The sequence below is a fragment of the Methylobacterium sp. Leaf94 genome (assembly GCF_001426045.1).
Lineage (GTDB): Bacteria > Pseudomonadota > Alphaproteobacteria > Rhizobiales > Beijerinckiaceae > Methylobacterium.
This window is the reverse complement of record NZ_LMRM01000001.1, coordinates 111,180-166,257: the sequence shown is the minus strand read 5'-3', so window position 1 is coordinate 166,257 and position 55,078 is coordinate 111,180. Positions and strand designations below refer to the sequence as shown.

Sequence of the window (55,078 nt, the reverse complement as noted above, 5' to 3'; positions counted from 1 at the left end):
GCGCCTGGAGCGTGACCAGGAACTCTCGTTCCTGGAGTTCAACTACATGATCCTGCAGTCCTACGACTTCGTCGAGCTCAACCGTCGCTACGGCTGCGTGCTGCAGATGGGCGGCTCGGACCAGTGGGGCAACATCGTCAACGGCATCGATCTCGGTCGCCGCATGGGCACGCCGCAGCTCTACGGGCTTACCTGCCCGCTGCTGACCACCGCCTCGGGCGCCAAGATGGGCAAGACCGCCGCCGGGGCGGTCTGGCTCGATGCCGGGATGCTCAGCCCCTACGATTACTGGCAGTTCTGGCGCAACACCGAGGACGCCGATGTCGGCCGCTTCCTCAAGCTGTTCACCCTCCTGCCCATGGACGAGATCGCGCGCCTGGAAGCCTTGCCCGGCGCGGGCATCAACGAGGCCAAGAAGGTGCTGGCGACGGAGGCGACGGCCCTGATGCACGGCCGCGAGGCGGCGGACGCTGCCGCCGAGACGGCCCGCAAGACCTTCGTCGAGGGCACGGTGGCGCAGGACCTGCCGAGCATCACCGTGCCGCCGGAGCTCCTGGACGCCGGCCTCGGCGTTCTCTCGGCCTTCGGCCCGGACTACGCCAAGCTCCTGCCCTCCACCAGCGAGGGCCGCCGCCAGATCAAGAGCGGGGGCCTGCGCGTCAACGACGTGCCGGTGACGGACGAGCGCGCGGTCCTGCGCACGGCGGACCTCACCGCGGACGGCGTCATCAAGCTCTCGTTCGGTCGCAAGAAGCACGTGCTCGTCCGCGTCGCCTGAGAGCTGATCCGCCGTATCGACCCGAGACCATGGCCCGATCCTGGAAACCCCGGAGGTCCCCTGCCTTGGTCAGGACCGGGGGACGTGGCATGACGGGCCGATGCGCATTCCTTCGCTGCCAGACCATAGCGTGGCCGTCTCGGCCTGCCGGAGCGAGAAAGGTCGCTTTCGCTGGTCGGTCTGCACGACCGGCTATCACCCATACCGGTCCCCGAGCTCCTACCCGTCCGCGGCCCTCGCGCTCGCGGCGGGGATCTCGCACGCGCACGTTTTGGCCGAGCAGCATCCGATCCGCGCCCGGATCAACGACGGGAGCTGGCTCTAGGCGCGCGTTCGCGCCCGGCAGCGTCCGGGCGGCGGGATCCGACCCAATCTACAATAAGTGTAGGTGATCGATCGATCGAGGCGCATACTGCCCGCTGGGTAGGAATCTCTATGACAATCAAAGAACTCGTGCGTCGGCGTCGATCTTCGGCAGGACAGGCGGCCGTCGTCGGTGTGACGCGTGCTTTGGAGATGGCGTTTCCCATCATCGAGAACGAAGCGGGGCTCAATCGTATCGGTCGGGCCCTGGCCGCCCTCGTCGCGTTGGACGCCGTGGCAGAGCGCGTGGTCGCCGTCGAGGCGGCCTGAATGAGGGAAGTCTGATCGCGACGGACGTCGCCGGGGCGGACGCGATTGGCCACCGGGGCGGTACGACGGCCGCTCGCCAGGCGTCTTCGCGCAACTTCAACAGATCACAGCCAAAACGCAGGCGATCCCCCGGACCGCGTGCGTCCGTGCCCTGCGATCGGTCCGTCGGCGTCGTTCGCACCGAAGGTCGGCCCCAGAGCGCGCCTGTCGCTGAGCGCAGGGCCGAGGCGTGGCAGGGATTCGGATCTCAAACCGGTATCAGTGTCTGAGCGAGGTGGCGCCGATGCAGGTTCCGATGATGAAGATGAGCGCCGCGGCACAGAAGTGCAGCGCGGGAGACGGTGTCCGGGAGAGCGTTGGCTCGGAATTTCCGGCCTGAACCCGGACCATCGTTGCGCCGATCGCCAAAGCGACCAGGGCGACCGCCACGTCGAGGGCCACTTCGAGGAATTCCTTCATCCAAGGTGCCCTAATCCCATTGCTGGCTGTCGAGGTTGCAAGCGCCGTTCGTCAGCTTGGCAATGGCCGACATGGCCTCATCCAGGCTCGGGTGCCGGAGCTTGATGGTCTGCAGGATCGTGCCCGGCTCCGGTTCGATGCTGACGGTATCCCCCGTCGCGCTTCTTCGGATCGTTCCCAGATCGCGACCCAGCCGATCCTTCAGGGACCAGACATCGACGTCCGATTTCATCGGCGTGAGGACGACATCCATCGGCGGTCCCTTAATACGATGACCTGAGAGTAACGTCAGCCCTATCGTTGGCCGCTGACGCGCGAGATCCCTCATGAAAGATGCACTCTGGGTCGGTCTCTGGCAATCATGGAAAGCAAACTTATTGCTATTTTAACGCGTAGGAGCTTTCAGAAACTCGTGTATGTTCGCCTAAATCTTGAAAAGGGCGAAACATGTTCCGAATTATTCTCCGTCACGAGACGTCGGCGCTTGGCTCGAAGGCTTGGACCGACGACCTGGACTCGGCGAAGTCTCATGTGAAGGCCCTGATCGACAAGCCGGGTACGGGCGTTCGACCCACATCCGCGGAGATCCGCGATGGCATCTCGCAGGCGATCGTCTACCGGTATCCCCCTCTCCCGTAGGGTCCGGTCGACCGCCGTGACGCTGGGGCACCGAGCCCGCGCACCGCGATCCCCCGTCCGTCACGAAACATCCCGAAGCGGGGTGCCAGGCGACGCCGGGGGATGGTTCGCCGCGAGATCTCCCCTGCGTCCAGGGCGGGGGGCGATGAAGTCCACGAAGGCGCGCAACGGCGCCGGCAGGTAGCGGCGCCCGGGATAGTACAGGAACGGCCCGGAGAACCGCTGCCACCAGGGCTCCAGCACGGGCTCCAGGGCGCCGCTGTCGAAATGCGGCTGGAGCCAGTCCTCGAAAAGGTTCAATAGTCCGACGCCGGCGACCGCTGCGTCGATGGCGAGTTCGGTCGCCGCCCCGACGCGCACGACCAGCGGCCCCGTCGGCTCGACCCGGACGATCTCGCCGGCGCGCTCGAATTCCCAGGCCGGCATGGCGCCGCTGGCGAAGCGGCCGCCGATGCAGGCATGGTCGAGGAGGTCGCGCGGGTGCTCCGGCCGGCCGTGCCGGTCGAGATAGGCCGGCGCCGCCGCCGTGGCGAAGCGCTGCTCCCGCGGGCCGATCGGGACCGCCACCATGTCCTGCTCCAGGCGCTCGTCGTAGCGGATGCCGGCATCGCAGCCGGCGGCCAGCACGTCGACGAAGCTGTCGTCGGCGATCACCTCCAGGCGGATGTCGGGATAGGCTGCCAGGAAGGGCGGGACGATCCGGGGCAGCACCAGCCGGGCCGCGCTCACCGGCACGTTGAGCTTCAGCGTGCCGGCTGGCCGATCGCGAAAGCCGTTGACCACGTCCACCGCCGCCGCGACCTCGCCGAGGGCCGGTTTCAGGCGCTCCAGAAGACGCAGGCCGGCCTCCGTCGGGACGACGCTGCGGGTGGTCCGGTTCAGGAGCCGGACCCCGAGGCGCGTCTCCAGGCGCCGCACCGCCTCGCTCAGTCCGGAGGCGCTGAGCCCACTCGTGCGGGCACCGTCGCGAAAGCCGCCGGCTTCCGCCACGGCCACGAAGGCCGCGAGTTCCCCGAGATCGGTGCGCATCGTTCGTTTCCCCGCACGGCCCGTGCGCATTGTGCCGGATTATCGCGCGGGGCGGCAGGGGCTAGGTGGAGCTCAGCGCAGAGGAGTTTTCCATGAACGATCGCGACAGGGCGAAGGATCTCGACGGAGCCGGCACTTACCAGCTCGGCGACCGGACGGTGAAGCGGATGGGCTACGGTGCCATGCAGCTCGCCGGACCGCAGGTGTTCGGCCCCCCGAAGGACCGGGCTCGTGCTGTGGCCGTGCTGCGGGAGGCGGTGGCCTCCGGTGTGGATCACATCGACACGAGCGATTTCTACGGCCCCCACGTCACGAACCAGATCATCCGCGAAGCGCTGCATCCCTACCCGGACGATCTCGTCCTCGTCACCAAGGTCGGGGCGCGGCGGGGACCGGACTCCTCCTGGAACCCGGCCGCCTCCGCCGAGGACCTGACGCACGCCGTCCACGACAACCTGAGAAACCTCGGCGTCGAGGCGCTGGATGTGGTGAACCTGCGGATCATGTTCGACGCGCACGGTCCCGCCGAGGGCTCCATCGCGGAGCCCCTGGGCGTCCTGGTCGACCTGCAGCGCCAGGGACTCGTGCGCCGGATCGGGCTCAGCAACGTGACGCCGCGCCAGGTGGCCGAGGGGCGCGCGATCACGCCCATCGTCTGCGTGCAGAACGCCTACAACCTCGCGCAGCGCGCGGACGACGCGCTGGTCGAAGACCTTTCCGCCGCCGGCATCGCCTACGTGCCCTTCTTTCCGCTGGGCGGCTTCAGCCCGCTCCAGTCGACGACGCTGTCGGCCGTCGCCGCGCGCCTCGGCGCGACCCCGATGCAGGTCGCCCTCGCCTGGCTCCTCGCCCGCGCGCCCAACATCCTGCTGATCCCCGGCACGTCGTCGCCGGAGCACCTGCGCGAGAACATGGCGGCCGCCGGTCTGTCCCTGCCGGCGGACGCGCTGGCGGAGCTCGACGGGATCGCGGGCGCGGGCTGACCATGGGGATCCCGGAGCGGGGTCGCGCGCAGGACGGCGAGCCCCTCAGCGCTCGGTCTCGCTCATCGGCGCGCCCGCAGCGAGGCCGTCATTGCCGCCGCCCGCGCTGAACAGCTTGCGCAGGATGCCGGGGGCGAGGGCCGAGAGCGGGTTCACGCTCACGTCAGGCTTGGCGAGGCGGCCGGACACCCGGAAGTTCAGGGCGAACAGGCCCTCGTTCCGGCCGCCACCGAGGAGCTGGCCGAGGATCGGCAGCTGGGAGACGACGTTGTTCAGGCCGTAGAGCGGCACGAAGGTGCCGTTGATGTCGGTGCGCTCCTTGGCGGTGTCGAGGAAGCCCGTCATGGTGAAGCCCATGGCGGGGTTCGAGATCGCCGCGTCGCTGATGTCGATCCGGCTGCCTGTGCGCGTGAAGATCGCCCGCAGGCGGTCGAACTCCACGTCGTTGCCGGCATTCTGCACGACGTATTTCCGGCCGCGGGAATCCACGACCTCGCTGGTGGCCGGCCCCTGCGCCATGATGCTGGACAGGGCCGGCTCGTTGCGCAGGATGAAGTTGCGGATCTGGACGGAGCCCGGCTGCGGCCCGTCGTTCAGGGCGCTCGTCATGATCAGCTTGCCGCCGTACATCCGCTTGTAGATGTCGGCGAAGCGCAGGGTCGAGCCGGCATCCAGCGTCTCGATGGTGACGCTCGAGGCGCCGCGATCGGTGTGGGTCACCTGCGCCGAGAAGGGCGCGCTGCTGAACTTGCCCTGGACGCGCCCGCTTCGCAGGTCGCGGCCGCGCAAGGAGAGCTTGGCGCTGGCATTGGTCAGGGATTCCCCGTTGAAGCCGCTGACGATGCCGAGGCTGAGATCGGCCTCGACATCCTTCGGGTTCGCATCCCGGGCCCCCTTGACGTCGGGCCCGCCGAGCCCGCGCAGGAACGGGCGAGCATCGGCCACGGCGCCCCGGACGGCGACCCGATAGGCATTGCCGCCGGTGCGGTCGACCTGGACGCGCATGTCGTCCCCGGGCGAGAGCTTCAGCGCCGTCAGATCCGCGCGCTCCAACCCCCCGTCGCCGTTGAGGCTGGCGCTGCCGCGCGCCATCAGCGGTCCCGCGTCGACGACGAGATCGCGCAGGTCCTGGTTGCCGTTCGCCCCCTCGCTCACGGTGAAGCTCGCGCGTCCGGCCTTGCCGACGGCCTTCGTCACGCCCGGCAGGAGTCCGTCGCTCCCCATCCGGGTGAGGTCGGCCTCCACGCGGATCGGGGGCTTGCCCGGTCCGGTCCGGCCGATCGGCAGGGTCAGGCGGACCGGGATGGTGCCGGTGATCTGGGGCGCCACCGGCAGGCCCTTGCGGGCGCGCAGGGCGTCGTCGATGGCCAGGCCGATATTCACCTCGCCGGGTGCGCCGGCCTTGGGCTGGCGCAGGTCCACCGTGATCGGCGTGCCCATGACGCGGCCGTCGCCCTTGAGCGAGAAGGCGCCCCGCTCGTAGAGGACCGCGAAGCGTCCGCTCTCGAGCCGCTCCTTCCCGAACACCTTGTCGACCGCGATGTCCGACAGGGTCCCGGTGATGCTCACCGGCAGGTCCGGCAGGTCGGGAATGTGCTTCAGGTTGAGGGGGAAGTCGATGCGCAGGTCCGCGGCGCCCTTCACCGTCCCGGGATCGAGATCGAGGCCCGTGAGGGTCTTGAACATGTTGGTCTGCAGCAGCGAGACCAGGGCGTCGGCGCCGCCGCTGAGGCGCAGCCCGATCTGCGCCGTCACCGTGTCGGGGGTGATCTTGGGGATCACGAAGGATCCATCCGAGATCGACAGGGTCCGGTTGTCCGCCATGCGGACATCGGCGGTGACGTTGCGGATCTTGGTCGTCTGTCCGGTGATCGTGCCGGTCACCCGCCCCCGCGTGAGCGGCGGCGAGTCAGGCACCACGATCAGGGTGGCGTCGGAGACCGCGAAATCGATATGGACCGCGTTGTCGGGCATCGGCTCGCCGCGGGTGGCGGCGGCGAGTTCCGAGCCGCTCATGTCCACGGTGATGTCGACCGCGTTGACCTTTCCGCCGCGCAGGTTGTCCACGAGGTAGTTGCGGGCGGGCGGCGCCACGTGCTCGGGCCAGAGGCGCAGCGCCATGCGCCCGTCGGTGTCGCCGGCGACGATGTGCAGGGTCAGGCCGTCATCGTCGGCCGAGGTCCCGATGGTCCCGGTGATCCGGCCGTTGGCGGCACCGGCCCGGACCGAGAAGTCGTCGATGACGATCCCGCCGGCCTTGCCGGTGAGAAGAGCCGAGACCGTGTCGAGGCCGACGGGCTTGTCGGCCGCATTGGCCCCGCGCAGTACCGCATCCTTGCCCGCCAGTTCCAGGGTCCAGGCGGAATCCGCGCCCGCGGGCGCCGCGGTCCAGGCGCCGGTGAGGTGCACCGCGTTGCCGGCCCCGCGATAATCGAGGGCGTCGAGCTTCATCGCCCGGCCGGCCTCGTCCCAGCTCACCGCGGCCGCGAGGCTGTCGATGGTGACCGGGTTGAAGTCCTTCTCCTCGATCAGGACGTTGCCGCCGCCGGTGCGGATCTCGGCCGTCATCGTCTCGATGCGCCCGGCATCGATCGCCACGTCGGCCTTGGCCGAGAGCTTGAGGTCGGTGTCCACCGGCAGCTTCGACTGGCCGGACAGGAGGAGGAGGTCGCTAATCGGCAGGTCGTCGAGGGTGATGATGCCGGTGCGCTTAGTGCCCCCGGCCTCGTGCAGGTCGCCGCCGAAGCGCCATTCCCCGTGCGGCCCGTCGATGCGCAGTTCGAAGACCCGAGCGTCGCGCACGGCATCGCGGCGGAACAGGCCGTTGACGTGCTCGAACACGGCGCGCTGGCGGGCATCGTCGTCGATGAGCGTAAGGCGTCCGTTGGTGATCCGCGCCCGGTCGAGGGCGCCGATCACGCCGGCGGAATCGAGCACCACCCCGAAGATCGAGGCGACGCTGGCGGAGATCGGCGAGACGTGGCCGGCCGCGGCATCGACGCTCGGCAACGTGTGGGGCACCACCGCGCTGCCCGGGCTGCTGTCGGAGGCCGCGAAGGCGATGCTGCCGTTGCGGTGGACCAGGGCCGTCATCTGCAGGTCCCGGAACTCGATGGCCCGCGGCTGTACCGCGAGGCGCAGGAGGCTCCAGGTGTCGAGGCTGACTACGGCCAGGGGCGCCCGGACCACGAGGGCGCCCTCGGGATTGTGGATGTCGAGGCCGGCGACGCGCAGGGCCAGGGACTGCTCCGCGTCGAGCTCCAGGGCGCTGTCGCTGAGAGCGACGCGCCAGCCGGGACCGATGCTGCCGGCGATGGCCGAGGCCACGCGCTCCGACATGCCGTCGATGCGCAGGGGACCCATCGACAGGCGGCCGATGATTCCGCCGACGGCGACCGTCAGGCCGACCACCAGGGCGGCCGCAATCCAAAGCAGCGGCCGCCGCCGTGCGGCGGGCCGCGCGGGCCGCGAACCTTTGGCCGTTTCCTGGTCCATCAATCCTTGTGCCGCTGGATCGGAACGTCCCCTCGGGCTATCGAGCGGCAGTCCTACGGGTTTCTGCTTGCGCGGGTCTTTGGCGTTCGTCGGTCCTGGTGCGCCGGGGCGTGGAACTCCCGTCGCGGTGCAACGCCAGAGGCACACCATCAATCGGCCGAAAGGAAGGCATGATGCCCCTCGATACCGGAGATCAGGCGCCCGACTTCACCCTGCCGGGCGCCGGCGACGAGACGATCAGCCTCGGGGACCTGTCGGGCCGCAAGGCGGTCCTGTACTTCTACCCCAAGGACGACACGAGCGGTTGTACCCTGGAGGCGCAGGGCTTCAACGCCCTCGGCCCCGACTTTGCCGCGGCTGACACCATCGTGATCGGGGTGTCGCCGGACTCGGTGAAGAGCCACGACAAGTTCCGCGCGAAGTACGCCCTCACCTTTCCGCTGGCCTCCGACGAGGGCAAGGCCATGCTCGAGGCCTATGGCGTGTGGGTCGAGAAGAGCATGTACGGCCGGAAATACATGGGCGTGGAGCGTACGACGATGCTCCTGGACCGCGCGGGTCGCATCGCCCGGATCTGGCCGAAGGTGAAGGTGCCGGGCCATGCCGAGGCGGTGCTGGCCGCCGCCCGCGACCTGGCCTGAGGACTGGATTCCGTATGATGAATCGTCGGGGCTGCGCCTTGGCGGTTCGTTAACCCTGATTCGGGCAGGGTGACGCGGTGGATCAGGTCACGCGTCCCATGCCATCGTCTTCCCGGAAATCCTCCTCGACGGCGAACCGCGTCGTCCCCGCCGGCCCGGCCTCAACGCTGCGGTCCCGCCTCCTCGCCGGAGCGCTGGCCGTCGCCGTCGCCTGGGCCGGCGGGGCGACGTACTACCTCGTCTTCCACGACGAGGTGCTGGCCCGCTTCGTCTCGCAGCAGAGCGCCCTCCAGTACGGCTACGAGGAGCGGATCGGCACCCTGCGCCTGCAGCTCGACCGGGTGACGATGGAGCAGGCAGCGTCGCGCGACGGCCTCGCCCAGCGCATGGCCGAGCTCGCGCGCCGGCAGGCCGCGCTGGAGGCCCGCCAGGCCGCCATCGCCACCCTCGCGGGCGATCCCGGCGCCGCGACGCTGGCCGCCCCCGTGAGCGAGGCGCCCGAGCCAGCGATCAAGGGCCCGTCCCATTCCCTGCCGGGCACCCTGTCAGGCGCCAAGCCCTTCCCGACCCCCGATGCGCTCCAGCTCAGGACCGCCGCCGACCCCGCCTCCGGGCGACAATCCGCCCGCGCGGTCGAGGGAAGGGTCGCGGCCCTGGAGCAGCGCCTGGACGGCCTCGCCGAGGCGCAGTCCCGCGTGCTCGCCACGATCGGGGCGCGGGCCGGCAAAGGCGCCCAGCGCCTGCGCGGCCTCGTCGCCCGCCTCGGTCTCGATCCCGCCCGCTACGAGCACGAGCGTCCGGCCGGGATCGGTGGGCCGCTGGTGCCCCTGAGCGGCGACGCGTTCGCCCTGTCCCTGTCGGAGGTTCAGCGCTCCCTGGCCGAGGAGGCGCATCTGCGCCGGATCACGGCGGCCCTCCCCGTGCGCCGTCCGCTCTCCGGGGACCTCAGCCTGTCCAGCAATTTCGGCCCCCGCCTCGATCCGTTCACCCGCGGCTACGCCATGCATACCGGCATGGACATGCGGGCGGAGACCGGAGAGCCGGCCCGCGCCACGGCGGCGGGGCGCATCACGGTGGCCGAGTACAATGGCGGCTACGGCAACATGGTCGAGGTCGATCACGGCCACGGCCTCGTGACGCGCTACGCCCATCTCTCGGCCTTCGACGTATCGCCGGGCCAATGGGTCGAGCCGGGCACGATCGTCGGACGCGTGGGGTCTACCGGCCGCTCCACCGGCAGCCACCTGCATTACGAGACCCGCATCGACGGCGAGCCGGTCGACCCGGTGCGCTTCCTCAGGGCCGCCGACGCGCTCTGACCGGCCCTCCGCCGGCCCCGCTTCGCGTCGGGATTCCCCGACGAGGGAGCCGGCGCGGCGTTTTCCCGAAGCCGGGAAACGCCGTTCGACCACCCGAGAGCGGGCGCGCGCGCTACTCGATGTCCTCGACCACATCCGCCCCGCCATAGACGCGCTGGGCGAGGGACGCTTCCATGAACGGATCGAGGGAGCCGTCCAGCACCGCATCAGGATCGGTGGACTGGGTGCCGGTGCGCAGGTCCTTCACGAGCTGGTAGGGCTGCAGCACGTAGCTGCGGATCTGGTGCCCCCAGCCGATGTCGGTCTTCGCGGCGGCCTCGGCACTGGCCTTCTCCTCCCGCTTCTTCAGCTCGGCCTCGTACATGCGGGCGCGCAGCATGTTCCAGGCGGTGGCCCGGTTCTTGTGCTGCGAACGCTCCTGCTGGCACGCCACCACGATGCCCGTCGGAATGTGCGTGATGCGCACCGCCGAATCGGTGGTGTTGACGTGCTGGCCGCCCGCGCCCGACGACCGGTAGGTGTCGATGCGGCAGTCCGATTCCTTGATCTCGATCTCGATCCGGTCGTCGATGACCGGATAGACCCAGACGCTGGCGAAGCTGGTGTGGCGGCGCGCGCTCGAATCGTAGGGCGAGATCCGCACCAGCCGGTGCACGCCGGACTCGGTCTTGAGCCAGCCATAGGCGTTGTGGCCCTTGATCAGGAGCGTGGCGCCCTTGATCCCGGCCTCGTCGCCGTCCGACCACTCGACGATCTCGACCTTGTACTTCCGGCGCTCGGCCCAGCGGCCATACATGCGCTGAAGCATGTTGGCCCAGTCCTGGCTCTCGGTGCCGCCGGCGCCGGAATGGACTTCCAGGTAGGTGTCGAAGCCGTCGGCCTCGCCGGATAGCAGCGTCTCGATCTGGCGCCGCGCAGCCTCCTTCTCGACGGCGCGCACGCCCGCCTCGCCCTCCTGGATGGTGGCCTCGTCGCCCTCCATCTCGCCGAGTTCGATCAGCGTGTGGGCGTCCTCGAGGTCCTGGCTCAGCTTCTTGATCGCGTTGACCGCGTCATCGAGCTGGGTGCGCTCGCGCATGACCTTCTGGGCGGCCTCGGCGTCGTTCCAGAGCTCGGGATTCTCGGAAGCCGCGTTCAGCTCCGCGAGGCGTTTCTCGACGGTATCCCAGTCAAAGATGCCTCCTCAGCAGTCCGATCGACTGCTTGGCGGCATCCGAGAGTTGTTCGATCTCGGCGCGCATCTGGTGTTTCGGGCTCGTGTGTTCGGGGTGTGGGACCGGGTGATACCGGGCCTGCCGGATGGTGTAAACGCCGGGGAGCGAAACCGAGGCTGCGACGCGCCTCCGGTCGGCGCGCCGGCGCAAGGGGGACGAGCCCGCACGTGGCTCCGCCTGCTCCCCGGCATCGGTCGTGACAGAAGGCGGATCGGTCCCCTGGGACGCGATGACCCCAGGCAGTGTCGCCGGGCCGACCGGCGCTAGCGGAGGGCGGGGCGGACGTAGTCCGGCGGGCCGATGCGGGCCGGCGCCAGGACGAATTCGCGCGGTCGGTGGCGCTGGTTGAGCGGGCCCTCGCTGAGGCCGTCGCTGAAATACTCGGTTCCGGTCAGGCCGAATCCGCCGCCGTTCATCACACTCGGCACCGGCACCGCCTCGGGAACGTCCGGGATCGGCCGGCCGGAGCTCGGGCTCGTCGGCAGCACCACGGGGCCGTTCGCGCCGAGATAGAGGGTCTGCGCGGAGGCACCAAAGGTGAACCCGAGACCGATCAGGCCAGCAGCGAGGAGGGTCCGCATCATCAGCACCACGATCAAACTCCGGCGGGCAACCTGAAGACCCGGAGGGACGCGCCCGGGGGCATCCTGCCCCAATCCCACGTTCCTGTCCGTGTCCGTTCGGTCGCGGGAGCGCGACATTCGTCGCTGTCCTGTGGGAAAGCGGCCGCGACGCGCGGCCTCGAGACGTCGACGGCCGGACATCGGCCCGGCCCTGCGACGCGTTCCGGGGGGCTCAGCCCTTGGCGCGGACCACTACCGAACGCTCCTGGAGCGCCGGTTCGCAGGTGGAATAGAAGCCGTTCAGCACGGTCGGCCGCGAGTTGCACTCGTAGCCGAGCGTCGGCTCGGGTGCCGGAACCGGGTCGCGGGCGACGATCGGCTTCGGCGCGCAGGCGCCCGCGGAGGCGCTCAGCACCAGGGCGACGGCAAGGGGCAGGCGACGAAGGGTCAGGCGACGCATACGATCCTCGGGCCTCGGCGAACGCACCGCGCGCAGACAGGAAACGCGGCGCGGCATCGCTGGGACCCTGCGGAGCGCGCCGCGCCGTGACAAGCGCATCGGTGCGTTTCGGCAAGCTTTGCGGCCGGCTGTCTCCCGGCCGCAACATTCAGGCCCTGTATCCGGGCCCAAGATCCAGACGAGGGAGCCTCAGCCGGCCTTCGACAGGGACGCCTCGGGCATCGGCACCACGTTGTGCAGCGTCTTGTCCGAGGTCTCGAAGAAGCGCCGGACGTTGCGCGCCGCCTGCCGGATGCGCTGCTCGTTCTCCACAAGCGCGATGCGGACGTAGTTGTCGCCGTGCTCGCCGAAGCCGATGCCGGGGGCCACCGCCACGTCGGACTTCTCGAGGAGGAGCTTCGAGAATTCGAGGCTGCCCAGCGCCTGGTACTTCTCGGGGATCGGCACCCAGGCGAACATCGAGGCCGACGGGGTCGGGATCTTCCAGCCGGTCTTGCCGAAGGACTCGACCAGCGCGTCGCGGCGCTTCTTGTAGATCCCGCGCATCTCGACGATGCAGTCCTCCGGCCCGTTCAGGGCGGCGGTGGCGGCGACCTGGATCGGCGTGAAGGCGCCGTAATCGAGGTAGGACTTCACGCGGGTGAGCGCGGCGAGCAGGCGCTCGTTGCCCACCGCGAAGCCCATGCGCCAGCCGGCCATGGAGAACGTCTTCGACAGGGACGAGAACTCCACCGTGCAGTCGATGGCGCCCGGGATCTCCAGCACGGAGGGCGGCGGATCACCGTCGAAGTAGACCTCCGCATAGGCGAGGTCCGACAGGATGATGATCTCGTGGCGCTTCGCGAAGGCGACGAGGTCCCGGTAGAAGTCGAGGCTCGCCACGTAGGCGGTGGGGTTCGAGGGATAGCAGACCACGATCGCCACCGGCTTCGGGATCGAGTGCTGCATCGCCTTCTCCACCGCGGGGAAGAAGGCTGGCGTCGGCTCGGCCGGCACCGAGCGGATGACGCCGCCGGCCATGAGGAAGCCGAAGGCGTGGATCGGGTAGCTCGGGTTCGGCACCAGCACCACGTCGCCCGGCGCCGTGATCGCCTGCGCCATGTTGGCGAAGCCCTCCTTCGAACCCAGCGTCGCCACCACCTGGGTGTCGGGGTTCAGGCTCACGCCGAAGCGGCGCTTGTAATAGTTCGCCTGGGCGCGGCGCAGGCCGGCGATGCCCTTCGAGGCGGAGTAGCGGTCGGTACGCGGACGGCCGGCGGTTTCCACCAGCTTGGCGATGACGTGCTTCGGGGCGTCGAGGTCCGGGTTGCCCATGCCGAGGTCGATGATGTCGGCGCCGTTGGCGCGGGCCTGGGCCTTGATCCGGTTCACCTGCTCGAACACGTAGGGGGGCAGGCGCTTGATGCGGTGGAAGTCGGTCATGGCCTTCACGATGTCCGAGAAAACGAGCGAGAGATACGAATGGGGGCGCGGGGCGGCGAGCGTCACCCGGCGCGAAGCTGTCATCATCCCGAGATGGCGGCGTGGTCTTCTCCGGATGTCCCTCGGGTGGAATCCGGACGTCTTTTGACGGCCTCGCCTGGCGCAGGGCCGTCGCAGAATCCGCACGCTCACTTCCCGTCTAGCAGTTTTGTGCCCCGACGCCGAACGATATCTGGGGGGCCTACGGCTTGGCGGCCTGGGCCGCGCCCTCGGCGGACCGGCCGCGCGCTTCGTTGCGCCCGCGCGCCGCGACGAGCTCCGCCTCCAGGGCCTTGGTGCCCTCGGGCGTCTTGGCCCGGATCGGCCGGGCCGGGGCGGAGACGCCCACCGGCATGAAGTCATCGCCGCCGCGGCGGGACTGGGCCACGAAGTCCGGCGCCTTGGCGGGCGGCCCGGCCTCGCCGGTGCCGTAGGCGATCCGCATGGGATTCAGGTCGCCGGAACATCCCGCGAGCAGGAGGGCCACGGCGAGGACCGCGACAAACTGAGAGTTGTGAAGCCCGGACATGGGAGAAGTCGGCCGTTTTGGAGGCGTGCGCTCTGGCGGAACTCCGCGATGGCGCGTTAATTTGTCGGAAACGAGGCCCCCTCGACCGTGCGGCAGGCGTCGTGCGGCCAAAGGTTCGGCCACACTCGGGGAGAGATGCACGCGTGACGACCGAACGGACGACACCGCTGCCCGACATCGAGGCCCTGTCCCGCAACGCGAGCCTGCTGGTCGAGGAATTCGGCCGTGCCGCGTCGCGCTACATGAAGCCCGTGGGCACGCCGGACGCCCTGCCGGTCGAGGTGGTCGAGCCGCCCGAGGAGGTCAAGGACGTGGTCCGCACCCTCGGCAGCGTCGCCGAGACCTGGCTCGCCGACCCGAAGAAGACCGTCGAGGCACAGACGAAGCTGAGCGAGGCCTTCATCACCCTCTGGGGCTCGACCTGGCAGCGCCTGCAGGGCGAGAGCGCTCCGCCAGTGGCCGAGCCCGAGCCGAAGGACAACCGCTTCGCCCATGCGGAATGGTCCACCAACCCGATCTTCGACTTCATCAAGCAGAGCTACCTCATCACCTCCCGCTGGGCCGAGGGCCTCGTGGACGAGGCCGAGGGCATCGACGAGCACACCCGGCACAAGGCGCAGTTCTACCTGCGCCAGATCACCGGGGCGCTGTCGCCCTCGAACTTCGTGATGACCAACCCGGAGCTGATCCGGCACACCCTCCAAGAGAACGGCGCCAACCTGGTGCGCGGCATGAAGATGCTCGCCGAGGACATCGAGGCCGGCAAGGGGCAGCTCCGGGTGCGCCAGACCGATCCGGCGGCGGGTTTCGAGGTCGGCGTCAACGTCGCGGTGACGCCGGGCGAGGTCGTCTTTCGCAACGACCTGATGGAGCTGATCCAGTACGCGCCGACCACGGAGACGGTGCTCAAGCGGCCGTTCCTGATCGTGCCGCCCTGGATCAACAAGTTCTACATCCTCGACTTGAACCCCTCGAAGAGCCTGATCGCCTGGATGGTCGGCCAGGGCCTGACGGTGTTCTGCATCTCCTGGGTCAACCCGGATGCGCGCCACGCCGACAAGGATTTCGAGAGCTACATGCGGGAGGGCATCGAGACCGCGATCGATGCCATCGGGGTCGCCACCGGCGAGAACGAGGTCGCGGCGGCGGGCTACTGCGTCGGCGGCACCCTCCTGGCCGTGACCCTGGCGATGCAGGCCGCCACCGGCAACAAGCGCATCAAGAGCGCCACCTTCCTTACCACGCAGGTGGACTTCACCCATGCGGGCGACCTGAAGGTGTTCGCCGACGAGGATCAGATCCGCCTGATCGAGTCGCGGATGCAGAAGCGCGGCTACCTCGAAGGCACCGGCATGGCGACCGCCTTCAACATGCTGCGCCCCAACGACCTGATCTGGTCCTACGTGGTCAACAACTACGTCAAGGGCCAGACGCCGATGCCCTTCGACCTGCTGTACTGGAACGCCGATTCCACCCGGATGCCGGCGGCCAACCACTCGTTCTACCTCCGCAACTGCTACCTGAACAACACGCTCGCGCAGGGCAAGATGATCCTCGGCAACGTCCGGCTCGACCTGAAGAAGGTGAAGATCCCGATCTTCAACCTCGCCACCAAGGAGGACCACATCGCGCCCGCCCTGTCGGTGTTCGAGGGCTCCGCGAAGTTCGGCGGACCGGTCGACTACGTGCTCGCCGGCTCGGGCCATATCGCCGGGGTGGTGAACCCGCCGGCCAAGCCGAAATACGGCTTCTGGACCGGAGGGCCGGCCAAGGGCCGGTTCGAGGACTGGATGGCGGCGGCCACCGAGACCAAGGGCTCCTGGTGGCCCTACTGGTTCGCGTGGCTGGAGCACCAGGCCCCCGCCCGCGTCCCGGCACGGGTGCCGGGCGAAGGCGGCCTCGCTTCGCTGGGCCCGGCGCCCGGCACCTACGTGCGCATGAAGGCGTGAGCGTCGCCGCGACGGGGTCCGATTGGACGATCCGCCTGGAGGCGGAGCTCGACCCGGGGATGCGGACCGCGATCCTGGCGCCCCTCGTCGCCTATAACGAGGCGCAGGTGCCGGGCGGCGACTGGGGCCTCCTCGCCCTCACGGTGCGGGATGCGGACGGCGCCATCGTCGGCGGCCTCTGGGGCCGGCACGGCTACGGCATGCTCTTCGTGGAGTTGCTGGCCCTGGGGCCGGCGCGCGGGCAGGGCCTGGGACGGCGCCTGATGCGGCAGGCCGAGGCCGAGGCGCGCCGGCGCGGCCTGTCCGGGATCTGGCTCGACACCTGGACGTTCCAGGCCCCCGGCTTCTACGCGCGCCTCGGCTTCACCGAGTGCGGGCGGATCACCGATTATCCGCCCGGCCATGACCGGATCTTCTTTGTGAAGCGCTTCGACGACGGCGGGACCGCAGCGGTTCCGCCGCCCTGAATACCCGGCGCCCTCAGAACTTGCGCACCAGCGGGGCCGGCGCGGCGGCGACGGGCTCCCCGAAGACGTAGCGGAAGCCCACCGAGACGATGTCGGCGCTGCTGTCGGCCACGCCCGCGAAGACGACGTTCTGGACGTTGTAGTCGCGGCCGGGGCCGGCCAGGATCCGCCCCTTGTCCACGAAGAAGTGCGAGTAGGCGACGTTGAGGGTCAGCTTCTCGCTCCAGCGGTAGCTTCCGCCGACCGACACGTTCACCCGGTCGCCGTCGGGCAGGCGCACCGACCGGTTCGAGAAGTCGATGGGGGAGGATTCGTAGGCGACGCCGGCCCGGACCGTCAGGGCCGGGGACCAGTCGTACTCGCCGCCGATGGAGTAGGTGTAGCCGTCCTTGTAGTTCAGGGTCAGCGGCGGGGCCGCGGCGCGGGCGCCGGCCGAGACGATGTTGACCAGCCCGAGGCGGCTCCAGTTGTCCCACTCGAAGCCGAGATTGACGCGGGCCACCGGGGTGATCGCCTGGGTGAGGCCGACACTGAGCTTCTCGGGGGTGTTCAGCTTGGCCTTGATGTCGCCGCCCAGCGCCGCCAGGGCCCCGGGCAGGATGAGCTGGCCGCCGATGTCGTGATGGACCGACGAGCGGTAGCCGACGCCGATCGCGGTGCCCTCGAAGGGCGTGATCAGGGCGCCCGCAGTGAACCCGACGCCCCAGGAGTCGCCCTTCAGGCCGGAGCTCGGCAGGGCCGCCGGGTTGAAGACCGGGGACGGGATGAAGGCCTGGCGCAGGACGAGCTTGAAGTACTCGATGTTCGGGCCGGCGGCGACGGAGAGCCACTCGTTGACCTTGAAGCCGATGACCGGGTTGAAGGCCAGGGAGAAGATGCGGCTCGACCGGCCGTAGAGCTCGCCCGACCAGGTCTGCCGCGGCTTGGTCACGAGGCCGAAGGGCGCGCCGGAGGTGATGCCGACCCAGAGGCGGTCGTTGATCTGGTAGGAGGTCGCCCCGGCCGGAACGATCGCGCCCTGGCCGAGCTCGCCGCTGTCGCCCAGGCGGCCGAAGGCCGGGTTCGTACCCACGTCGGGCGTGATCTTCGCCGACAGGTTGATGAAGGACAGGTTCTGCTCGGTGACCCAACCCGGCCGCATGGTCACGGTGGCGGGGTTCCAGAACATCGAGGAGACGCCGCCGGATCCCGAGGCAGCGCCCGCGAAGGCGAGGCCCTGGGCCTCGGTGCTCTGCTCGCGGATGCCGAAGGCGCCGGCCGAGGCGCCGGCCACGCCGGCGCAGAGGATGGCCGTGGAAACTCCCGATCGCGCGAGGCCGCGCAGAGAACGGCGCCGAATCGTGCCCATCATGACGTCAGACCCATCCCTATTGTTGGTGCTCGCTTGTCCTGTCCCGTTCGGGACGGCCTCGCACCTTGGGAGCGACAATGACGCGAGTGGCGCGACTTCGCAAATCACGAATTGAAAAGTAAAACTGTCGGATAGTTCGAAAGCAATACTGTAATTGGCGCGATATTGCAGGCCTGGCCGCGCTCTGGCGAGCATGCCGGCAGAATGGTTCACATCTAAACTCTCGTCGACGTGAGTAAGCCGCGCGGGCGAAAAAATGCGCCCGGCGCATCTCCGGACGGGGGTGTGACCTTTCGGCGACAGGCCGGTCATGGGCCCGGCGTCCCGGCACGATCGGCCGGTGAGACGGCAGGCCATCCGTCGCCGATTGCCCCTTGCCGCCCATCCCGCTCCGATCGATGTCAGGCAGGGGACAGCCATGCGGAGGCACGAGCGATGAAACTGGTACGCCACGGCGCGAGCGGAGACGAGAAGCCGGGTCTCATCGATGCGCAGGGTGTCCTGCGCGACCTCTCGGCCCATGTGCGCGACATCGCCGGGCCTGCCCTGTCCCGCGAGACCCTGGAGCGTCTGCGCCGGCTCGATCCGGCGAGCCTGCCGGCCCTGCCGGCGGACACCCGCCTCGGCCCCTGCGTCGGCGGCACCCGCAACTTCGTCGCCATCGGGCTGAACTTCAGCGACCATGCCGCCGAGATCGGCGCCGACATTCCGCCGGAGCCGATCCTCTTCAACAAGGCGCCCTCGTGCCTCGCCGGGGCGAACGACCGGGTCATCCTGCCCAAGGGTTCGGCCAAGACCGACTGGGAGGTGGAACTCGCTTTGGTGATCGGCGCGCGCGCCTCCTACGTGCACGCCAACGAGGCCCTGTCCTACGTGGCGGGCGCCTGCATCTGCAACGACGTGTCCGAGCGCGCGTACCAGATGGAGCGCGGGGGCACCTGGACGAAGGGCAAGGGCTGCCCGACCTTCGGACCCCTCGGTCCCTGGCTCGTCACCCTCGACGAGATTCCCGACCTGAAGAATCTCGGCATGTGGCTCGACGTCAACGGCACCCGGATGCAGACGGGTTCGACGGCCACGATGATCTTCGACGCGGCGCAACTCGTCGCCTATGTCTCGCATTTCATGATGCTGGAGCCCGGGGACATCATCACCACGGGCACGCCCCCCGGCGTCGGAATGGCGCGCAAGCCGCCCCGCTTCCTGCGCAGCGGCGACGTGATGACCCTCGGCATCGCCGGGCTCGGCGAGCAGCGCCAGGAGATCATCGCCTTCGACGACTGGACCGCCAAGGTCGCGGCGGGCGAACCGACGCATTGAGGGCGTGCGGCCGGCTTGATTTTCCGGCCGAGATTCGCCTCATGGGGGCTATGACCGACACCCTGGCCCCCCTCGCCGCCCGCGCGGCTCCCGCCTCAGCCGCGATCCGTCACGACTGGACCGTGGCCGAGATTCAGGCGATCCACGACCTCCCGCTCCTCGACCTGGTGTTCCGAGCGGCGGAGGTCCATCGCGCCCACAACGATCCGGCCGACATCCAGCGAGCCAGCCTGCTGTCGATCAAGACCGGCGGCTGCCCCGAGGATTGCGCCTACTGCCCGCAATCCGCCCACCACAAGGGCACCGGCATGGCCCGCGAGCGCCTGATGCCGGTCGATGCCGTGCTGCGGGAGGCGGCCGAGGCCAAGGCGGCGGGCGCCCACCGCTTCTGCATGGGGGCGGCCTGGCGCCAGCCCAAGGACGGGCCGGAATTCGACGCCGTACTGGCGATGGTGCGCGGCGTGCGCGGCCTCGGCATGGAGGCCTGCGTCACCCTCGGCATGCTCTCGCCTGCGCAGGCCGAGCGCCTCGCGGAGGCCGGGCTGACCTCCTACAACCACAACCTCGACACCGGCCCCGACTTCTACGGCGACATCATCTCGACCCGCACCTACGAGGACCGCCTCACCACGCTTCAGAACGTGCGCGATGCCGGCATCGGCGTCTGCTGCGGCGGCATCGTCGGCATGGGCGAGGGGGTGAAGGACCGGGCGAGCATGCTCCAGGTGCTGGCCAACCACGCGCCGCACCCCGAGAGCGTGCCGATCAACGCGCTCGTGGCGGTGGAGGGCACGCCCCTGGAGGACCGCCCCGCCGTCGACCCCCTCGACCTCGTGCGGATGTGCGCCACCGCCCGCATCGTGATGCCCCGCGCCCGCGTGCGCCTCAGCGCCGGCCGCAAGGGCCTCACCCGCGAGGCGCAGATCCTCTGCTTCCTCGCCGGGGCCAACTCGATCTTCTACGGCGAGCGGCTGCTGACCACGGCGAACAACGAGACCGATTCGGATGCCGAGCTCCTGCGCGACATCGGCATCACCGTACCGGGCCTGACCCTGGCGGCGGCAGCGGAGTAGCGCCCGCCCGTTCGGTCCGCCATCCGGCGACGTCGGCTCAGGCGACGGCGGCGTCCGGGATGGTGATGCGGAAGCAGGTGCCGATCGCGGTGTCGTCGAGGCTGAGGCGCCCCCCGTTCAGCTCGATCAGCTCCGACGCGATGGCGAGGCCGAGGCCGGTGCCGCCGGAGCGCGACGAGCCCTTGAACGGGGAGAACAGGTGCTCGCGGGCCCGGGGCGGCAGGCCGGGGCCGTTGTCGGCCACGAGGATCGTCGTCTCGCCGGCGCCGGGCTGGCCCTGGCGGCGGGCCCGGATGGTGATCTCGGGGTTCTCCTGGGACGGCGCCTCGTAGCCGGCTCCCTGCGGGCTCAGGGCCTGCACGGCGTTCCGGACGATGTTGGCGAGCGCGCGCGAGAACTGATCCGGGTCGACGAAGATCCGGAGCTCGGTCGGACAGAGTTCGCGGATGACGATCTTCGAATCGCGCCCGCGCCCGGCCAGGTCCGCCTGCTCGGCGACGATCTGGGCGATGGGGACGAGGCGGCGGTTCGGGTTGCGCTCCGTCGCCCGCCCGTAGGCCAGAGTTTCCTCGCAGAACCGGATCGCCCGATCCAGCGTCGCGACGAGGCGGGGGGCCACCCGCTGGGCGACGGGATCGGCGACGCCGTCGAGGCGGTCGCTGAGGAGTTGCGCCGTCGTCAGCAGGTTGCGCAGTTCGTGGTTGATCTTGCTCACCGACAAGCCGAGGCCGGCCAGCCGCCGCTTCTCGCGCAGCTCGCTCGCGAGCGCCGTCTCCATGCGGGCGAGCGCGATCTCGGCATGGCCGATCTCGTCCGTGCGCCGCGAGGGCACGATCACGCCGTCGATCGCTTCCGGATCGTCGGCGAACCCCGTGATGTTCTGGACGAGGCGCCGGACCGGCCGCACGATCACCCGCTGCAGGACGAGGAAGATCAGGCCCGCGACGGTCGCCGCGAGGGCCAGGGAGGACAGAGCCAGCCGGATCGAGAAATCCGCCACGGCCTCCCGCAGGGGGTGGGGATCCATCAGGATCTCCACGAGGTCGAAGCCGTCGCGGCCGTGCCCGATCACGCGGATCGGATCGCCCGATTCGGTCAGGAGCGTCCGGGCGACGCCGTTGATCGACCGGATCCAATGCTCCGACCGCAGGTCGATGGTGTCCGAGACCGTGTCCGGGACGGGTTCGTTGGCGAGGAGCCGGCGGGTCCCGTTGCCGCGCACCGCGATGGCGCGCGCGCCCGCACCCGCGAGCAGGCGCTGGGACAGCCCTTCCGAGACCTGCTGGTCGGGGGCCGCGTCGAGGACGAGGGCGGCCACCTGGGCGGCGGCGATCCGGTCCGACAGCCACATCCGGCGGTAATTCGCCACCGTCGGGACGTAGATCAACACCTCGATCAGCGCCACGAACGCCACGGTGAGCAGGAAGAGCCGACCGGACAGGCCGAGATGCCGGCCGAGACCACGGGCGGCCACGGGGTTCGTGGCGGTCGCCTCCTGCTGAATTTCGACGCGCGACGTCACACCCATCTCGGTACTTGGCGTTTCCGGTGTCCTAACGGCGCGGCGGGTGACGGCGTGAACCCGATCTGGAGCGTGATCCAGTGGCGTTTTCAGGGCGACGGCTCGGAGCGCGATTGCCCACCAACGCTCCGCACCGCATTAGGCTGCGTCCGGAGATACAACTTTTTAGATCAGGTGTCTGGCCAAATTCGATCAGGATTCTAGCCGGCGCCGCGCCTGGAGGCGACGTCGTAGGAATACCGAGATCAGGGCCAGGGCGGCCAGGGCGCCCAGGCCGAGCACCATCTTGGGGGTGATGAGCGCGCGCAAAGTCAGGGCGTTCTCGCAATCGAGGCCGTCGGCGGCGAGGCATGCCGCCTTGGCGGTCTCGTGCGCCAGCACCACGTCCTCGATCGCCGCGCCGGTGGCGGCGTACACGAAGGCCCCCGGCAGGAGGCCGACCAGGGTCGCCAGCACGAAGGTGCTGCGCCGCACCCCGAAGGCGGCCGGGGCGAGGTTGGTCATCCAGAACGGAAAGATCGGCAGCAGGCGCAGGAAGGCGATGTAGCCGAAGGCGTCCTCGCGAAAGCCCGCCGCGAGGCCCGCCAGGCGGGGACCGGCCCGACGCAGGAGCAGGTCGGAGGCAGCCCCGCGCCCGATGGTGAAGACGATGGCGGCCCCCGTGGTGGCCGAGGCGACGGCGACGAGGGCGCCGGGCACGATCCCGAACAGGAATCCGCACAGCATCGTCAGGAAGAGCGAGGCCGGCACCGACACCACCACGGCCCCGACATAGACGAGGTAGGCGACCACCATCGCGCGGAAGCGATCCTCGGCCACCCAGGCGTTGAGCCAGGCCCGGGAGGCGAGCAGCCGGTCAAGGCTGAGGAGATGCGAGGCGCCGGAGGCCAGCACGGCCAGGGAGGCGCAGACGAGGAGCAGCAGCGGTCCCCAGCGGAAGAGGCGCTTCAGCCGGCTCGGCGCTCCGGCGGGTCCGGCGGGCGGAGGCGTCGGCGCGCTCACCCGCGCTTGCGCATCCGCAGGATCTTGAAGAACCCGCCCGGGAAGGTCGGCGCGACGCCGATGAACTCGACCCCATGGGCACGGGCCCAGGCCTCGATCCGGCTCGCCTTGAAGTCGGAGGACCAGCCGATCTTCGTACAGAGCGGCGCCACGATCTCCTCGACTTTGGCCACGGGCCCGGTGTCCTGGCCGAAATGATTGGCCAGCACGATCTCGCCGCCCGGCCGGATCACGCGGAGGAACTCGGAGAGGGCGGCCTCGGGATCCGGCACCAGGGTGATGAGGAACTGCGCCACCACGGCGTCGAAGCTCGCATCGGCGTAGCCGAGGCGGCAGACGTCCATCACCTGGAGGCCGCGCACGTGGCGCAGGCCGCGGCGCAGAATCTTGGCGCGCGCGCGCTTCAGCATGTCCTCGGAGAGGTCGACGCCGCAGACGAAGCTCGTCGGGGGGTAGTAGCCCAGCGACAGGCCGGTGCCGACGCCGGCCTCGAGGATGCGCGGGCCGCAGGCGACGGCGGCGTTCACCGCGTCGCGGGCGGCCGGCTCCGTCAGCTTGTCGTAGACCACGTCGTAGACCGGCGCCCAGCGCGCATAGGCCTTGCGCATCAGGGCGGTGCTCGGACCGGCCTCCCGCGGCTCGCTCAGCATGTCGATCTCGTCGTCCTGTTGGGGGATGGGGTTCGTTCGGGCCGTGATCCGGTCAGGCCGCTTCGGCCGCGCCGGTCGCCAACGCGTCGATGCGCCGGATGGTGCCACCGCCGAGGACCCGGGCGCGCGGGCCGTCATCGGCGTAGAGCACGCAGGCCTGTCCGGGCGAGACGCCGTCCTCCGGGGTGGCGAGGACGATCTCGGCGCCGTCGCCCGACGCATCGCGGCTCAGGAGGGCCGGTCGCGGCTCCCGGGTCGAGCGCACGCGCACCGCCACCGGCAGGTTCTCCACCGGCCCCGCGTCGCCGAGCCAGTTCAGGTCGGTGATGCGGATGCGGCTGGTGGCGAGCGCCGCGCGCGGCCCGACCACGACCCGGGCGGTGTCGGGCTCGAGGCGGATGACGTAGAGGGGCTCGCCCACCGCGAGGCGCAGGCCCCGGCGCTGGCCGACGGTGTAGTGGATGATGCCCTCGTGCTGCCCGAGCACCCGGCCGCCGAGATCGACGATCTCACCGGCCCGGGCCGCGTCCGGCCGCAGCCGCGCGATCACGTCGGCGTAGCGCCCCTGGGGCACGAAGCAGATGTCCTGGCTGTCGGCCTTCTCGGCCACGGCGAGGCCGAGGTCGCGGGCGAGGCGCCGGGTCTCGTCCTTCGGAAGCTCGCCCAGGGGGAAGCGCAGGAAGTCGAGCTGTTCCGCCGTGGTGGCATAGAGGAAGTAGCTCTGGTCCCGGGCCGGATCGAGGGCGCGGTAGAGCCCGCGTCCGCCGGAGGCCTCGGGCCGGCTCGCCACGTAGTGCCCGGTGGCGAGGCAATCGGCCTCCAGGTCCCGGGCGGTGCGCAGCAGGTCGCGGAACTTGATCGAGCGGTTGCACTCGACGCAGGGGATCGGCGTCTCGCCGGCGAGGTAGCTCTCGGCGAAGCGGTCGATCACCGATTCCCGGAAGCGGTCCTCGTAATCGAGGACGTAATGGGGAATGCCGAGGGTCTCGGCCACCCGGCGCGCGTCGTGGATGTCCTGGCCGGCGCAGCAGGCCCCCTTGCGATGGGTGGCGGCGCCGTGATCGTAGAGCTGGAGCGTGATGCCGACGACGTCGTAGCCCTGCCGCTTCAGGAGCCCGGCCACGACGGAGGAATCGACGCCGCCCGACATGGCGACGACGACGCGCGTCTCGTGGGGAGCCTTGGGAAGATCGAGGGAATTCATCGCGCCAGACTGTGCCGGGAGGGACCGGTCCGGCCCCGCGCGTGAGTCTATAGCCATCCTCGGGCGCGAGTTCCAGGGAGGCCGATGCGCCGGGTGTGTCCCCGCGCATGGCGGCGGCGGTCGGGCCAAAGCTGCCGGGCGCCCGGCAGGATTTGCCCCCTTGCACCGGCGCGGGACGGGGTCTCAGAGAAAAAGATTTTTCTGTACAGTGGCTTGCGTTCCGCGCGCGCTGGCCCGCACCTTGCGGAGGGATGCGGCGGAGAGGATTGTCGCCCATGGCCGTCTCATCGATCGATTGGAACGCACTATCCCGGCGCACGGCTTCGCCGGGCGCGGTTCCGTCGCGGGGATCGGCCGCCACCACCTTCCGGCTCGACCCGCCCGCGCCCGACCCTCGTCCGCGGGCCGCGGAGGCCCATGCCCGGGACGACCGTGCGGCGGCCGATGCCCGCAGCGACCGGATCGCCTCCCAACGGGCCAACGACGCGGCAGCGAACCGCGAGGCGGCGCAGGCCCGCGACACCGCGAAGGCCGCAGCCGAGGCGCGTCAGGTCGAAGCGCGCGCGCTCAAGGCGGACGGGGCCAAGGCGGACGGGGCCAAGGCGGAGGGGGCGAAGGCGGACGGGGCCAAGGCGGGCAGCAACAGGACGGGCGCGGCCGGCGCCGAGGCCCGCGGCGGACCCGTCCCCGCCCGTCCCGGAGCATCGGACGCGGCGCGGGGCCCGCGCGACGCGACGAACGCATCACCCGGGGCGAGCGCGCGCCAGGACACGACCGCGCCGGCCGAGAGCGACGCAGCCACCGGCGCCACGACGGCCGGGGAAGCCGCCTCCGCCGACCCGCCGGAGAAGACCGAGGCCACCGCGCAAACCGGGACCGCGACGCCGATCCTGCTCCTGCCGACTGCCCCACCGCCCACCGCCCTGGCTTCCGCCGCGCAGGGCGCCGCTGCGGCCGGGCCCGGCGGCGCGGTTCCCGCCGACGCGTCCGGGACCGCTGCGCCGGTCGTGGCCGTGGGCACGAACCACGACGGGAGCGCGGCCCGGGGGCTGCCCGGCCTGCAGGTCCAGGCGCCCGCCGGCCGTGGCGACGGGTCCGAGAGCGGTGAGCCGGGCAACGGCAAGCCGCAGGGCGATCTCGCCGCCGCCCTCGCCCCGGCCTCGGACGCCGCCGCACGCACCGACCTGACGCCCGCCGCCCCGGCGGCGCCCGCGCCGGCGCACGCGAAGGCAGCGGAGGCGGCCGCCCCCGGCGCGCCGGGCGCGCCCGCACCGGCGCCGGTGCCCCTCGGCGCCGTGCCGATGACGATCGGCCTGCGCTCCCTCGCGGGCAGCAACCAGTTCGAGATCCGCCTCGATCCGAAGGATCTCGGCCGCATCGACGTCAACCTCGACATCGACAAGGAGACCGGCGCGGTCCAGGCGCGTCTGGTCGTCGACCGCCCCGAGACCCTGGCGCTGCTGCAGCGCGACGCCGGCAACCTGCAGCAGGCCCTGGCCCAGGCCGGCCTGAATCCCGGCGACGGCAGCATCAACCTCTCGCTCCGCGGAGACGGTCCGTCTGACGACCGACAGAGCGGCGCCGGTTCCGATGGGCAGCGGTCCGAGACGGGCCGGAGCGCCCGTGCCGACACACCCGATCCGACTTCCCTCGCCGCCGTTCCGATGCGCCGTTACGGCGCCCTCCTCGGCATCGACATCCGCATCTGAGGAACCCGATCATGGCTTCAGGCATCACCGGCGCTTCGAGTACCACCGCGTCGAGCGGAACGACCAAGACCTCGCAGCAGGAGCTCGCCGGGAATTTCACCCAGTTTCTGACGCTGCTGACCACGCAGCTGAAGAACCAGAATCCCCTCGACCCGATGGACACCAACCAGTTCACCCAGCAACTGGTGCAGTATGCCGGCGTGGAGCAGCAGCTGAAGTCCAACGACCGCCTGGACTCGATCCTGAGCAATGCGAAGTCGTCGAGCGCCGCCTCGGCCACGGGCTTCATCGGCCAGACGATCACGGCGGACGGCAAATCCACGGCCCTCAAGGACGGCGCCGCGAGCTGGACCCTGACGCCGGCGCGGGCGGCCAAGCAGGCGACGATGACGATCAGCGACGCCAAGGGCAACGTGGTGGCGACGCAGACCAAGGCCCTCACCGCGGGCGAACAGGCCTTCACCTGGGACGGCCGCTCGTCCAGCGGCTTCACCGCGCCCAACGGGACCTACGCGATCAAGGTCGATGCCGTGGACGCCACGGGGGCGAAGGTCACGGTCGACACCAAGGTGAGCGGGACCGTCGACAGCGTCGATCTCAGCGGCTCGGAGCCGGTGCTGATGGTCGGCAAATCACGGGTTCCGGTCTCCACCGTTCAGGACATCGGCGCCGGGTTGTCCACATGACGAACAGGGCGAATCCAATGCGAACGATCCGCTTCAAGATATCTTAAGTGGGCACAAGTAGCTTCCAATCTCGACAGGTCAGTCGAGTTGTAGAGCGTATCATGACCGAACCAAGCCGCCCGAGAGTTAAGTACGTCATCGGGCCTGATGGAAGTCCGTTAACCATCGCGGACCTTCCGCCGACCACGACCCGGCGATGGGTGATCCGTCGCAAGGCCGAAGTGGTCGCCGCCGTCAGAGGCGGATTGCTCAGCCTCGAAGAGGCCTGCCAGCGCTACACCCTCACCACCGAGGAGTTCCTGAGCTGGCAGTTCTCCATCGATCAGCACGGTCTGGCCGGCCTGCGCACCACGCGCATCCAGCACTACCGCCACTGAGCCGGGCGATGGCCGGGGTCTCCGTCGGACCCCGTCGCCGCCCCTCCCGAACCCGGAAGCCGCGTCCCCTCACCCGGGCGCGGCTTTCGCGTTTTGCGGTCTTCCCGGGTGGCGCCGACACCCCTTCGTTCAGGATCGTTAACTCGACGCTAACCACGACCCAGGCAAATTTTGCCGAGCGGGTGCCGGCAGTCCGGCGCCGCGTCTCGGGTGGGTGCGTCGCGTCGTGAAACCGGTCCTCGACCTCGTGACCAAGTTGGGCCCGGCGCGCCTGGCCGCCATGGCCGCCGTCACGATGACGCTGATCGGCTTCTTCGCCTTCGTGATCCTGCGTGTCTCGAAGCCCGACATGGGCGTGCTCTTCGCCGACCTGTCGATGTCGGATTCCTCTGCCGTGATCCGTGACCTCGACGCGCGCGGCATCAAGTACGAGACCAAGGGCGACGCGGGCCAGACCATCCTCGCCCCCCGGGCCGACCTGCCCCGCCTGCGCATGGACCTCGCCGGCAAGGGCCTGCCGAGCGCCGCCGGCGTCGGCTACGAGATCTTCGACAAGGGCGACGCCTTCTCGTCCACCAACTTCGTCCAGAACGTGAACCACCTGCGCGCCCTGGAGGGCGAGCTGTCCCGCTCCATCCGCGCCATCGGGCGGGTCCAGGCGGCGCGCGTCCACCTCGTGATCCCCGAGCGACGGCTGTTCGAGCGCGACCGGGAGATGCCGAGCGCCGCCATCGTGCTCAAGCTGATGGGCGACCTCGACCCCTCCCAGGTGCGCGCCATCCGCCACCTCGCGGCCTCCGCCGTCGAGGGCCTGAAGCCGGAACGGGTCTCCATCGTCGACGAGCGCGGGCGCCTGCTCGCGGACGGCGCCCGCGGGGCCGAGGCCGAGACCGGCGCCGGCATGGAGGAGAAGCAGGTCGGCATCGAGCGCCGCCTGCGCGCGCAGATCGAGGAGATCGTCGCCGGCATCGTCGGCGCCGGGCGCGCCCGCATCCAGGTCAGCGCCGAGCTCGACCTGAACCGCATCGAGAGCCGGTCCGAGAGCTTCGACCCCGAGAGCCGGGTGGTGCGCTCGACCCAGACCCGCACCGAGAATTCGCTGACGGGCGGTGCCGAGGGCGCGGTCAGCGTCGGCAACGAACTCCCGGGCGCCAATCAGCCCGGCCAGACGCCGACCCAGAAGGATTCCACGAACAAGAACGAGGAGACCACGAATTACGAGATCTCCCGGGTGACCAAGACCGAGGTCGCCGAAGGCGGCCGGATCAAGCGCCTCTCCGTGGCGGTGGTGGTGGACGGCGCCTACGTGCCCGGCCCGGACGGCAAGCCCGTCTACCAGGCCCGCCCGGCCGCCGAGGTCGACCGCATCGCCGCCCTGGTGCGCTCGGCCATCGGCTTCGACAAGGCGCGCGGCGATCAGGTCGAGGTGGTGAACCTCCGCTTCGCCGAGACGCCGGTCCCGGCCGAATTCGCCGAGCCGTCCCTGGTCCAGTCGCTGCTCTCTCCCTCCAAGGAGGAGATCATGCGGATCGTCGAACTCGGCGTGCTGACGATGCTGACCCTGATCGTCCTGATGGCGGTGGTGCGCCCGCTCCTGAAGAAGGTGCTGGCCTCGGAGCCGATCCAGATCGCCCTGGTCTCGGGTGCCGGAGCGGCCGGAGCGGTGGCGGGCGGCGAGGCGCTGATGGTGGCGCCCGACAACCCGACCGCCCGCCTCGTGGATTTCGCGCAGCTCAACGGCAAGGTCCAGGCCGAGACCGTCCAGCGCGTGGTCGACATGGTCCGTGCCAGCCCGAGCGAGACCGTGGAAGTGCTCCGCAACTGGATTCACGAGAGCTGATGCGCGTCCTGTCCCCCCTCCCCACCGTGAGGCGTTGAGACCATGTCCTCGGGATTGAACCTCCAGGCGGAACTCGCCAAGGGCGGCAACGGCGCCTTCGGCGCCATGACCGGGGCCCAGCGCGCCGCCGCGCTCCTGCTCCTCCTCGGGGAGAGCGAGGGCGCGCCGATCTGGCAGATGCTCGACGAGGACGAGGTGAAGCTCGTCTCGCACGCCATGGTGCAGCTGGGCTCCCTCGAGGCCGAGACGGTCGAGAAGCTCATCGTCGACTTCGTGTCCCGCCTGTCCTCCGGCGGCGGCATCACCTCGAACTTCGAGCGGACGGAATCCCTGCTCCTCAAGATCTTCCCGTCCGAGCAGGTCTCCTCGATCATGGCGGAGATCAAGGGCGCCTCGGGCAAGCGCGTCTGGGCGAGCCTGACCCAGATCGATCCCGAGATCCTCGCCTCCTTCCTGCGCAACGAGTACCCGCAGACCGTCGCGGTGGTGCTCTCCAAGGTGCGCTCGGACTACGCGGCCCGGGTGCTCACCATCCTCCCCGAGGACTTCGCCATCGACGTCCTGAACCGGATGCTGCGGATGGAGACCGTGCAGAAGGAGGCCCTGCGCCACATCGAGGAGACCCTGCGGGTCGAGTTCGTGTCGACCATCGCGCAGACCACGCGGCGCGACGCCCACGAGCTGATGGCCGACGTCTTCAACGCCTTCGACCGGCAGACGGAAGGCCGCTTCCTCACCGCCCTCGACCAGGCCAATCGCGGCTCGGCCAAGAAGATCCGCCAGCTGATGTTCACCTTCGAGGATCTGCTGAAGCTCGATGCCGGCAGCGTCCAGACCCTCCTGCGCAAGGTCGACAACGAGACCCTGTGCCGGGCCCTGAAGGGCGCCGACGACCGGGTGCGCAACTTCTTCCTGAAGAACATGTCCACCCGCGCGGCCAAGAACATCACCGACGAGATGGGCTCCCTCGGCCCGATCCGCCTGAAGGACGTCGACGAGGCGCAGGCCAAGATGACCGAGCTGGCCAAGGAACTCGCCGAGAAGGGCGAGATCATGATCGCCAAGTCGAGCGGCGAGGAGGAGCTGGTCTATTGAACGCGCGCCGCTTCCTCTTCGACACCGACTTCCGGCCCCGGCCCGACAACCCGGTCGCCGCCAAGGAGGCGGCCGCCCTGGCGGAGACCGTGGCGCGCGCCGAGGCCGAGGGCTACGCGCGCGGCCTGCGCGAGGGCCAGGCCCTGGCCGAGCAGCAGATCCAGGCGCGCCTGTCCGACGCCCTCACCCGGGTGGGCCTCGCGGCGGCGGGCCTGATCGGGCAATCGGAGGCCCGGGACCGGGCGCGCGAGGACGAGGCCCTCGACTTCGCCATCCTGCTCGCCCGCAAGATCGCCGGCGAGGCCCTGGACGCGCAGCCCCTGGCGGCGATCGGCGACGCGGCCCGCGCCGCGCTCCAGCACCTGCGCGGCGTCCCCCACCTCGTCGTCCGGGTGCACGAGAGCCTGGTCGACGACTCCGAGGCCCTGGTGAAGCGGCTCGCCCGCGAGCGCGGCTTCGAGGGCCGCCTCGTGGTCCTCGGCGAGCCCGATCTCGCGCCGGGCGATGCCCGCATGGAATGGGCCGATGGCGGCGTCGTCCGGGACCGGGCCCAGATCGAAGCCGCGGTGCTCTCCGCCCTCGGACTTCCAGCCTGAACCGCCCGCCCGACCCGAACTCAGCCCGAGAAACCTCCGCATGTCCGACGATTTCAGCCTGCCCCAGCTCAACGGCTTGGATGCCTCCTTCGACGGCCTCGGCACCGAGTCGATCCGCGAGACGCCCACCACGCCCAAGAGCGCCGCCGACCTGGAGCAGGTCTTCGACGTGCCGGTGGTGGTCTCGGCGGTGCTCGGCTCCTCGCGCATGCCGATCGGCGACCTGCTCCGGCTTCAGCCCGGCGCCGTGCTCGAGCTCGACCGCAAGGTCGGCGAGGCCATCGACATCTTCGTGAACAACCGCCTCGTGGCGCGCGGCGAGGTGGTGCTCGTCGAGGATCGCCTCGGCGTCACGATGACCGAGATCATCAAGAGCGACCACTGACCCCCCCCTCGCCTTCCCGGCTGCCGCGCCCCCCGCGCGAAGCCGACCCTGACGGAGACCCTGAGCCATGCGGCTTCTCATCATCGGACGGCTCAACGGCGAGCTGATCACCGCCTCCAAGATCGCCATGAACCGGGGCGCGGCCGTCACCAATGCCGAGAGCCTCGCCCAGGGCCTCGCGGTGCTGCGGGCCAAGGGCGCCGACCTCATCATGATCGACGTGGCCCTGGCGATCCGCGATCTGGTCACGGCCCTGGCCGAGGAGCGCATCCGCACCCCCGTCATCGCCTGCGGCGTCGCCACGGACGCCAAGGCGGCGGTGGCCGCGATCCAGGCCGGCGCGCGGGAATACATCCCCCTGCCCCCCGATCCCGAGCTGATCGCGGCGGTGCTGCAGGCGGTCTCCGAGGACGGGCGCGCCTTCGTCTGGCGCGACGCCTCCATGGAGAAGGTAGTCAAGCTCGCCGAGCAGGTGGCCCGCTCTGAGGCGTCCGTGCTCATCACCGGCGAGAGCGGCACGGGCAAGGAGGTCCTGGCGCGCCATCTCCACGGCAAGTCGAACCGGGCCAACCGGCCCTTCGTCTCGGTGAACTGTGCGGCGATTCCCGAGGCGCTGCTGGAATCCGAGCTGTTCGGCCACGAGAAGGGCGCCTTCACGGGCGCCGTGGCGCGCCGCATCGGCCGCTTCGAGGAGGCCCATGGCGGCACGCTCCTCCTCGACGAGATCTCCGAGATGGACGTGCGGCTGCAGTCGAAGCTCCTGCGCGCCCTTCAGGAGCGGGTGATCGACCGGGTCGGCGGGACCGCGCCGGTCAAGGTCGACATCCGCGTGCTCGCCACCTCCAACCGCAACCTGGTGGAGGAGGTCCGCAAGGGCACCTTCCGCGAGGATCTCTACTACCGGCTGAACGTCGTGCACCTGCGCCTGCCGCCCCTGCGCGAGCGCCCCGCCGACATCCTCGAACTGGCGGCGCATTTCGCCCGGAAGTACGCCGAGGTGAACGGCGTACCGGTGCGGCCCCTCAGCGCCGAGGCCCAGGGCCTGATGCGCGCCAATCCCTGGCGCGGCAACGTCCGCGAACTCGAGAACACCCTGCACCGCGCGGTGCTCCTGGCCGCGGGCCCCGAGATCGGACCCGACGCGATCCTGACCCCGGAGGGCGACAGCATCGCACCGGTCTCGGCCGGGCCGGCCGAGCGCGCCGCCCGGGTGGCGGAGGCCGCCACGCGCGGCCTCGTGGGGCAGACGGTGGCGCAGGTCGAGTGCGACCTCATCCTCGACACCCTGGACCATTGCCTCGGCAACCGGACGCATGCCGCCAGGATCCTCGGCATCTCGATCCGCACCCTGCGCAACAAGCTCAACGAGTACGTCGAGGCCGGCCTGTCGGTGGCCGAGCCCGGCAGCGTCCGGGCCGTGGCCGCCTATGGCTGATCGCGGGAGCTGAAAAGCCCGGGTCGCCCCGACGGGCGGACCTCAGCGGCCGTTGTTGGCGCGCTCGGCGGCCATCTGGGCCTCGTGGGCGCGCTCGAGCTTCTCCATCGAATGGAACCGGGCGATGTCGGCTTCGACGTCGCGGATCGTCTCCTCGACGAGATGCTGCTGCAGCGCGCTGCGCGGATCGTTCGCCTCCAGGCCGTCGCGCGCCTGCAAGCGCTCGACCGCCTGCTTGACGACGCTGTAGACCGCTTCCCGCTCCGTGCGGGACATGGCGGGATTGACCGCGCGGGCGATGAGATCGGTGAATTCGGACATGCGTGCTGGCGGGAACGACCGGGGCGTGGGACGGGCTGGAGTCCGTCGGGTTCATCCTGGACCCGGCAAACGCTCGATGTCTTTTCTGTCGTTTGTCTTCTCGGGATAGCGGGTTTCCGCCGATCCCTGACAAACTCTAGAGGCGCTGGTCGTTGACGCCCGCGAGGATGAGGGCGATCGAGCTCCAGACTACCAGGCACCCGAAGAAGACGACCATGATGCTGTAGCCGCGCTGCGGGAAGATCGAATCGTCGGGCAGGGCCGGTTCGACGAACGTTGCCAGGTAGATCTGCTGCTTGTTGGCAGCGATGCGGGCCCGGTCCACCATCAGGTTCGCGGATTCGTTGAGCTTGGTGGCGATGACGCGCTCGACCTGCAGGCCCTCGTATTCGAGGAGCGCGCGGGTCATGTTGTTCGCGGCGTTCGAGCCCGACAGGCCGTCGCTCGTGAGCTGGTCGGTCAGCTTCTGGATCTGCTGATCGAGGGCCGCGACGGTGGACGCCAGGTTCTGGATGCTGCGGGACTTCTCGTCGAGATTGGAGCCGCGCAGGACCGCGAGGTCGGACTCGGCCTTGAGCCGGTCCTTCCGCAACGTGCCGATCGTCGTCAGGGTGGACTCGGCGGCCTTGGCCGGATCGATGATGCCCCAGCGATTCCGGAAGACCTGGAGCGCCATGTGGGCGTTGCGCAGGCGCTCCTGCGCCTTCGTCGCCTCGGCCTCCGCATGCTTGACCATGTCGGCCTGGGCTCGGCGGGAGATGTCGTTGATGAGCGCCTCGCTTCGCGCCACGACCCCGCGATTGATCGCCAGGGCATCCTCCGGCGTGAAGGCGCGCACGCTCAGCGTGATGATGCCGGAGAGCACCTCGATCCGCGTCCCGACATGCTTGTTCCAGTACTTGACCAGTTCCTCCATGGACTGATCGACCCGGTAGCGCGTCCAGAAATCCGCTTCCGGCCGCGAGAACATCTGCGAGATGTGGAGGCTCTCTTCCATCTTGGCGACGATCGCGCGGCTCTCGACGAAGTCCCGGATGATGAAGCTGTCCTGGCTGTTGTGCTTCATGATCAGGTCGGAGAACTGCCCGCCCGAGCTTTCTTCCATCGGTTCGACATTGCCGCGCACGGCGAATTGCGACACGGCCACGTACTGATCGGCCGCGAAGGCGTAGAAATAGATCCCCGCCAGGACCGTCGGCAGCAGGACGAAGACGCCGAACTGGCGCAAAAGACTGCCGACCAGATTCTTCGGCTTGCTCGGCGGCGGCCGCAGGCCCGGGAGCTGGCGCCAGTCCAGCCGCTCCTGCGCCCGGCGCAGGAGGGCCGGGACGCGGCTCCGCGAAACGGGATCGACCGTTTCGGCGTTGCGGCGCAGATCCGGCAGGGAACGCAGGGCGATATCGATCACCCCCCGCACGCGGTCGGTCTGCTTGACCTCGTCGGCCTTCATGATTTCCGGTTCCCGAGGCTCGGCGCGATCAGGGCTGATGGCGGACGCAGCATCATGGGCGGCGAGTCTGCCCGAGCCTGATGACGATGCATATGGTCACGCCTGGGGAGCCCTCTCGCCGTCCTCGTGTTGAACCCGACGAATCCTTCATTTTTCGGCCCTTTTTAAGGCGCGTCGCCCTGGTGGCGGGGCCTGGGTGCGGGGGGGTCGGCGCATCGGGCTTTCGGCGCATGGGGCCGCAGGGGACATCGGGGACGGCATGGATGACACGGACAGGGAGGCGGCCCGCCCGGCGCGGATCCGCATGGCGCGGGCCGGGTTCACGGAACTCGTGCTGGTCTGCAGCAAGTGCGTCAAGCGCCAGGGCTTGAAGAAGGGCTCGGTGCGGCGGCAGCTCAAGAGCGAACTCAAGCGGCGCCTCACGGCGCGCAAGCCGCGCGTGGTCGAGGTCGGGTGCCTTGGCCCCTGTCCCAAGCGTGCCCTCGCGGTGATCACGGCGGACAGCCTCGCCAAGCAGCGCATCCACCTGCTTGACCCGCAGGCCACGCCGGCCCAATCCGTGGAGGCGCTGTTCCCCGATTTCGGCCCCAAAGGCCGCCTAGACCTGCCGGACGCTGCGGAATCGCCGCACCGCTAGGGCGGAGCCGCGCGCCGGAACGGGAAGCCGGGATCGTCGTCCCGGCGCGACGGATGCGGGAGCGGGGAATCCTTGAAACGGACGATTCGGGACGGGTCCGATGCCTGACGAGCCGCGCTTCGCGACGACCCGGGTCGCCGAACGTCCAGCGGGCGAGCGGACCGGGTTTGGTCGTCTCGGGCGCCTCGTGCTGCGCCGGCTTCCCCTGGTCGGAACCCTCCTGGGCCTCGGCCTCGCTGTCTGGCTCATCGCCACCAACGATCTGGCCGCCGTCACCGACGCCTTCGGCCGGGTCGGCGCCGGCGGCCTCGCGGCCATCGTGCTGGTGCGGCTGTCGGTGATCCTTCTGTGCGGCCTCGCCTGGGGCTGCGTCATCCAGGGGCTCGCGGGGCTGGGTCAGGCCCGCACCGGAGCCTTTGTCCTGCTGCGCCTCGTCCGTGAGGGCATCAACGTGCTGCTTCCGGTGGCCTCCGTCGGCGGCGACGTGGTGGGCGGCCGCCTGCTGACCTTCTGGGGAACCACCGGAACCCTGGCGGCCGCCTCGATCCTCGTGGACATGCTGTTCCAGGCTGGGACCCAGGCCGTCTTCGCCCTGGCGGGGGTGGGCCTCCTGCTTCAGGTCGGCGGCGAGGCGGCGCAGGCGCTGGCCACCTGGGTCCTGCGCGCCCTGGCGGTCACCGCCCTGCTGCTGGGGGCTTTCCTGGCCGTCCAGCGCAGCGCCGCGGCGCGCGCGATCGGGCGCAGGGCCGTCGACGGCGTGCGCCGCGTCTTTCGGGGTGACCCCGTCGCTCCGTCGCCGTCGGGCGGCAGCGTCTACGACGCCCTCGATGCCGTCTGGGCACCGGGTCGGCGCGGACGGCTCGCGGCGTCCGTCCTGCTGCACCTCGCCGCCTGGGGACTGGGCGCCCTGGAGATCTGGATCGCGCTCACCTGCATCGGCGTCGATTCGGTGAGCTTTACCGAGGTCGTTGTGATCGAGGCCCTGAGCCAGGCCATCAAGTCGGCGGCCTTCCCGGTGCCGAGCGGCCTCGGCGTCCAGGAGGGCGGCTTCGTCCTGCTCGGCAGCCTGTTCGGCATCGATGCGGGCACCGCCCTCGCCCTGTCGCTGATCAAGCGCGTGCCCGACGTCGTCCTCGGCCTTCCGGCCCTGCTGCTCTGGCAGGCCCTGGAAGCCCGGCGCGCGCTGATCCTGCCCCCGGCGGCCTGACGCCCGCGCCATGGCTCCCGCTTCGCACGGATCTTCGGCCCCCGGCGGCCTGGCCGCCACGCTGCTGCCCGTCGCGGCCCTCCTGGGCAGCATCGTCTCCCTCAGCGTCGGCACCTCCTACGCCAAGCAGCTGTTCCCGATCCTGAGCGCGGAGGGCACGACCGCGCTGCGGGTCGGCCTCTCGGCGCTGATGCTCGTCGCGATCTGGCGGCCCTGGCGCCTGCGTCCCGGCCGCGCCGACCGGCGGGCCCTGCTGCGCTACGGGGCCGTGCTGGGCGCCATGAATCTGCTGTTCTACCTGTCCCTGCGCACGATCCCCCTCGGCCTCGCCATCGCGATCGAATTCTCCGGGCCCCTGGCGCTCGCCCTCGCGGTCTCCCGCCGGGGGATCGATTTCGCCTGGATCGGCTGCGCGATCCTCGGCCTGTCGCTGCTGCTGCCCCTCGGCGACCTGTCCACCGGGCTCGATCCCGTCGGCGTCGCCTGCGCGCTCGGCGCCGCCCTGTGCTGGGCGCTCTACATCGTCTTCGGCCAGCGCGTCGGTCATCTGCACGGCGGACGGACGGTGGCCATTGGCATGTCGGTGGCGGCCCTGGTGGTGCTGCCGTTCGGCATCGCGAAGGCGGGGACGCTGCTCCTGCAGCCGGCCATGCTCGGAATCGGCTTGGCGGTGGCGGCCCTGTCGAGCGCCCTGCCCTACACGCTGGAGATGGTCGCCCTGAAGCGGTTATCGAAGCAGAGCTTCGGCGTCCTGCTCAGCCTCGAGCCGGCCGTGGGCTCGCTGGCCGGACTCGCGATCCTCGGCGAGCACCTCACCCCCACCGAGTGGCTGGCCATCGCCTGCATCGTGGTGGCCTCGGTGGGCAACACGGTGACGAGCCATCGCGGCCGGGTGGCCGCCGCGGCCGCACTGACGCCGGTCTGACGGTCGCGCGACGGCTCCGGCTCAGCGGTCCAGGGCGGCGACGATCGCCTCCAGGGCGGTCTTCAGCCCCTCCTCCACCGTCGGGTGATAGAACGGCCGGTCGAGAAGAGCCTCGGCGGTCAGCCCGTCCGCGATGGCAAGGGCGAGGAACTGGGCGAGGTGCTCGCAGGCCGGTCCAAGCATCTCGGCCCCCCGGAGGGTGCCGCTGCGGTCGGCGTGGAGGTGCAGCGCCCCGGCATTCTCGGCCATGATCCGGGCCCGGCCCTGGTCGCCGAAATCGACGCTGCCGCGGACGAGGGTCGCGTCCGCGGGATCGTAGGGCGCGCCGACGCTCGCCGCCTGCGGCTCGGTGAACACCATGGCGAGGTTGATCCAGCGCCGGGGCGCTTCGACGGCGTGGCGGCCGGAGGCGACGAGACGGGCCGCGTTGGTGCCGGCGATCCGGCCCTGGCGGGCGGCCTCGTGCAGCACCGGCCGATCGGCGTTGGCGTCGCCCACGAGGAAGACCGGGCCGCCGGCGCAGAGCAGGCTGCGGGCGTCGAACGCCGGCATCCCGTGTTCGTCGAGGGAGAGGCCGGCGGCCTCCAACCCGAGATGCCGGACGTTGGGGGGCCGCCCGGCCGCCGCCAGGACCCGCGCGAAGGTGCCGCTCCCGGTCGCCCCGGCCGCGTCGGTCCAGGTCAGGCGCACGCCCTCGGGAGTGCGGTCGCCCTCCGTGACCCTGCAGCCGAGGCGCAGCGTCATCTCGGCCCCGAAGAGCCGGCGGGCCGTCTCGGCGAGGTTGTCGTCGCGCAGGGAGGCGAGGTGCGTGCCGGGGTCGAACAGGGTCACGGCGACGCCGAGGCGGGCCATGGCCTGCGCCAGCTCGAGGCCGACGGCGCCGCCGCCGAGCACCGCCAGGGACTCGGGCAGGTCGGGGATCTCGAACACCGTGTCGCTGGTGAGGAGCCGGTCGCCGAGGTCGCGCAGGGGCTCGGGGACGGCCGGGCTGGAGCCGGTGGCGACGATCGCGGCGCGGAAGCGCAAGGCGGTGTGGTCGTCCACCGCCAGGGTGTCGGGCCCGGTGAAGCGGGCGCGGCCGGCGATGCGGATTTCGGCGGGCAGTTCGTCGACGCCCGCGCGGACGCCGGCCACGAAGCGGTCGCGCTCGCGCCGGACGCGCGCCATCACGCGGGGGCCATCCACCCGAACGGAGCCGGCATCGATGCCGAAGACGTCGGCGTGGCGGGCCGCATGGGCAGCGTTGGCGGCGGTGATCAGCAGCTTCGAGGGCATGCAGCCCACGCGGGCGCAGGTGGTGCCGCCCGGCCCGGCCTCGATCAGGACGGCGTCGGCGCCGCGATCGCGGGCGGCGCGGAGAGCGGCGAGACCGGCGGTGCCGGCGCCGATCACGGCGATGTCACAGGATCTCTCGCGCATCGCGACGGCTCTCGGGTTCGCGCCTCTCGACCCCGACCGTCGGAATCGCGGGCCAACCCCCGTGCCTCGATGAACGTTCCTGTCTGCGGCAACCCGCCCGTCAGTCGGGCTCGGCGAGCAGGCCCTCGACAAAGCTGGTCAGGCCGGTGCGGCGGGCGCGCTTCAGGCGCTCGGCGATGAGGATGCCCTCCAGGGAGCGGAAGGCGTCGTCGAGGTCGTCGTTGACGATGACGTAGTCGTACTCGGTCCAGCGCTGGATCTCCATCCGGGCGTTGGCGAGGCGCTTCTCGATGGTGTCCGGCGAATCCTCGGCCCGGCGCTCCAGGCGGTGGCGCAGCTCGGCCAGCGAGGGCGGCAGGATGAACACCGTGACGACGTCGTCGGCGAGCTTGGCGCGCACCTGCCGGGTGCCCTGGTAGTCGATGTCGAAGATCATGTCCCGGCCGGCGCCCAGCACCTTCTCCACCGGGCGGCGCGGGGTGCCGTAGAAATTGCCGTGCACCTCGGCCCATTCGAGCAGGTTGTCGGCGCTGCGCAGGGCGTCGAAGGCCTCGCGGTCGATGAAGGTGTAGTGCTTGCCGTCGATCTCGGACGGGCGGCGCTGCCGGGTCGTCACCGAGATCGAGAGGTCGAGGCCCCATTTCGGGTCGGCGGCGACGGCCCGGGTCAGGGTCGTCTTGCCCGCGCCCGAGGGGGAGGACAGGATGAGGATGAACCCGCGCCGCGCGATCACCCCGGCCTCCATCGTCAAAGCGTCCCGCATCGCTGAAAAAACCTACTCGACGTTCTGAACCTGCTCCCGGAATTGCTCCACCACGGCCTTCAAGTCGAGTCCGATCCGCGACAGCGCGATGTCATTCGCCTTGGCGCACAGGGTATTGGCCTCGCGCCCGAGCTCCTGGGCCAGGAAGTCGAGCTTGCGCCCGATGGCGCCCCCGGCGGCCAGGAGCTCGGCCGCGCTGGCGAAGTGGGCCTGGAGGCGGTCGAGCTCTTCGCGGACGTCGGCCTTGGCGGCGAGCAGCACGGCCTCCTGGTGCAGGCGGTCGGGATCGAGGTGGCCCGCCTCCAGCAGCGTCGCGACGGTGGCGGCGAGGCGCGCCCTCACGGCCTCGGGCTTGCGGGCCGGGCAGGCCTCGGCGGCGGCGGTGAGCCGGGCCATCGCGGCGAGCTGGCCCTCGATGACCCCGCGCAGGGCCCGCCCCTCGGCCCGGCGCGCCTCCACGAGGTCGGCGACGAGGCGAACGACGCCCTCGGCGAGGTCGCGGGCCAGGGCCTCCGCGTCGGCCCCCGGCTCCTCGTCGGCCTCGACGACGCCCCGGATGCCGAGCAGCCCGTCGAGGGTGGCGGGCGCCACGCCCTCGGGCCGGGGCACCCGCGCGATGGCGGCGGCGAGCTGGCCGAGCAGCGCCTCGTTGATCCGGACGCGGGGCGCCGCCTCCGGCCGGGTGAGGGTGAGGGAGAGCTGGCACTGGCCCCGCGCCAGGGTCTTCTGCAGGGCGGTGCGGGCGACCTCGCCCACGGCGTCGTAGCCGTTGGGAACGCGCAGGCGCACGTCGAGCCCCCGCCCGTTCACGCTGCGGACCTCCCAGGCCCACTGGACCGGCCCGGTGGAGCCGGCGGCGCGGGCGAAGCCCGTCATGCTGGAGAGGATCATGGCTGTCTTCGCGTTCGTCCCGGCCCCTGTGGGGAGAGGCTGGGGGTGGTCGGGGGACCATGCCGGTTGCGGAGGCGGGTCGGTTGCAGGAAATGATACGGGCTCCGCTTGATTCAAGCGGGGTCCGTATCGCTCAGCCCGCGCGGCGCTTGAGCGAAGCCGAACTCCGCCATCCCGAAGGGATCAAACGGAGTTCGTATGACACCCCGTCATTCCGGGGCGCCGCAGGCGAGCCCGGACCCGCAGGGGCGCGCCGGAGGCGTGCAATCCAGAGCCGCCGACGGCGCAAGGCCTTGCCCCACCTGTGTGTCTGGATCCCGGGCTCCGCTGCGCGGCCCCGGGATGACGGGGTGGATCACCCGGTTGCGTGGGCGGACGCTACGGCTGCTTGAGCACCGGCACGGTCTTGGGCGAGTTCAGGTCGAAGGTCTTGTTGCGCAGGGGGTCGAGGCGCGTGCCCTCGGAGGCGTCGAAGGCCTTCGCGCGGTTGCCGGCGCCGTCGGGGCTGGCGGCCATGTTGGTGCCGTCGGGGGCGTAGGCCGAGGCGGTGCCGGGGACGGTGGGCGCACCCGGCGGATCGGCCTTGTCGACCACCGCGTCCGGCGTCGGCGTCTGGCGGGCGCGCTCGACTTGGCGCCAGCGGGCGACGTTGCGGGAATGGCCTTCCAGGGTCTCGGCGAAGGCGTGGCCCCCGGTGCCGTCGGCCACGAAGAACAGGTCCTTGGTGCGCGAGGGGTTGGCCACGGCCTCCAGGGCGGCGCGGCCCGGATTGGCGATGGGGCCCGGGGGGAGGCCCTCGATCACGTAGGTGTTGTAGGGCGTGGCGCGCTCGATCTCGGCCCGCTGGATGCCGCGCCCGAGGGTGCCGCGCCCGCCCACCAGCCCGTACACGATGGTGGGGTCCGACTGCAGCTTCATGCGCTTGTTCAGGCGATTGACGAACACCCCGGCGACGCGGGGCCGCTCGTCGGCCCGGCCGGTCTCCTTCTCCACGATGGAGGCCAGCGTCACCATCTCGGCCGGCGTCTTCACCGGGATCTCGGCCGAGCGGCGCAGCCAGATCTGGTTCAGGACCTCGCGCTGCTTGGCGCGCATCAGGTTGACGATCTGCTGCCGGGTGGCGCCGCGCTCGAACTTGTAGGTGTCGGGCAGGAGCGAGCCCTCGGGCGGGATCTCGTTGACGTCGCCGGTGAGCACGTCGTTGTCGTTGAGGCGCATCACGATCTGCTCGGAGGTCAGCCCCTCCGGGAAGGTGATGGCGTGCTGCACCTGCCGGCCGGAGGACAGGGTCTCGATGGCCTCCCCGATGCTCGCATGGGCCTTGAAGGTGTACTCGCCGGCCTTGAGGGCTTTGCCCGAGAAGCGGGCGGCCCACTCGAACAGGGCGGTGTGGGTGATGACGCCCTCGCGGCTGAGCGCCTCGGCGATCTCGGTGGTGCCGCTGCGGGGCGGGATGACCACGACCTTGTCGGCGGGCAGCGGACCCGGCTCCTTGGTCTGGCGCTCGAACAGGGTCACGCCGATCATCACCGCGATGGCCAGCACCACGGAGGCGGTGAGCAGGCCGGAGATGCGGGCCAGCAGCCCGCCGCGCTCACGGACCGGACGGTCGGGCGGCGGCGGCGCGGCGGTGGGCTTGATCGCCTCGCTGGGGCTGCGGGGCGAGAGCCGGTTGGGCAGGGCCGGCTCGTCGGAGGGCACCGGCGTCTGCGCCGGATCTGGGCGTTTGCGGAAGAACATGGACATCCTGTTCGGGCCTCAGGTCCCCGCCCCGGCCGCCGCCGGATTTTTTAGGGGAGACCATGCGCCCGAGTCGAGGGGGGCGCACGGGACGAACAGTTTTGCGTGCGAACTTGGTGGGTTTTGTGGCGAAGGGGGGATGGGCCGAACCGGCAAGACGGCTGAGCCTTGGCGATTCTTCCGGTCGGCGGAGCGCGGGGCGGCGACCGGTTTTTGCCGAGAGGAAGTTCGGCGCTCGACACATATTGACTGAGAAGGCATGCACAATCGATCGATGCTATCGATAGCCTTCAATTATGCCCTATGCTAAAGTCTATGCCCTTGGCAGATTGCATGTTTTTCACATGAGATGCGGAAATATCATTGCCGGATTTTTGCTGTCTCCGTTCTTTATTGTGTTTACCCTCTCGATCACCGGATTGACGCCTCGCCATCCGGCCAACGACGGAATTTTCAGTATCATACTTATTTTAAGCGCTTATACGTTCTTTGGTAGTTTTCTGTATTTGATTTTCAAAAATTCTGCCTATCTCAATAATACGGCTATTGTTCGCATTATACATCGGCACATTGGCGTGATCCGAATATGCTTATTGATCCTCCTTGCCTTTGTGACCGCTGTGGTCGTCCTTGTGCCGAAGAAGCGCATCGCGCCGGTTCGGGACATACGCGTCAGCTCTGTTTCCTCACGCCTGTAGAGGTCGGTGATGATCCTCCGAGACTTGGGTTCAATGGACGAGGTGCCATTCTCTGCAGATGACGTTCTTGAGGGGTGCCTTTCCGGCGATTGCGGTGGCGCACATCAAATTCGGTTTTCGGTCGAGGGACGCAACGATTGTTTGCGCTTCTATAAGGCTGAGGCAGGAACAGAGAAACGATCGCCTTTGGTCTTTCTGGAAGGCGATGTGGTTCATTTGGCATCGCCCTACGGAGAACCTCCGCTCTGGCGCGTGGCAGAGTTCTACCAAAAGCTGACGCCGAACCTGATGCAAGGTGAGGTGAGCTTCTACGCGGCCTCCGCAGGTCGGACCTTGATCAATTTGGCGCGGCCGGGAATATTTGGCTCTACAGGTCATCACTTGGAGCGTCGAAGGCCACGTGAAGTCGCCTTGGTGGACGCTGCGCTTGATGCGTTGAAGGGCCGGTCCGGTTGGAAATTCTTCGATCTGGCCGGTTTCTCCGGGGGGCGGCCATCTGGTTGGAGCGCTTCTCGCACGGCGAGACGACATTGGTTGCGCCATTATCGCGTCGGGTAATGTTGCGGTTCGTCAGCGCGGAATGGCGCTTAGATTGACGATGGACGTGACCGGGTATGCCGACTTCGTCGATCCCATTGATTATGCGAGTGAAATTGCTCGTCGCCAACCAAAACGCGTCATCATGCTCACCGATCCAATGGATCGGATCGTCGAAGCGCGCTTCCAGAATGAGTTTAAAGCGGCATTGAATGACGCGGGCGTCAATGTGGAGCAAAGAAAGATCGCGGCTGCCGATACAGATCGGCATAATCTGCGACATGCAGCTATAATAGCAGGTCTAGCGTGTCGTATCGACGAGTAACGGGTTGGATTTCAATCCACCCGGCGCATCACCAAGCTCGCATTCGTCCCACCGAACCCGAACGAATTCGACAGCACCGTATCCACCCGCTTGCGCTTGGCCTCGTGCGGCACGAGGTCGATCGCGGTCTCGACGGAGGGGGTGTCGAGGTTGAGGGTCGGGGGCAGGATGCCGTCGCGGATGGCCAGGATCGAGAAGATCGCTTCCACGGAGCCGGCGGCGCCGAGCAGGTGGCCGATGGAGGACTTGGTGGAGGACATCGAGGCCTGGGCCGCGTGGTCGCCGAGCAGGCGCTCCACGGCCTTCAGCTCCAGCTCGTCGCCCATGGGCGTCGAGGTGCCGTGGGCGTTGATGTAGTCGAGGTCCGAGGCCTGGATGCCGGCGCGCTTCACAGCGGCGCTCATGCAGCGGAAGGCGCCGTCGCCGTCCGGGGCCGGCGAGGTGATGTGGTAGGCGTCGCCCGTGAGGCCGTAGCCGATCACCTCGGCGTAGATCTTGGCGCCGCGGGCCTTGGCGTGCTCGTACTCCTCGAGCACGACGACGCCGGCGCCCTCGCCCATGACGAAGCCGTCGCGGTCGCGGTCGTAGGGGCGCGAGGCCTTGGTGGGCGCGTCGTTGAAGCCGGTGGAGAGGGCGCGGCAGGCGGCGAAGCCGGCGAGCGCGAGGCGGTTCACCGGCGATTCGGCGCCGCCCGCCACCATGACGTCGGCATCGCCGAACTGGATCAGCCGGGCCGCGTCGCCGATGGCGTGGGCGCCGGTGGAGCAGGCCGTCACCACCGCGTGGTTCGGGCCCTTCAGGCCGTGCGCGATCGAGATCTGGCCCGAAGCCAGATTGATGATGCGGCCGGGAATGAAGAAGGGGGAGATCCGGCGCGGGCCCTTGTCGTGCAGGGTCACCGAGGCGTCGTAGATGCCGCCGATGCCGCCGATGCCGGAGCCGACCATGACGCCGGTGGCGCACTGGTCTTCGTAGGAGGTCGGGTGCCAGTCGGCGTCGTTCAGGGCCTCGCCGGCGGCCGCCATCGCGTAGACGATGAACGGATCGACCTTGCGCTGCTCCTTCACCTCCATGAAGGCGTCGGGATTGAAGCTGCCGTCGCTGCCGTCGCCGAAGGGCACGGAACAGGCGATGCGGCAGGCGAGATCGTCGACGGGGAACGCCGTCACGACCTTGGCCGCCGATTCGCCGGCGATCAACCGGCTCCAGGTGGCTTCGACCCCGCTGGCCAGCGGCGTCACCATCCCCAAGCCCGTCACCACTACCCGACGCATCGCGCTATCCCGAACCGGTCCTGTCATCACAACGAATGGCGCGCGGGGTCCGTTTCAGGGGACCCCGCGGACGCACGACCCGTGACGTTTAAGCGGAGTTCTTCTCGAGGAACTTCACCGCATCGCCGACCGTCTGGATGGTCTCGGCGGCGTCGTCGGGGATCTCGACGTTGAACTCTTCCTCGAACGCCATCACGAGCTCGACGGTGTCGAGGCTGTCGGCGCCGAGATCATCGATGAAGTTCGCGCCCTCGACCACCTTCTCCGGCTCCACGCCGAGGTGCTCGACAACGATCTTCTTCACGCGCTCAGCGATATCGCTCATCGGTCTTGGTCCTTAGCTCTTCAAGGTCGTGATGGTGCAAGGATCTTGTGGGTGAAGAGACTTGCTGGTGGAAGGTCGGTGAAGGTGCCGTGGCCGCCGTCCCGTCCCGGGACGACCTGTTCGGATGGAGCGGCCGGTGTGTTCGATCGCGCGTTTCGGGCAAGTCACCGGACTTGTCCAGTCAGTGACCCACGTTTTTCAAACCTCCGCAACACGCTGAATCGGCACCCCCCTCGCACGGCAGCCGGGGTGTTAACACAGGGTTCCGACGCTGGCGAGAGGCTGTTCACAACCCGTTCATCGGTGTGGCCTTTTCGAGCCAATCGCCTGTTTTTTGGTCTGTGCGCCGCAGCGAAACCGGGGGTCAGAACCCCTCAATACATGGCCATGCCGCCGTTCACGTGCAGGGTCTGGCCGGTGACGTAGGCGGCCTCGTCGGAGGCGAGGTAGATCGCGGCGGCGGCGATGTCGGCGCCGGTGCCCAGCCGCCCCATGGGGACGCGGCCGAGGATGCCCTCGCGCTGCTTCTCGTTCAGCGCGTCGGTCATCGGCGAGGTGATGAAGCCCGGCGCGATGCAGTTGACCGTGAGGTTGCGGGTGGCGACCTCGGCCGCCAGGGCCTTGGTCATGCCCACCAGGCCCGCCTTGGCGGCGGCGTAGTTGACCTGGCCCGGATTGCCGGTGGCGCCCACCACCGAGCCGATGTTCACGATGCGGCCGTGGCGGCGCTTCATCATGCCCTTCACGGCCGCCCGCGACAGCCGGAACGCCGCCGAGAGGTTGACGGCGATCACCGCGTCCCACTCGTCGTCCTTCATGCGCAGCACGAGGTTGTCGCGGGTGATGCCGGCGTTGTTGACCAGGATGTCGAGGCCGCCCAGCGCCGCCTCCGCCGCCGGCACCAGGGCCTCCACCGAGGCCTTGTCGGAGAGGTCGCCCGGCACGACGTGGATTCGCTCACCCCCGAGCTCGGCCGCGAAGGCCTCCAGGGCCGCCTGGCGCGTGCCCGAGATGGCGAGGGTCGCGCCCTGCGCGTACAGCCCCCGGGCGATGGCGCCGCCGAGGCCGCCGGTGGCGCCGGTGACGAGGGCCTTGCGGCCGGTCAGGTCGAACATGGGCTTTCCTCGAGGTTCAGCCGAAGGCAGGGAACGCGGCGATGTCGTCGGGGGTGCCGACCGCGCTCGCCGACGCGCCGGCGGCGATCCGCTTGACGAGTCCGGTGAGCACCTTGCCGGTGCCGATCTCGGTGAACTGGTCGACCCCAGCGGCCGCCATGGCGGCGACGCAGTCGCGCCAGCGCACGGTTCCGGTGACCTGGGCGACCAGGGCCTCGCGAATCGCGGCGGGATCGGTGAGGGGCGCGGCCAGCACGTTGGCGTAGACCGGCACCACGGGGCTGTGCATCGCGACCTCGACAAGTGCTCTCTGCATACGAGCGGCGGCCGGCGCCATCAGCGAGCAGTGAAACGGGGCCGAGACGTTGAGCAGGACCGCGCGCTTGATCCCCCGCCCCGGGGCCAGGGCCACGGCCCGCTCGACCGCGTCCTTGTCGCCGGAAAGCACCACCTGGCCACCGCCGTTGTCGTTGGCCACCTCGCAGACCGCGCCCTCGGCGGCCTCCGCGGCGATCGCCTGCGCGGTCTCGGCATCGGCCCCGATCAAGGCCGCCATGGCGCCGGCCCCGGGGGCCACCGCGTCCTGCATGGCGGTGCCGCGGATGCGCAGCAACCGGGCGGCGTCCGCGATGGAGAAGGTGCCGGCGGCGCACAAGGCCGTGTACTCGCCCAGGGAATGGCCGGCCACGCAGGCGACGTCCCGCTTCAGGTCGAGGCCGCGCTCGGCCTCCAGCACCCGCAGGGTCGCGAGGCTCGCGGCCATCAGGGCGGGCTGGGCGTTGGCGGTGAGGGTCAGTTCCTCCACCGGGCCCTCGAACATCAGGCGGGAGAGCGGCTGGCCCAGGGCCTCGTCGACCTCCGCGAACACGTCGCGGGCCTGATGGAAGTGTTCGGCCAGCGCCCGTCCCATGCCGACGGCCTGACTGCCCTGGCCGGGGAAGATGCAAGCGCGCGCCATGGTGAAGTCCTCGTCGTGCCGGGTCGCCCCGAGAGGCTCGGCCCGGGACAGGAAGGGCGGCGCAGTCGCACCGCCCGCCACCTGTGTCAACATGGCACCGCAGCGAGGCCGGGCGCCCTACACCCCGTTGAAGAAGTCGACCGTGCCGGAATCGAGGCTGTAGGAGGCTCCGACGATCCGAAGCTTGCCGGCCTTCAGGGGATCGAGGAGCGACGGCTCCGAAGCGCTGCGCAGGCGCTCCACCACCCGGTTGACGTTGGCGCGCACGCAGTTCTCGGTGAAGTCGCCGGGCTTGTCGCGCTGCGACAGCACCGCGGGCACGATCGGCTCGATCATCCGGCCGATCGAACCCGGAAACACAGTGTTGTTCTGAACGACGTCGATCGCCGCTTCCACCGCGCCGCAGCGGCTGTGGCCCATCACCAGCACCAGGGGCACGCCGAGCTGCGAGACGCCGTACTCGATGGAGCCCAGAGCGGCGGTGTCGACGCAATTGCCGGCGTTGCGCACGATGAACAGCTCGCCGAGGCCGCGCCCGAACAGGATCTCCGGCGACACGCGTGAATCTGAGCAGCTCACCAGCACCACGAACGGGGTCTGGCCCAGCGCGATCTCGATCCGGCGCTCGCGACCCTGGACCGCGCGGACAGGGCTGTCGGTCTGGTAGAGGCGGTTGCCTTCCTTCAGGGCCTCCAGCGCCTGGTCGGCGGTCAGGGTCGTCTTCTTGGTCGAAGGCGCCGCGGCGAAGGCGAGGGTCGGCAACGCCGTGGCCGCGAAGCATCCGGCCCCGAGCCGGCATCCACAGCCGAGCAGGCTGCGACGACTGAGTATCGTGGTCATGGTGGAATATCCCCCCTCGCCCGGCCGATGCACCGCCGCGCCCGGATCTTCTAAACCGTGCCGCAGCACCGCGTCGCTGAGGCGTTATGCGGGACCGCAGAAAGGGATTGCCGGAGGATCGCCGAACGTGCGCAACGGGATAGACCCGCCGCAGCGCTTGTTGCCCGGCGTCAAGGGGTGTATGAGGCGGGCTCAGCCCAGAAATTCCGTCCGAGGAAGGAGCCGTCCGCCATGGCTCGCGTCACCGTTGAAGACTGCATCGACAAGGTCGAGAACCGCTTCGAGCTGGTTCTGCTGGCCAGCCACCGTGCTCGCCTGCTCGCCGCCGGCGCGCCGCTGACGATCGATCGCGACCGCGACAAGAACCCCGTCTGCGCCCTGCGCGAGATCGGCGACGAGACGATCACCGCGGACGACCTGAAGGAGCAGCTCATCCACTCGATGCAGAAGTACGTCGAGGTCGACGAGCCGGAGGCCGAGACCGTGCCGCTGCTGTCGAGCTCGCCGGCCGCTGCCGCCGTCGCCCCCCCCTCCTCCAGCGACGACAGCGCCGTCCAGTTCGATCGCATGAGCGAGGAAGACCTGCTACGCGGCCTCGAGAACCTGGCGCCGCCCACCGAGACGGACGACGAGGCCGAGTAGGCCATCGTCGATTCCCCAGATCCGATGAAGGACCCGGCCGCTGCGCCGGGTTTTTTCGTCTCGGGACCCCGGAATCGCGGCCGATGCGACGCCGTGGGGCTGGCGTGCCCGCGTGCGATGCGGGACACATCATGGGAACGGATCCGGTACCGGGGCCGTCGCGCGTGAAAGGGTCTTCCGGCGGATGATGCGCCAATACGAACTTGTCGAGCGGGTGAAGCGCTACAATCCCGCCGCGAACGAGGCCCTGCTGAACCGCGCCTACGTCTACGCCATGCGCGCCCACGGCACGCAGAAACGGGCCTCCGGGGACCCTTTCTTCGCCCACCCCCTCGAAGTCGCCGCGATCCTCACCGACCTCCGGCTCGACGATGCCACGATCGTGGCGGCCGTTCTGCACGACACCGTGGAGGATACGGCGGCGACCCTGGACGAGATCCGCGAGCTTTTCAGCCCGGAGATCGGCGCCCTGGTGGACGGCCTGACCAAGCTGAAGCGCCTCGACCTCGTGTCCAAGCGGGCGGCGCAGGGGGAGAATTTCCGCAAGCTGCTCCTGGCGGTGGCGGCCGATGTCCGGGTGCTGCTCGTCAAGCTCGCCGACCGCTTGCACAACATGCGTACACTCCACCACATGCGGGCGGACAAGCGCGAGCGGATCGCACAGGAGACCCTCGACATCTATGCGCCGCTCGCCGGGCGGATGGGCATGCAGGAGTTGCGCGAGGAACTCGAGGATCTCGCGCTCCGCAATCTCAAGCCGGAGATCTACGCCACCATCGCCCAGCGGCTGTCCGACCTCTCCGCCAAGTCGGAACGCCTCGTCGAGAGCATCGAGCATGACCTGACCGCCAAGCTCGCGGCCCAGGACATCAAGGCCGTCGTCACGGGGCGGCAGAAGCGGCCCTACTCCATCTCGGCCAAGATGGAGCGCAAGTCGGTCGCCTTCGAGCAGTTGTCCGACATCTTCGGCTTCCGTGTCGTGGTCGAGACCCTGGCCGATTGCTACGGCGCTCTCGGTGTCGTGCACACGAGCTGGCCGATGGTCCCAAGCCGGTACAAGGACTACATCTCGACGCCGAAGCAGAACGACTACCGTTCGATTCACACCACGGTGATCGGCCCGAAGAGCCAGCGCGTCGAGCTGCAGATCCGCACGGCGGCCATGGACGAGATCGCCGAGTACGGCATCGCGGCGCACGCTCACTACAAGGAGAGCGGCGGCAAGGACGAGATCGGCGGTGGACACCCGCGTCTCGCGACCGAGAGCGGCGCCTACCAATGGCTGCGTCGAACCATCGAACTCCTGGCTGAGGGCGACAGCCCCGAAGAATTCCTGGAGCACACCAAGCTCGAACTCTTCCAGGACCAGGTGTTCTGTTTCACACCGAAGGGTCGCCTGATCGCCCTCCCCCGCGGGGCGACCCCGATCGATTTCGCCTACGCCGTCCATACGGACGTTGGGAACTCGGCGGTGGGTGCCAAGATCAACGGCCGCATGGCACCGCTGCTGCACGAACTCGTCAATGGCGACGAAGTCGAGATCGCCCGGTCGGATGGCGCCTCGCCGCCTGCTGCGTGGGAATCCCTGGTGGTGACCGGTAAGGCGCGTTCGGCGATCCGGCGCGCGACCCGCTCGGCCGTCCGGCGCCAATATGCGGGCCTCGGACGCCAGATCCTCGATCGTGCCTTCGAGCGGGCGGCCAAGAGCTTCTCGGAGGATAAGCTCCGCGGGGCGCTGCCCCGTCTCGCTCGTCAGAGCACCGAAGATGTCTTCGCCGCCGTCGGACGGGGCGAGATGTTCTCGGGCGATGTCGTGCGGGCGGTCTATCCGGACTACAAGGACGAGCGCCGCGGTGCCCCGGCACCCCTGCCGCAGCCGACCTCGACCGACGGAGCCGGGCGCCTCAGTCTGTCCAAGGATCAGACCATGCGGCTGACCTTCCCGGAGGGGCGAAGCGCGGAGCATGGCCGCTCGGACGGGATTCCGATCCGCGGTCTCGACAGCGACCTGCCGGTCAGCTTTGCGCCCAACGGTGGTGCTGTTCCGGGCGACCGCATCGTCGGTATCCTGACGTCGGGCGTCGGCGTCACGATCTACCCGATCCAGTCGGCTGCCCTCGCCGATTTCGACAACGAGCCCGATTGCTGGCTTGACGTGCGCTGGGACGTCGAGGCCGGGACGAGCGAGCGCTTTCCGGCACGTCTCGCCCTGCAATCGATCAACGAGCCCGGCGTCCTCGCACAGATCGCTCAGGTGATCGCCGATCATGACGGCAATATCGACAATGTTTCGATGAAGCGGAAGACGCAGGATTTCACCCAAATCGTCATTGATCTCTCGGTCTGGGACCTGAAGCACCTGAACGCCATCATCTCTGAGCTTCGCGGAAAGCGGACCGTGAACAAGGTCGAACGCGTCAACGGCTGAGGCGAAGGCGCGCTTAAAAAATCCGAAGCGTCTATTTGGCCGCCTGCCGCTCCCCTTTCGCCCATCCGATCGCGTGAGGACGAGAACGCGAAGGACCCGATGCGGCACGCAGCGACGGTTGTATTTCTGGCGTGAACTTCTGCAGATTGCTGTCTGCCCGAATTCATATCCGACGAAATTTGACTTCTGACGTGATACGGCTTTAAACAATCAGAAGGTATTTCAGTCGACAAAGCTTCGTTGCGTGATCAATCCGTTCTTTTTTGCTTCGAGTGCATTCTGAGCATCTGCAACCAGGGCTGAGGAGCAAGCATAAGGTTCGGGGTCGCCCACCATTTTTTACAAAGATATTCGTTTTTTGTCTTCCTCTTAAGCGGGTCAACCCATGAGCGCACAACAGCGCAGCGCCATATTTATTGATGGCGCGAATCTTTACGCAGCGACAAAGGCACTCGGGTTCGACATCGATTACCGACGTCTTCTCCGAGAGTTCCAGTCAAGAGATTCGCTTCTTCGCGCCTTTTATTATACGGCAATTGTTGAAGACCAAGAATATTCGTCCATTCGTCCGCTGATCGATTGGCTCGATTACAATGGCTTTCGTGTGGTCACCAAGCCTGCGAAGGAATTCGTCGATTCGATGGGTCGGCGGAAGGTGAAGGGCAATATGGATATCGAGCTGGCGATCGACGCGCTCGAACTGGCCCCCCATATCGACCACATGGTGCTCTTCTCCGGCGATGGGGATTTTCGGTCCCTGGTCGAGGCGATGCAGCGCCGCGGTGTTCGGGTCACGGTCGTCAGCACGATCCAGACGCAGCCCGCGATGATCGCGGACGATCTGCGCCGGCAGGCCGACGAGTTCGTGGATCTCGCGCAACTGATCGCACGGATCGGCCGCGATCCCGGCGAGCGAAGCCCGCGCGCCCCGGACAGCCGAAATTCCGGCGATACGGGAACCCGCTTCCGCGGCGAGACGCCGGAGCGCTCGGCGCGGCCGAGCCCCGCTCTGGAAAGCCGTTACGGCATTCGCCAGAGCGATGAGGCGGTCGAGCCCTGAAACGTCGGAAGACTGGCGCTTGCCGCAGAGACTGAAGGATAAGGCCGGGCGATCCCGTCGCCCGGTCGAACGTCATGCCGGCCGACGGGTATCGAGCCGTCCTGGCAGAAGTCATCGGCACCTCGGTCGAGGCACAAGAGCAACGTTTGGGCGACAGCCTATCCCGTCGCATAAGCTTCGTTCCAGCGTTTGTAGCGGCGCGTGACGGCGATGCCGGAATGGCGCAACCTGCTCCGTGACGTCTCCAGCTCAAATTGGAGGCGGCGATCACGGTGCAGACGATCCTGTCCCGCGTGACCGATGCGCCGTCTGGGCCGATGTCCGGCACGACCCGTTCCTGCCGCTGGCCGGCGGGGACCCAGTGACGATGCTCGGTGTGGCCCGCCGGCGGACGCGGATGGCGTTATGGGTTCTCGGCCGCCTTCGGAAAACAGGGCTAGCGCGCAACGTCTGACGACCCGTAGGCGCCCGGACAGCGGACGCGCTGCCGCATGTCGTCTGACCCCGATCTTAATGGCCGCGGCATTGCCCGGGCCCGCGAACCACTCGTGGCCTCAGCCCTTGTCACGCATGATGCGGGCGCGGTCGCGCTGCCAATCCCGCTCCTTCGAGGCCTCGCGCTTATCGTGCAGCTTTTTGCCCCGACCGAGGCCGAGCTCGATCTTGGCGCGTCCCTGCTCGTTGAAGTAGATCTTCAGCGGCACCACGGTGAAGCCCTCACGCTGGGTGGCGCCGATCAGCTTGTTGATCTGCTTACGATGGAGCAGGAGCCGGCGGGGCCGCTTGGTCTCGTGGTTGAAGCGGTTCGCCTCGACGTATTCCGGGATGTAGGCGTTAAACAGCATCAGGTCGGTGCCGGACGGGCCTGCATAGGCCTCCCCGATCGTCGCCTTGCCCTTGCGCAGGGATTTGACCTCGGTCCCCGTCAGGGCGAGTCCGGCCTCCAGCGTATCGGTGATCTCGTAGTGGTAGCGGGCGGCGCGGTTATCAGCGACGACGCGGCGGTTCGATTCGGGTTTGGGAGCCATCACAACGTCGGGTCAGGCCGGTCGCGCCATCGCGACCGGGCCGAGGAATATGGTTCTGCGCGGACCGCTTTGCCAGTCGGGCTCAGGCGTCGAGCAGGCCCGCGTGACGCAGGGCTGCGTCGACCAAGGTTTTCGTCTCTGCACTGACGGTGAGGAGCGGCAGCCGGACCTCGTCGGTCATCAGACCGAGCCGCGCGAGCGCGTACTTCGCCGGTGACGGGTTCGGCTCCACGAACATGCTGGCGTGCAGCGGCATCAGCCGGTCCTGGATCTGCAGCGCTTTGGCATAGTCGCCACCGAGGCTCGCCTCCTGGAGATCGGCACAGAGCCGTGGCGCGACATTCGAGACCACCGAGATGCAGCCGTGGCCGCCATGAGCGTTGAAGCCGAGCGCCGTCGCATCTTCGCCCGAAAGCTGGATGAAGTCTTCGCCCATGGCTTGGCGCTGCAGGCTGACCCGGTCGAGCTTGGCCGTTGCGTCCTTCACGCCGGCGATGTTCTTCAGTTCGTACAGGCGCGCCATCGTCTCGACGCTCATATCGACGATGGAGCGCCCGGGAATGTTGTAGAGGATGATCGGAATGCCGATGGCGTCGTTCACGGCCTTGAAATGCGCGTAGAGGCCGGCCTGGGTCGGCTTGTTGTAGTACGGCGTGACCACGAGTACGGCATCCGCTCCCGCCTTCTCGGCGTGGCGGGCGCGCTCCACCGCCTCGGCAGTGGAATTGGAGCCGGCGCCAGCGATCACGGGAACGCGGCCGGCGGCCTCCTCGATGCAGATCTCCACCACCCGGTCGTGCTCGGCATGGCTCAGGGTCGGGCTCTCGCCGGTGGTACCGGTGGGAACGAGCCCGTGGATGCCCTCGGCGATCTGCCAATTCACGAATTTGCGAAAGGCCGCCTCGTCGAAGGCGCCGTCCTTGAACGGAGTCACGAGGGCGGACATCGCGCCCCTGAGGCGTCGTGTGGAGGTCTCGGTCATCCTGGCGTTCCCAGACGTCGGTCTCGTCATGCGCCGGTTGTCCGGCAGCGGCACCGCTTCGCGCGGACGGGGAGACATAGGCCGTCGCCCGCACCGGCGCAAACGCTGCTTTCATGGGGTTAATGCCTTCTTAATGCCCTTCGGGTGAGCTTGAAGGTCTGTCCACGGTGATGGGACTGGAAGAACCATGGTGTTCTCGACGCAACGCGCGGCCCTGATACTGGCCCTCAGCCTGGCTTCGGCCGGCGCTCTCGCGGCCTCGGCGGGCCCGGACGGGGAGCCGAGCCTGCGGCCGGCGAGCGACGCGGTGGCGCCCTCCGCGGCACTGCCCGAAGCCAAGATCCCCGACCCGGTCGCGGCGGACGCGCTCAAGATCGACGCGAAAGCACCGGAGGCCGCCCCGAGCCAGGTTCTTCCCACCGCCGCCAAGGCCTATGCCTCCGCCGACCCTGAGGCCGGCATCGCGTTTCCGCTTCCCGACGCGGCGGTTTCGCCCGCAGCTCCGATTCCCGATGTGCCGGACCCGGCCCGGGCGGCACAGGTGGCGCCTGACGTGGACCTGCCGGCCCTGCGCCAAGCCATCGACGCCTATCGCAAGGGGCGCGTCTCCGAGGGCGACCGTCTGCGCGACGGGGTCAAGGACCCGGCC

53 protein-coding genes (2 of these 53 only partly in view) are annotated in these 55,078 nt (G+C 69.4%); 26 read left to right on the top strand and 27 right to left on the bottom strand.

The features are described from left to right. Positions 1-778, top strand: partial view of a tyrosine--tRNA ligase gene (gene tyrS, locus ASG63_RS00755; RefSeq protein WP_056211083.1) — the 3' portion only. It extends 521 nt beyond the left edge of the window; only the last 778 of its 1,299 coding nucleotides appear in the window; its start codon lies beyond the left edge, outside the window; its stop codon occupies positions 776-778. An 891-nt stretch (positions 779-1,669) separates the two neighbouring features. Here the strand turns inward: tyrS and ASG63_RS00745 are convergent. The 3 genes from ASG63_RS00745 to ASG63_RS00730 all read right to left on the bottom strand — a co-directional run bounded on the left by ASG63_RS00745 (position 1,670) and on the right by ASG63_RS00730 (position 3,538). Continuing rightward, the gene (locus ASG63_RS00745) at positions 1,670-1,870 is read right to left on the bottom strand and encodes a hypothetical protein (RefSeq protein ID WP_056211078.1); all 201 of its coding nucleotides are present in this window, start codon (positions 1,868-1,870) and stop codon (positions 1,670-1,672) included. A gap of 10 nt (positions 1,871-1,880) precedes the next feature. Further along, on the bottom strand, positions 1,881-2,123 hold the full coding sequence (locus ASG63_RS00740) for a hypothetical protein (RefSeq protein WP_056211076.1): 243 nt from the start codon (positions 2,121-2,123) through the stop codon (positions 1,881-1,883). Between the two features lie 446 nt (positions 2,124-2,569). Further along, entirely contained in the window at positions 2,570-3,538 is a 969-nt protein-coding gene (locus tag ASG63_RS00730; RefSeq protein WP_082559124.1) for a LysR family transcriptional regulator, read from the bottom strand. Between the two features lie 92 nt (positions 3,539-3,630). On the opposite strand from ASG63_RS00730, the gene ASG63_RS00725 reads away from it, so the two are divergent. Beyond that, on the top strand, positions 3,631-4,521 hold the full coding sequence (locus tag ASG63_RS00725; protein ID WP_056211072.1) for an aldo/keto reductase family oxidoreductase: 891 nt from the start codon (positions 3,631-3,633) through the stop codon (positions 4,519-4,521). 45 nt (positions 4,522-4,566) lie between these two features. On the opposite strand, the gene ASG63_RS00720 is transcribed toward ASG63_RS00725, so the two are convergent. Further along, positions 4,567-8,016 (bottom strand): YhdP family protein, encoded by a 3,450-nt coding sequence (locus ASG63_RS00720; RefSeq protein WP_056211070.1) that lies wholly within the window; start codon positions 8,014-8,016, stop codon positions 4,567-4,569. Between the two features lie 173 nt (positions 8,017-8,189). Between ASG63_RS00720 and ASG63_RS00715 the strand changes: the two genes are divergently transcribed. Together ASG63_RS00715 and ASG63_RS00710 are read left to right on the top strand one after the other, a co-directional pair. After that, entirely contained in the window at positions 8,190-8,657 is a 468-nt protein-coding gene (locus ASG63_RS00715; protein ID WP_056211439.1) for a peroxiredoxin, read from the top strand. A gap of 98 nt (positions 8,658-8,755) precedes the next feature. Beyond that, complete coding sequence (locus ASG63_RS00710) at positions 8,756-9,976, top strand: M23 family metallopeptidase (RefSeq protein WP_056211069.1); 1,221 nt, start codon at positions 8,756-8,758, stop codon at positions 9,974-9,976. 112 nt (positions 9,977-10,088) lie between these two features. Here ASG63_RS00710 and prfB read toward each other — a convergent pair. The 5 genes from prfB to ASG63_RS00685 form a co-directional block, all read right to left on the bottom strand. Beyond that, positions 10,089-11,217 (bottom strand): peptide chain release factor 2 gene (prfB, locus tag ASG63_RS00705; protein ID WP_156375915.1). Its coding sequence is split into 2 segments (ribosomal slippage): positions 10,089-11,147 and positions 11,149-11,217, totalling 1,128 coding nucleotides; the frame shifts between segments, so codons are not numbered across the junction. A 236-nt stretch (positions 11,218-11,453) separates the two neighbouring features. After that, positions 11,454-11,774, bottom strand: coding sequence for a hypothetical protein (locus ASG63_RS00700; protein WP_082559136.1), 321 nt, complete (start codon positions 11,772-11,774; stop codon positions 11,454-11,456). Positions 11,775-11,985: 211 nt separating this feature from the next. After that, complete coding sequence (locus ASG63_RS00695) at positions 11,986-12,213, bottom strand: hypothetical protein (protein ID WP_056211065.1); 228 nt, start codon at positions 12,211-12,213, stop codon at positions 11,986-11,988. A 189-nt stretch (positions 12,214-12,402) separates the two neighbouring features. Beyond that, a complete protein-coding gene (locus ASG63_RS00690) occupies positions 12,403-13,635 on the bottom strand; it encodes an LL-diaminopimelate aminotransferase (protein ID WP_056211437.1) in 1,233 nt (410 codons plus the stop codon). Positions 13,636-13,876: 241 nt separating this feature from the next. Next, a complete protein-coding gene (locus tag ASG63_RS00685; protein WP_056211063.1) occupies positions 13,877-14,203 on the bottom strand; it encodes a hypothetical protein in 327 nt (108 codons plus the stop codon). Between the two features lie 143 nt (positions 14,204-14,346). On the opposite strand from ASG63_RS00685, the gene phaC reads away from it, so the two are divergent. Together phaC and ASG63_RS00675 are read left to right on the top strand one after the other, a co-directional pair. Next, positions 14,347-16,152: a class I poly(R)-hydroxyalkanoic acid synthase gene (gene phaC / locus ASG63_RS00680; protein WP_056211061.1), complete on the top strand. Its 1,806-nt coding sequence runs from the start codon at positions 14,347-14,349 to the stop codon at positions 16,150-16,152. Then, on the top strand, positions 16,149-16,619 hold the full coding sequence (locus tag ASG63_RS00675; RefSeq protein ID WP_244479775.1) for a GNAT family N-acetyltransferase: 471 nt from the start codon (positions 16,149-16,151) through the stop codon (positions 16,617-16,619). The genes phaC and ASG63_RS00675 overlap by 4 nt, the downstream gene beginning before the upstream one ends. A gap of 13 nt (positions 16,620-16,632) precedes the next feature. Here the strand turns inward: ASG63_RS00675 and ASG63_RS00670 are convergent, their stop codons facing one another. Continuing rightward, on the bottom strand, positions 16,633-17,970 hold the full coding sequence (locus tag ASG63_RS00670; protein WP_082559123.1) for an outer membrane protein transport protein: 1,338 nt from the start codon (positions 17,968-17,970) through the stop codon (positions 16,633-16,635). Positions 17,971-18,405: 435 nt separating this feature from the next. Between ASG63_RS00670 and ASG63_RS00665 the strand changes: the two genes are divergently transcribed. Next, positions 18,406-19,290: a fumarylacetoacetate hydrolase family protein gene (locus ASG63_RS00665; protein ID WP_056211059.1), complete on the top strand. Its 885-nt coding sequence runs from the start codon at positions 18,406-18,408 to the stop codon at positions 19,288-19,290. A gap of 50 nt (positions 19,291-19,340) precedes the next feature. Then, a complete protein-coding gene (bioB, locus tag ASG63_RS00660; protein ID WP_056211057.1) occupies positions 19,341-20,363 on the top strand; it encodes a biotin synthase BioB in 1,023 nt (340 codons plus the stop codon). A 37-nt stretch (positions 20,364-20,400) separates the two neighbouring features. Here the strand turns inward: bioB and ASG63_RS00655 are convergent, their stop codons facing one another. The 4 genes from ASG63_RS00655 to mnmA form a co-directional block, all read right to left on the bottom strand. Beyond that, positions 20,401-21,891, bottom strand: coding sequence for a sensor histidine kinase (locus ASG63_RS00655; protein ID WP_056211055.1), 1,491 nt, complete (start codon positions 21,889-21,891; stop codon positions 20,401-20,403). A gap of 186 nt (positions 21,892-22,077) precedes the next feature. Beyond that, on the bottom strand, positions 22,078-22,887 hold the full coding sequence (locus tag ASG63_RS00650; RefSeq protein ID WP_056211053.1) for a TVP38/TMEM64 family protein: 810 nt from the start codon (positions 22,885-22,887) through the stop codon (positions 22,078-22,080). Continuing rightward, a complete protein-coding gene (locus ASG63_RS00645; RefSeq protein WP_056211051.1) occupies positions 22,884-23,537 on the bottom strand; it encodes a class I SAM-dependent methyltransferase in 654 nt (217 codons plus the stop codon). The genes ASG63_RS00650 and ASG63_RS00645 overlap by 4 nt, the downstream gene beginning before the upstream one ends. A gap of 52 nt (positions 23,538-23,589) precedes the next feature. Further along, complete coding sequence (gene mnmA, locus ASG63_RS00640; RefSeq protein ID WP_056211049.1) at positions 23,590-24,741, bottom strand: tRNA 2-thiouridine(34) synthase MnmA; 1,152 nt, start codon at positions 24,739-24,741, stop codon at positions 23,590-23,592. Between the two features lie 275 nt (positions 24,742-25,016). On the opposite strand from mnmA, the gene ASG63_RS00635 reads away from it, so the two are divergent. From ASG63_RS00635 to flbD, 8 genes are all read left to right on the top strand, one after another. Beyond that, on the top strand, positions 25,017-26,450 hold the full coding sequence (locus ASG63_RS00635) for a flagellar hook-length control protein FliK (protein ID WP_056211047.1): 1,434 nt from the start codon (positions 25,017-25,019) through the stop codon (positions 26,448-26,450). An 11-nt stretch (positions 26,451-26,461) separates the two neighbouring features. Then, complete coding sequence (locus ASG63_RS00630; RefSeq protein ID WP_056211045.1) at positions 26,462-27,136, top strand: flagellar hook assembly protein FlgD; 675 nt, start codon at positions 26,462-26,464, stop codon at positions 27,134-27,136. 101 nt (positions 27,137-27,237) lie between these two features. Next, the gene (sciP, locus tag ASG63_RS00625) at positions 27,238-27,513 is read left to right on the top strand and encodes a CtrA inhibitor SciP (protein ID WP_018044452.1); all 276 of its coding nucleotides are present in this window, start codon (positions 27,238-27,240) and stop codon (positions 27,511-27,513) included. 226 nt (positions 27,514-27,739) lie between these two features. Further along, positions 27,740-29,353 carry a flagellar basal-body MS-ring/collar protein FliF gene (gene fliF, locus ASG63_RS00620; RefSeq protein WP_056211431.1) on the top strand — a complete coding sequence of 538 codons (1,614 nt, stop codon included), beginning with the start codon at positions 27,740-27,742 and terminating at the stop codon, positions 29,351-29,353. Between the two features lie 42 nt (positions 29,354-29,395). Further along, on the top strand, positions 29,396-30,448 hold the full coding sequence (gene fliG, locus ASG63_RS00615) for a flagellar motor switch protein FliG (RefSeq protein ID WP_056211044.1): 1,053 nt from the start codon (positions 29,396-29,398) through the stop codon (positions 30,446-30,448). After that, a complete protein-coding gene (locus ASG63_RS00610) occupies positions 30,445-31,044 on the top strand; it encodes a FliH/SctL family protein (RefSeq protein ID WP_056211042.1) in 600 nt (199 codons plus the stop codon). Before fliG ends, ASG63_RS00610 begins: the two co-directional genes overlap by 4 nt. 40 nt (positions 31,045-31,084) lie before the next feature. Then, positions 31,085-31,429, top strand: a complete 345-nt coding sequence (fliN, locus tag ASG63_RS00605; protein ID WP_056211040.1) for a flagellar motor switch protein FliN — start codon at positions 31,085-31,087, stop codon at positions 31,427-31,429. A 67-nt stretch (positions 31,430-31,496) separates the two neighbouring features. Beyond that, positions 31,497-32,864, top strand: a complete 1,368-nt coding sequence (gene flbD, locus ASG63_RS00600) for a sigma-54-dependent transcriptional regulator FlbD (RefSeq protein ID WP_056211038.1) — start codon at positions 31,497-31,499, stop codon at positions 32,862-32,864. 42 nt (positions 32,865-32,906) lie between these two features. Here flbD and ASG63_RS00595 read toward each other — a convergent pair whose 3' ends face one another. Further along, positions 32,907-33,185, bottom strand: coding sequence for a hypothetical protein (locus ASG63_RS00595; RefSeq protein ID WP_056211036.1), 279 nt, complete (start codon positions 33,183-33,185; stop codon positions 32,907-32,909). Positions 33,186-33,321: 136 nt separating this feature from the next. After that, complete coding sequence (locus tag ASG63_RS00590) at positions 33,322-34,635, bottom strand: hypothetical protein (protein WP_056211034.1); 1,314 nt, start codon at positions 34,633-34,635, stop codon at positions 33,322-33,324. Positions 34,636-34,894: 259 nt separating this feature from the next. Between ASG63_RS00590 and ASG63_RS00585 the strand changes: the two genes are divergently transcribed. The 3 genes from ASG63_RS00585 (at position 34,895) to ASG63_RS00575 (ending at position 37,404) form a co-directional block, all read left to right on the top strand. Continuing rightward, positions 34,895-35,272, top strand: coding sequence for a (2Fe-2S) ferredoxin domain-containing protein (locus ASG63_RS00585; protein WP_056211032.1), 378 nt, complete (start codon positions 34,895-34,897; stop codon positions 35,270-35,272). A 100-nt stretch (positions 35,273-35,372) separates the two neighbouring features. Continuing rightward, positions 35,373-36,479, top strand: a complete 1,107-nt coding sequence (locus ASG63_RS00580; protein ID WP_056211030.1) for a lysylphosphatidylglycerol synthase domain-containing protein — start codon at positions 35,373-35,375, stop codon at positions 36,477-36,479. A 10-nt stretch (positions 36,480-36,489) separates the two neighbouring features. Continuing rightward, positions 36,490-37,404 (top strand): EamA family transporter, encoded by a 915-nt coding sequence (locus ASG63_RS00575; protein ID WP_056211028.1) that lies wholly within the window; start codon positions 36,490-36,492, stop codon positions 37,402-37,404. Positions 37,405-37,425: 21 nt separating this feature from the next. On the opposite strand, the gene ASG63_RS00570 is transcribed toward ASG63_RS00575, so the two are convergent. The 4 genes from ASG63_RS00570 to mltG all read right to left on the bottom strand — a co-directional run bounded on the left by ASG63_RS00570 (position 37,426) and on the right by mltG (position 42,217). Continuing rightward, entirely contained in the window at positions 37,426-38,823 is a 1,398-nt protein-coding gene (locus ASG63_RS00570; RefSeq protein WP_056211026.1) for a dihydrolipoyl dehydrogenase, read from the bottom strand. 100 nt (positions 38,824-38,923) lie between these two features. Then, the gene (gene gmk / locus ASG63_RS00565; protein WP_056211024.1) at positions 38,924-39,586 is read right to left on the bottom strand and encodes a guanylate kinase; all 663 of its coding nucleotides are present in this window, start codon (positions 39,584-39,586) and stop codon (positions 38,924-38,926) included. A gap of 12 nt (positions 39,587-39,598) precedes the next feature. Beyond that, positions 39,599-40,477, bottom strand: a complete 879-nt coding sequence (locus tag ASG63_RS00560; RefSeq protein ID WP_056211022.1) for a YicC/YloC family endoribonuclease — start codon at positions 40,475-40,477, stop codon at positions 39,599-39,601. 378 nt (positions 40,478-40,855) lie between these two features. Further along, positions 40,856-42,217 (bottom strand): endolytic transglycosylase MltG, encoded by a 1,362-nt coding sequence (gene mltG / locus ASG63_RS00555; protein WP_056211020.1) that lies wholly within the window; start codon positions 42,215-42,217, stop codon positions 40,856-40,858. 296 nt (positions 42,218-42,513) lie between these two features. Here mltG and ASG63_RS24865 point away from each other — a divergent pair, with 296 nt between their 5' ends. From ASG63_RS24865 to ASG63_RS24855, 3 genes are read left to right on the top strand one after another with little or no spacing between them, the layout of a single operon-like run. Then, a complete protein-coding gene (locus ASG63_RS24865) occupies positions 42,514-42,915 on the top strand; it encodes a hypothetical protein (protein ID WP_156394035.1) in 402 nt (133 codons plus the stop codon). Positions 42,916-42,924: 9 nt separating this feature from the next. Next, positions 42,925-43,473 carry a hypothetical protein gene (locus ASG63_RS24860; protein WP_156394034.1) on the top strand — a complete coding sequence of 183 codons (549 nt, stop codon included), beginning with the start codon at positions 42,925-42,927 and terminating at the stop codon, positions 43,471-43,473. A gap of 40 nt (positions 43,474-43,513) precedes the next feature. After that, positions 43,514-43,777 carry a hypothetical protein gene (locus ASG63_RS24855; protein ID WP_156394033.1) on the top strand — a complete coding sequence of 88 codons (264 nt, stop codon included), beginning with the start codon at positions 43,514-43,516 and terminating at the stop codon, positions 43,775-43,777. Between the two features lie 11 nt (positions 43,778-43,788). Here the strand turns inward: ASG63_RS24855 and fabF are convergent, their stop codons facing one another. The 5 genes from fabF to ASG63_RS00530 form a co-directional block, all read right to left on the bottom strand. Beyond that, positions 43,789-45,051 carry a beta-ketoacyl-ACP synthase II gene (fabF, locus tag ASG63_RS00550; RefSeq protein ID WP_056211018.1) on the bottom strand — a complete coding sequence of 421 codons (1,263 nt, stop codon included), beginning with the start codon at positions 45,049-45,051 and terminating at the stop codon, positions 43,789-43,791. A gap of 88 nt (positions 45,052-45,139) precedes the next feature. Beyond that, complete coding sequence (locus tag ASG63_RS00545) at positions 45,140-45,376, bottom strand: acyl carrier protein (protein ID WP_018044468.1); 237 nt, start codon at positions 45,374-45,376, stop codon at positions 45,140-45,142. Between the two features lie 374 nt (positions 45,377-45,750). Next, on the bottom strand, positions 45,751-46,491 hold the full coding sequence (fabG, locus tag ASG63_RS00540; RefSeq protein WP_056211015.1) for a 3-oxoacyl-[acyl-carrier-protein] reductase: 741 nt from the start codon (positions 46,489-46,491) through the stop codon (positions 45,751-45,753). Positions 46,492-46,507: 16 nt separating this feature from the next. Then, complete coding sequence (gene fabD / locus ASG63_RS00535; RefSeq protein ID WP_056211430.1) at positions 46,508-47,449, bottom strand: ACP S-malonyltransferase; 942 nt, start codon at positions 47,447-47,449, stop codon at positions 46,508-46,510. 117 nt (positions 47,450-47,566) lie between these two features. Further along, positions 47,567-48,289: a carbonic anhydrase gene (locus ASG63_RS00530; protein ID WP_056211013.1), complete on the bottom strand. Its 723-nt coding sequence runs from the start codon at positions 48,287-48,289 to the stop codon at positions 47,567-47,569. A 231-nt stretch (positions 48,290-48,520) separates the two neighbouring features. Between ASG63_RS00530 and rpoZ the strand changes: the two genes are divergently transcribed. From rpoZ to ASG63_RS00515, 3 genes are all read left to right on the top strand, one after another. Further along, the gene (rpoZ, locus tag ASG63_RS00525) at positions 48,521-48,931 is read left to right on the top strand and encodes a DNA-directed RNA polymerase subunit omega (protein WP_056211011.1); all 411 of its coding nucleotides are present in this window, start codon (positions 48,521-48,523) and stop codon (positions 48,929-48,931) included. 184 nt (positions 48,932-49,115) lie between these two features. Next, the gene (locus ASG63_RS00520; RefSeq protein WP_056211009.1) at positions 49,116-51,359 is read left to right on the top strand and encodes a RelA/SpoT family protein; all 2,244 of its coding nucleotides are present in this window, start codon (positions 49,116-49,118) and stop codon (positions 51,357-51,359) included. Positions 51,360-51,744: 385 nt separating this feature from the next. Beyond that, positions 51,745-52,419 (top strand): LabA-like NYN domain-containing protein, encoded by a 675-nt coding sequence (locus ASG63_RS00515; RefSeq protein WP_056211007.1) that lies wholly within the window; start codon positions 51,745-51,747, stop codon positions 52,417-52,419. 554 nt (positions 52,420-52,973) lie between these two features. Here the strand turns inward: ASG63_RS00515 and smpB are convergent. Then, entirely contained in the window at positions 52,974-53,447 is a 474-nt protein-coding gene (gene smpB, locus ASG63_RS00510) for an SsrA-binding protein SmpB (RefSeq protein ID WP_056189358.1), read from the bottom strand. Positions 53,448-53,529: 82 nt separating this feature from the next. Further along, positions 53,530-54,429, bottom strand: coding sequence for a 4-hydroxy-tetrahydrodipicolinate synthase (gene dapA, locus ASG63_RS00505; protein WP_056211006.1), 900 nt, complete (start codon positions 54,427-54,429; stop codon positions 53,530-53,532). 187 nt (positions 54,430-54,616) lie between these two features. Here dapA and ASG63_RS00500 point away from each other — a divergent pair, with 187 nt between their 5' ends. Continuing rightward, positions 54,617-55,078 carry the 5' end (the start) of a lytic transglycosylase domain-containing protein gene (locus ASG63_RS00500; RefSeq protein WP_056211004.1) on the top strand. The gene runs 1,806 nt beyond the window's last position, so 462 of the gene's 2,268 nt are visible here — the first part of the coding sequence; it begins with the start codon at positions 54,617-54,619; its stop codon lies beyond the right edge, outside the window.

Bases quoted from the DNA above. Each gene is read 5' to 3' on its own strand.
- ASG63_RS00695 (WP_056211065.1), bottom strand. From the start codon at position 12,213: ATGCGTCGCCTGACCCTTCGTCGCCTGCCCCTTGCCGTCGCCCTGGTG.
- smpB (WP_056189358.1), bottom strand. From the start codon at position 53,447: ATGGCTCCCAAACCCGAATCGAACCGCCGCGTCGTCGCTGATAACCGC.
- ASG63_RS00690 (WP_056211437.1), bottom strand. From the start codon at position 13,635: ATGACCGACTTCCACCGCATCAAGCGCCTGCCCCCCTACGTGTTCGAG.
- ASG63_RS00715 (WP_056211439.1), top strand. From the start codon at position 8,190: ATGCCCCTCGATACCGGAGATCAGGCGCCCGACTTCACCCTGCCGGGC.
- ASG63_RS00520 (WP_056211009.1), top strand. From the start codon at position 49,116: ATGATGCGCCAATACGAACTTGTCGAGCGGGTGAAGCGCTACAATCCC.
- ASG63_RS00670 (WP_082559123.1), bottom strand. From the start codon at position 17,970: ATGATGGGCACGATTCGGCGCCGTTCTCTGCGCGGCCTCGCGCGATCG.
- dapA (WP_056211006.1), bottom strand. From the start codon at position 54,429: ATGACCGAGACCTCCACACGACGCCTCAGGGGCGCGATGTCCGCCCTC.
- mltG (WP_056211020.1), bottom strand. From the start codon at position 42,217: ATGTTCTTCCGCAAACGCCCAGATCCGGCGCAGACGCCGGTGCCCTCC.
- ASG63_RS00585 (WP_056211032.1), top strand. From the start codon at position 34,895: ATGGATGACACGGACAGGGAGGCGGCCCGCCCGGCGCGGATCCGCATG.
- mnmA (WP_056211049.1), bottom strand. From the start codon at position 24,741: ATGAATTCCCTCGATCTTCCCAAGGCTCCCCACGAGACGCGCGTCGTC.
- ASG63_RS00580 (WP_056211030.1), top strand. From the start codon at position 35,373: ATGCCTGACGAGCCGCGCTTCGCGACGACCCGGGTCGCCGAACGTCCA.
- ASG63_RS00575 (WP_056211028.1), top strand. From the start codon at position 36,490: ATGGCTCCCGCTTCGCACGGATCTTCGGCCCCCGGCGGCCTGGCCGCC.
- ASG63_RS00560 (WP_056211022.1), bottom strand. From the start codon at position 40,477: ATGATCCTCTCCAGCATGACGGGCTTCGCCCGCGCCGCCGGCTCCACC.
- ASG63_RS00515 (WP_056211007.1), top strand. From the start codon at position 51,745: ATGAGCGCACAACAGCGCAGCGCCATATTTATTGATGGCGCGAATCTT.
- rpoZ (WP_056211011.1), top strand. From the start codon at position 48,521: ATGGCTCGCGTCACCGTTGAAGACTGCATCGACAAGGTCGAGAACCGC.
- ASG63_RS00545 (WP_018044468.1), bottom strand. From the start codon at position 45,376: ATGAGCGATATCGCTGAGCGCGTGAAGAAGATCGTTGTCGAGCACCTC.
- ASG63_RS00725 (WP_056211072.1), top strand. From the start codon at position 3,631: ATGAACGATCGCGACAGGGCGAAGGATCTCGACGGAGCCGGCACTTAC.
- ASG63_RS24855 (WP_156394033.1), top strand. From the start codon at position 43,514: ATGGACGTGACCGGGTATGCCGACTTCGTCGATCCCATTGATTATGCG.
- ASG63_RS24865 (WP_156394035.1), top strand. From the start codon at position 42,514: ATGCCCTATGCTAAAGTCTATGCCCTTGGCAGATTGCATGTTTTTCAC.
- gmk (WP_056211024.1), bottom strand. From the start codon at position 39,586: ATGCGGGACGCTTTGACGATGGAGGCCGGGGTGATCGCGCGGCGCGGG.
- ASG63_RS24860 (WP_156394034.1), top strand. From the start codon at position 42,925: ATGATCCTCCGAGACTTGGGTTCAATGGACGAGGTGCCATTCTCTGCA.
- ASG63_RS00590 (WP_056211034.1), bottom strand. From the start codon at position 34,635: ATGAAGGCCGACGAGGTCAAGCAGACCGACCGCGTGCGGGGGGTGATC.
- ASG63_RS00635 (WP_056211047.1), top strand. From the start codon at position 25,017: ATGGCCGTCTCATCGATCGATTGGAACGCACTATCCCGGCGCACGGCT.
- bioB (WP_056211057.1), top strand. From the start codon at position 19,341: ATGACCGACACCCTGGCCCCCCTCGCCGCCCGCGCGGCTCCCGCCTCA.
- ASG63_RS00745 (WP_056211078.1), bottom strand. From the start codon at position 1,870: ATGAAGGAATTCCTCGAAGTGGCCCTCGACGTGGCGGTCGCCCTGGTC.
- sciP (WP_018044452.1), top strand. From the start codon at position 27,238: ATGACCGAACCAAGCCGCCCGAGAGTTAAGTACGTCATCGGGCCTGAT.
- ASG63_RS00710 (WP_056211069.1), top strand. From the start codon at position 8,756: ATGCCATCGTCTTCCCGGAAATCCTCCTCGACGGCGAACCGCGTCGTC.
- flbD (WP_056211038.1), top strand. From the start codon at position 31,497: ATGCGGCTTCTCATCATCGGACGGCTCAACGGCGAGCTGATCACCGCC.
- fliG (WP_056211044.1), top strand. From the start codon at position 29,396: ATGTCCTCGGGATTGAACCTCCAGGCGGAACTCGCCAAGGGCGGCAAC.
- fliN (WP_056211040.1), top strand. From the start codon at position 31,085: ATGTCCGACGATTTCAGCCTGCCCCAGCTCAACGGCTTGGATGCCTCC.
- ASG63_RS00720 (WP_056211070.1), bottom strand. From the start codon at position 8,016: ATGGACCAGGAAACGGCCAAAGGTTCGCGGCCCGCGCGGCCCGCCGCA.
- ASG63_RS00700 (WP_082559136.1), bottom strand. From the start codon at position 11,774: ATGATGCGGACCCTCCTCGCTGCTGGCCTGATCGGTCTCGGGTTCACC.
- ASG63_RS00530 (WP_056211013.1), bottom strand. From the start codon at position 48,289: ATGACCACGATACTCAGTCGTCGCAGCCTGCTCGGCTGTGGATGCCGG.
- ASG63_RS00630 (WP_056211045.1), top strand. From the start codon at position 26,462: ATGGCTTCAGGCATCACCGGCGCTTCGAGTACCACCGCGTCGAGCGGA.
- fabG (WP_056211015.1), bottom strand. From the start codon at position 46,491: ATGTTCGACCTGACCGGCCGCAAGGCCCTCGTCACCGGCGCCACCGGC.
- ASG63_RS00570 (WP_056211026.1), bottom strand. From the start codon at position 38,823: ATGCGCGAGAGATCCTGTGACATCGCCGTGATCGGCGCCGGCACCGCC.
- ASG63_RS00665 (WP_056211059.1), top strand. From the start codon at position 18,406: ATGAAACTGGTACGCCACGGCGCGAGCGGAGACGAGAAGCCGGGTCTC.
- ASG63_RS00645 (WP_056211051.1), bottom strand. From the start codon at position 23,537: ATGCTGAGCGAGCCGCGGGAGGCCGGTCCGAGCACCGCCCTGATGCGC.
- ASG63_RS00655 (WP_056211055.1), bottom strand. From the start codon at position 21,891: ATGGGTGTGACGTCGCGCGTCGAAATTCAGCAGGAGGCGACCGCCACG.
- ASG63_RS00730 (WP_082559124.1), bottom strand. From the start codon at position 3,538: ATGCGCACCGATCTCGGGGAACTCGCGGCCTTCGTGGCCGTGGCGGAA.
- ASG63_RS00685 (WP_056211063.1), bottom strand. From the start codon at position 14,203: ATGTCCGGGCTTCACAACTCTCAGTTTGTCGCGGTCCTCGCCGTGGCC.
- fabD (WP_056211430.1), bottom strand. From the start codon at position 47,449: ATGGCGCGCGCTTGCATCTTCCCCGGCCAGGGCAGTCAGGCCGTCGGC.
- fabF (WP_056211018.1), bottom strand. From the start codon at position 45,051: ATGCGTCGGGTAGTGGTGACGGGCTTGGGGATGGTGACGCCGCTGGCC.
- ASG63_RS00595 (WP_056211036.1), bottom strand. From the start codon at position 33,185: ATGTCCGAATTCACCGATCTCATCGCCCGCGCGGTCAATCCCGCCATG.
- ASG63_RS00740 (WP_056211076.1), bottom strand. From the start codon at position 2,123: ATGGATGTCGTCCTCACGCCGATGAAATCGGACGTCGATGTCTGGTCC.